A 41,149-nucleotide genomic window follows, 5' to 3' on the forward strand; every position below is an offset into this window, starting at 1 on the left:
GTAGGGCTTGAGCAACAAATGCACCAATATTAGGCAAAGTTGCCGCTGCTAGTATCAATATATTTACTGGTGTTAAGTAAACACTGTGGTCACACTTAAGATGTCCCAATTCGTGCGCAATTACCGCTTGAGTTTCCTCTGGTGTGAGCATATCAATTAGGGAAGTATGCACCACAATAAAAGGCTGCTTACCCCGCATGGCAAAAGTATAGGCATTGGGAGCCGGATGCTGTCTTATATATAGTTGGGGCGGCTCCATATCTAATATTTGGCAGGCTTCCAATAACAGCTTATGTAAATGGGGTAGTTGCTTTTCACCCACTAAAATACTAGATGCAATATTTTCTACATAAAAAACCTGCTCCGCCACAGGCCCCAACAAACTCCGGACGATTGTGTCTATGCCAGGGATCTGCTTAAGCGCTTTGGTTGCTTCTAAGTCTAAGGGATGACGAAACGAGTCTGCTTTTAGACCAATCAGCGGAATTTTGGAGGAGAACATGACAAGGCCAGTTGGAAACGACGGTATTGTAGGTTTGGTCATCAAATCAACCCTACAAAGCTAGTATAACTAGAACAAATGAAAGAAGATTGTTAGTCGTTAATGGTTAATAATTAATAGCAAAACAAAAATTAACAACTAACCACCAAATTCTGCGGGGGCGGGTTTAGAAGATAAATTATCGGTTTTAACCGTTCATATCATCAGCAAAACCCGCTCCTACTTGGTTTCTTTTGCTTGTCTACCTTTTAGGAGTAATTGATGGTTCGGGGTTAACAGCAGTGGGCGAGACTTCTGTTTGTGCGACAGGAATGGACGTGCGCTTGATTTTTGCTCCCAACTGTTGCAATTTTAAATCTAGGCGATCGTAGCCGCGATCCAAATAACGCAGTCCTTGAATAGTCGTTTTGCCATTTGCTGCCAAACCAGCTACTACTAGAGCTGCTGCTGCTCGCAAGTCAGTGCCAATGACAGGCGCACCAGACAAAATTGGTACTCCTCGGACAATGGCAGTATTACCCTTGACACGAATATCTGCTCCCAAGCGATTCAACTCAGAGGCATGGCGTAAGCGGTTCTCAAAAACAGTTTCGTTAATGAGACTGTCACCTTCTGCAATAGATAACAAAGCCATAAACGGCGCTTGCATATCAGTGGGGAAGCCTGGATGAGGCATGGTTTCAATATCTGTTGCTAACAGTCTTTCGGCTGGCAGAACTCGCAAGCAGTTAGGTGATTCTTCAACCACGGAAACGCCTATATCTCCCAATTTGGCAATCACTGGGAGCAAAGCATCTGGTGCTACTTGCGAAAGAGTGATTTCTGAGCGGGTAATGGCTGCTGCTACTAAAAATGTTCCTGCCTCAATGCGATCGGGAATAATACTGTATTCAGTAGAGTGTAGTTTGGGCACACCGACGATGGAAATTTTACTCGTTCCAGCACCGTAAATTTTCGCGCCCATCGCTATACAGAAATTTGCTAAATCGACTACTTCTGGCTCGCGGGCTGCATTTTCGATAATTGTTTCCCCTTCTGCTAGGGTAGCTGCCATCATCAATGTTTCTGTGGCTCCTACACTAGGAATATCTAGATAAATTTTTGCTCCCTTGAGCCTGCGACTGTTTCCAGGTATGTAAGCATTACAAATACCATGCTCAATTTGCACCTCAGCTCCCATTGCTTGCAATCCCCGGACATGAAGATCCACTGGTCTTGCTCCAATGGCACAACCACCTGGTAGCGGCATCTGTGCTACTCCTAGACGTGCCAAAATTGGGCCGATCGCAAAAAAGCTCGCCCGCAATTGAGTAACTAGTTCGTAGGGGGCCTTGGATGATGTAAAGTCGCTAGCATTAATGTCTAAAATGTCCCCATTTCGCTGCAAGCGGACACCTAAAGCTGATAAAACTTGACCCATCCGCTCTACATCTACCAATAAAGGTACGTTACGGATGCGGCAGTCTCCCGAACAGAGCAACGCTCCAGCCATAATTACTAGTGCTGAATTTTTTGCCCCGCTAATTTTTACATGACCTTGCAAATGATGCCCACCCCAGATTTGCAAGACTGAGGAGTCTGCAACAGGTGATAACTTGGCATCTGATAAGCCATTAGAAGAATTAATAAGCCGCTCCTCCAAAAAACTATAAAATTTACAAAATTTAAGTTGGTTTCGATTCTACAGTAAAGATTTAATTTGTCTACATTATTGCATTACATCTGTAAGCGCCATACTGTTTTTTCAGATCATAGAGAGGCTGCTACCAGGTAAAAGCCCTGATATACATAGATTTTTTATATAAGGACAGGTTTTGACACTAGATCTGGCTCTAGCAAAAGTCAATACTCAGTAAAGGAGACTAGGGATTCGTGACTAGGGACTTAGGAACAAAAGCGAAAAATTATGGAAGAGGCAATAAAGCCCCCCAAATTTTGCAATCTTCCCTAGTACCCAATCCCATATACCAGATTCTGAATTCCAACTATATATGTTCTTGTGAGTTCTTTAATGGACAAACATGGAATTATGACTTGACGTCATTAAAAAATTAAGCGACAATAAAAAACGGTCAATAAAAAGACCCGCTAGCGGAACTGGCGGAATTGGCAGACGCGCTAGATTCAGGTTCTAGTGCCGCAAGGCTTCCGGGTTCAAGTCCCGGGTTCCGCATCTGAATTATGACGTATAAATTATGAATTATGAAAAGTCTTTGTAATTCATAATTTAGCATTTGTCATTCATAATTTTTTGAATGTTAACTAGTTTACAGAATCCTTTAGTTAAACAAATTAGAAAACTCCATTCTGCAAAAGAACGGCACAAACAGCAGTTGTTTTTGTTAGAGGGTACGCATTTATTGCAAGAAGCTTGTGCGGTGAATTATCCGTTGGTTGTAGCGTGTTGTACTCCACAATGGCAAACAGCCCATCCCCAGCTGTGGCAAGAAGCTCAGGAAAGATGCGATCGCACAGAAGTTGTGAGCGAGGAGGTAATGGCTGCGATCGCTACCACAGTACATCCAGATGGGATAGTAGCAACGGCAAAACGGAGCGATCGCTTTCCTCAAGTATTGTTTAGTGGTTTGGTACTGGCTTTAGAAACAGTTCAAGATCCGGGTAACTTGGGTACTATGATTCGCACAGCAGCAGCGGCTGGTGCATCTGGATTGTGGCTGAGTGAAGATAGTGTTGATTTAGATAATCCTAAAGTATTGCGTGCCACAGCCGGACAGTGGTTTCGCCTGCCAATGGCAGTTACTCCGGATTTAAAAGCAACTGTACAGCAAGCCAAGCAAGGGGGAATGCAAGCGATCGCAACTTTGCCCAGCGCAACTTTAACTTACTGGGAAGTAGACTGGCGTAAACCAAGTCTAATTTTATTGGGAAATGAAGGTGCTGGGTTGTCAGCAGAATTAGCGGCGATGGCAGATTTACAAGTAAAAATACCCCTCAGCCCTGGGGTAGAGTCATTGAATGTAGCGATCGCCGCTGCACTAATGTTGTATGAGGCACAACGGCAGCAAAGAGAGGGAACAGAGATTAGGGATTAGGGGCTAGGGGCTAGGGGCTAGGGGACAAGGGGGCAGGGGAGCCAGTGCGTTGCTTTGGTTCCCAAAGTTGTAGCACCTGGCGTGAGCAGAGGGGCAGAATAACCACTAACTACTGTAAGGGCGGGTTTTAACAACAATCTCTCTAGGATGACGAAATATCTAAATAAACCCGCACGGCAGTCGCTACAACGGAGGGAACCTCCGCAACGCGCTGCCTCCCCTACCAATGACTAATGACCAATGACAAATGACTACTAACTATCAGCTTTTTCCTTCTCTTGTAAATATTGCTCAATATCAGCAACCGCGTCTTCCCAAGCTGCTAAATCAATTACCGAGGTACGATCAGCAAATTGTTCATCATTAATATTATCATCTGGCAATTTTGGTATTTCTTCCTCTGCTGAATTTTCTTGCAATATGTGTTGCAGTTCGCCAAGGGACTGCTGAAAATCTTTAGCAGCGGCTTGGCGCTGTTCATGCTGACTTTGTTCCATAGCTTTGATTTTAAAATTTAAATTGATTTGCAAAAGATGAGCAACAGTTTCTATAAATTTATATCTTGCCAATTGTACATTTAACAGGTTCAATCTGTATAAAATTTACATATAACTAGTAATTACATCTGAGTCTTGCACTTGCATAAATTTATCTAGCAACAGACTGGGAATTGGGCGCGGGCGCATGGACTTAACGTCTACCCATACCCATAGAGCCTCTGCTGTGACTAATAAATCTTCTTGGTTTTGTTTGCGAATTTCGTAGCGTCGTACTGCACGAGTACCGCGCATTTGCTGTAACCAGGTGGTAACTTCCAAGGTGTCACCTGCTACAGATGGGCGCAGATAGTCAATTTCTACCCGCCGCATCACAAATGCACCTCCCAATTGTCGGTAAACATCGAAAGTAACGCCCAAGTGTTCTGAGTGTTCAATTGCAGCTTGTTCTAGGTAATTTTGGTAAACTGCGTTGTTGACGTGTCCGAGAGTATCCATCTCATAATGTCGAACCCGGAGTAAAGTTTGGAATTTTTGCATAGATTGATTTGGTATTTGTATGCTTTTTCTATATTAGTTGCCCCATTTTTTGAAACTGCGGCACTCGCCTGTGAGTACGGAAGCTCAGGGTGTAGCGTAGCGAAACCCTGAGTAGTTCACGGTTGCTTGATATTCAATTCTTGAAATGCCTCTGAAGAGTCTTCAAGTTTTAAACTCCCGGCTAATTTACCGTTAATTAGCAATTCGTAGTCACCTTGTTGTAAACCTTCCAGATAATACACTCCCGCACTGTTCGTAACGGAAAATTTGCGTTTTCCTGTACCTGGTTGCATCGCTTCTAGTCTGGCACCAGCAACAGCATTACCTTGGATATCTGTAACAACCCCAGAGCGAGTGTAGGAGCGGATGAGCGGTATCATTACAGGAGTGTAACTGCCAGCAACTACATCAATAGCTAAGGAATCAATAGCAGTTTGCCAATCAGGTGGAAAGCCAGCAGGATCGAGATCCAGGCGATATGCTCCCGGTGCAAGACGTACATAAGCGCGATCGCCTTTGATGTCTGGTTGCAAAGACTGAATTGGTTTGTTATTAACTACCAACATAGTTCCCAAATTGTCTGTATAAACTTTTTCTCCTGCATCATGTTTACCGTTATTGTTGCGATCAAAAAAGGGCTGAATTAACAAACCTCCTTGGGTGCGGAAGTAATTAGAACGCATATCCCCTGGCGCAATGCCACCTTGTAAGTTCAAGTTAGAGACTAAATCTATACTGAAAGTTGCTTGATCGGAAGTCAGGGATACACCTTGATAACGCCCCCGCAACATCATGCCTGGTAGTACCGTTGTTCCTAGTGAGGTAACGATCCCATTACCTTGAGAACCAATGCCATAGCCTAGTTGTGCTTCCCATAGATAACTACCATCAATTACCCGTTGTGGAGAACGATAGCGCCAACCTAAGGAGAGCAAATTATCATCGTCATTGAGACTGCGAGTTTCGTAATTTAAAAGCAATGAATTTCCGGTAATACCACTTTGAGAGAAGTTGTAGCTTAATTCCGAAAGAGTACCAATCTCACTACCCTGCTGGTTCAGTTCCATCTTACCGAGACGTTGCAGCACATTCCAGCGCCAGTGATTTTCTGTATCCAAGCTAGCGCGGGCAAAGGTAAAGAAATTTTTACCGCTAAAGTTTAGTTGCACCCCGCCAGCTGTAGCATCGCGACTGTCAGTAGTGGCAAATAAGCTAAAACCAGAAAACACATTCCAATTAACGTTAAAACGATTAGAAAGAAAATCGTTCGTAAATACAGCACTAAACTTGGAAGATGGCTCATAACGAATGTCTGCAATTACATCCAATTCACTACCTGCAAGTGCTGAAACTGCTACCTGTAAAGGAAAATTTGTCGGACGATAAAATACTTCTGCTAATCCTTGCAATGATTCGTCATATACTCCTCCTAATCCTACCGTCAAGTTTTCCGATAAACCAAAACGCCCGGCTATTCCACCTCGAAACTCCGAAAATTCACCCAAAAGACTTTCATTTCCAGCAAATTCCCGTTGCCATCCACCAGAGCCAACCCAAGCGGAAGCACCAGCAGGAATTTGTCCCAAGACTGTAGAAAATGTCGCTTCCCGAATTTCTGGTTGTGCTGTCAGTCGTCCTTCAGGATAAAGTAAGACACGGTAGTTACCACCAAAGAATTGGTTATCACTTTTGATATTTTCAAAACGGTAAGTGCCAGAAGAATCAACTAAAACTTCGGTAATTACCCTATCACCAAAAGCTGGCATTAACCGCACTAAAGTACCTGGTTTCGCCTCACCAGTAATCGTGCGTCCAATTTGAGCTGCTTGCAGGCGTTGGCGGGGATCTGACACACCGCCCCCAAAGGGTTGGGGAGGTGCAAATCCTTGGCGTTCAATGAAGGTAAAACCCCAGTAATCCCCAGATTCCTGACTTTGCCAAAAAGTTGGATGGGAACCGACAAAATAATCTGTTCGCTTGGTTTGTCGCAGAAATTCTGCCTCTGCGATATTCCAGGTTTGCTGATTTTGTAAGTCTTGTTGATTAACACGAGTAAACCATGAACCACCTGCAACTGTACCAACAGCAAGAAAATCTCCTCGATAATTGGTTGATGAACTAGTAGTACTGCTTGCATTAACTTTTTGTTCAACTGCTGCTACATTCAAACTCCCTGGTTTAAGATGTGGCAATCCTTCTAAAACTATCGGAGTATCTGTTAATTCGGCTTGTTGGTTGGATTGATTTAGCCAAGGTATTTCCAAGTCAATGGCGTATTCTTGAATATCAAATTTCCCTGCTACCCCAAACAGCGTTTGTAAATCTGCAATAGAAAATACTAACCCTAATTCTGAATCGGTGCGAAGTTTTTTCGGATCGATACGCGTCACAACCCCAGGCGATCGCACTTCCAACTGACCATCTGCTAAAGTAGTGACATTTAATTTCAATGCCTTAATTACTGCTTCATAGGGCAAAAGCCAATTTTCAAAATCAATTGCTTCAGTTCCATTTTCTTTCCCCCGCACTAACATACTGGGAATCACATTCCGTTTACCCACATTTATACCTACAGTTATGAGGCTAAATTCATCTAAGTTTTTTAGGGTTTCGGAAGTAGCAACAGGAGTATTAGCTCTTGCTGGTGTGATAATTATTTGCCACCTCAGGGCGATCGCTGCTAGCAAGCAACTACTAACTACCAGTGATTTATTTAGCATATTATTACAAACATTAAGTAAAAACACATAAAAAGACGTTGATAATTAACGTCTTTGTAAGCTTATTATTCCCAAAAGCTAGTGTGAAGCTCAGGATGACTTGTAATATTTATAACAAAAGTTATTTCTTTTCCGAGGTAGTGGTTGATGCCGGAATCGTCACATTCACATTAAATGGGAGTTTACTTTTTTTGTCATTCTCACTCCATACCAACTCACCACTAAGTTGATATTGACCGGGAGCAGGGTTTTCTTTGCCAGGATAATTGAATAATAAGTTGCGATCGCTTTCGGCAACAACAGCAGTCGCATCTACTTTGCCAGTTTTAACAACACTTCCTCCGCGACGCAAAATCCAATTTATACTAGGACGGACAGTAGCTTTACCAGTGTTGCGAACTAATAGCTGAATCTGCTTTTGCCGTGTATTGAAACTGCCATTATCCACCGCTAATTTCGGAGTAAGATTACCTTTGCGGACATAGAAAGTCACACCGATGCGTGTTGCCAAAGTAACATTATTGCCAGCACTGTCCTTAGATTCACTCAGAGTTTCATTAAACACAACAGCTCGATATTCACCATCAGCCAGATTGGGAGCTAATCGACCGATCAAACGTACCCGCCGACTTTCTCCTGGTTTAATAGTTAACTCACGCGGTGAGAATTGCAGATATGGAGTGAGATTGTTGGGACTGTTGGCAGGCAAGGTTTGAAATCCTGCATCTCGGCTATAAGTAAAAGGTTCTGCGTAAACACGCACGCGAGAGAGAGTATTGCTAGTATTTGTAATTGCGATTATACCTTGGGCTTGTCCGCGATCGGCTTTAGCTTCAATTACCAACGGAGAAATGCTCATTTGTGCAGAAGCTTTACCGGAAAACAAAATTAGGCTGGAGAAACAAGCCCCAAAAGCAGCTTTAAAGAGCCAAGTGTTAGGAACCATATCTAAAGTTAGGGCACAATTGTAAATTTAATTCCGTATCTATAGTTCCCAGGTGCAAGCAAACTTCCTTTATCAATAAATAAATTTATGACTAGAGGAGTGGTTCCCACAGGTAAAGGTAATGGCGAACTACCACGAGAATTAGTTGAGCCACCGTATCCAGTTTCGACAGTTACAAGAGAAGATACAGGGTTGAAAGCTGGCCCGGCAATCTGAATCGGCTCGGATACACTGAGATTAACAGGCTCTTTACAGTTAACAGAAATTTGCGTAGGAGAACCGCCAGAGGTGCTAAAACTCACTAACTGAGTTGGCACAGTTCCACCATCACCTACTAACTCACCGGAGGAAGTTTGAGAAAAGGTGCAAGTATCGCTACTTTGAGCGTAAGTCTTGGACGCTAGAGCTACAGTAATCGCTAGTATAAAGATTGAAACTAAGGCTAAACGAGGAATCATTTAGAAATTTTTTGAACGTGACTGTATTTGTAATAGAACCATGAGTTACCAGAAACTCAGGTATTAAAAATAACACAGTAGGGTAAGTGATGCCTACCCTACTGATATGATTTTGGATTCTAGATTTTGGATGCTGAAACTCAATTTACGAAACTGTTACGGCGTGACGGTTAATGTTACTTTGTAGTCATAAGTACCAGGAGTTAGAGGGCTACCTTTGTCTACAAACATATCCACGTCTAGCATTGTTGGACTACCAACTGGGAGCATCAAGGGAGAATTACCAGTGGTATTGGTTGAGCCAACTGGTGAGTTCACGAATGCGTCTGAAAACATGGGAGTGAAAGTAGGGCCTCCAGTTTGCATAGGTTTCGATACTGTTAGTTGAGAAGGAGCATTACAAGTAACAGACACTTTACCAAATACTCCACCAGGAAAGCCACCAGCTAGTGCTGTTGGATTAGATGGCTGATTCATTCCCAAACTACCAGGTGTAACTTGATCAAAATTACAAGCACCACCAACAGTTCCAGTAAAAGGAATATCAACAGTTTGAGCCATTGTTTTGGGAGCAAGAGCAACGCTACCTACAAGTATCAAAGCAGCGGTTAATAAAGAACGACGAATCATATGCAAAATTTCCTAAAATTTTGTCAACGCTTACTGACACTTTAACTATTAAAAGATACTAAAGCTTCAGCAAATTTACAGTACTGAACTTCTAAGGCAAAAACTACGTGAGTTCACCAGCAGAGGCAATGTATATAAAATTTTTGTAAAATCTTAAAAACCTGTTTTAAAAGTTGGGAGTCAAATTATACTGAATCGGGTTTTTAGCTCTTGCTAAGGCGATCGCACATCAGCTTTAAAGACACATCTCCCCAACTTTGCGAAGAAGTCGGGGAGCTTTTTTCACTACGTGTCTCAAAGACGATCGCGTCATTTCGAGTGTAATACGCGGTTCAATAGTATCTGTCTGTTAAAAATCCTTACCGTTAGGGTGATGGAATTCTTTACTCTGATCTAAAACCTTAAACTCATCTGGGTTTAACGATACTAGAATGTTGTCAGAGTCTATTTGAATGAGCCAGCGTCCACTTAACTGCCCACCGGAGAGTTTCTCTAAACCCCAGATTTCTCCTACTTTTCCAGCTACATACTCTGGAAGCAGGATTATAACTTTATCTCCAACTTGAATACTGTTTGAGTAGTACAACAAAGTTCTAAAACCAAAGATTATTAAAAAGGAACTTTTGTCAATAAAGGTTAATGAAACCATTAAACCTAAATTTTAATTAAAGTGCGGTTGGTAATTCAGTGTTTCAATAAATGAAATGATTTCATCATCCTCTACCAACTATCTTGGTAAATAAGAGCTTTTCTAGAAATAAGATCGTAATTTCTGTCATGCCAGGGTTCTACCACATAGTTTAAACGAAGTTTTTCTAGATCTTACCCTCTTAAGACACCAAAAATCCTGTCATTATTGGTCTAAATGCTTGACGCTTGATTGTCTCTATAACTGCGATATATTAGAGTTTAACCTTCTGGGAGTAGCTTGTCCTGCTCCATAAGGTAGAGTTTAAGCGGCTTATTCTTTCAAAAACTAGGATTTTGACGGAATTTATACGGTTGGTCATAGTCATTGCAAAGGACTAATGACCCTTGCGGGTACGCTGCGGGAAGTCGCCCTCCAGGCGTCTACGCCAGTCGCTTCAAGTCGGGGAACCCGACGCCAGTTGACGCCACTTGACGCCAGTCGCTACAACGCGGGGAACCCGACGCCAGGTGACGCCACTTGCTTTATGCCGGGGAACCCGTCCACCGCAGTGGCTCCTTTATGCCGGGGAACCCGTCCACCCTCCGGGTTCAGCAGTCCCCCATCGCCGGAAACCGCCAAGACGGGGGCTGCTTCACCGCACTGGCTCCCCACAGCGGTGGCTCACCAATGACCAATGACTAACCAATTAATTTCTGCCAGGTGATAGGCCCGATAATTCCATCAGCAGTCAATCCATTTTGTTGTTGATATTTTTTAACAGCTGTCTCAGTTTGTGGCCCGTAGATACCATCTACACCAACACCTAGACGGTATTGCAAGTATCTAACGGCAACACCACCTGCGTGATTCACTCTAATTATTCGTTTCGCCAATATCTGGTTAATTGCATTCCATGTATTTTGATCTGCATTTCCAGTCTGCTGAATATCTACGATTCTCTGGAATTTTTCTATTGCCGATCGCGTTTTTGGGCCGTTTGCTCCATCTTCTGCTAAGGGTTTACCATCTTGATCAGTGATTTTAAGTCGATTTAAAGCTTTTTGCAGCCTCTGGATTGTGACGTCTGGATTTTGTTCTTCGTCTTCTACCGGATCGACAGGAATATTGTCAGGTAATTTTCCAGTTAAGCCTTTGACGATCGCATTTGCCATTGCTTCTGGATTATACAGAGCCATATCTTTTTGCGAATCAATAAAACACCCTTCGACTAAAATTGCAGTCATATCTGTATTTCTAACTACGTATAAGTGACTACCATTCTTAACACCACGATTAAAAAAGCCTAATTTGACTATTTCATTTAATACAGATTTCGCTATTTTTCTTCCTGCATCACTAGCTGCAAATACTTCCGTGCCATTGGCTTGACGGTTAAAGGCATTAAAATGAATAGATACAAAAACATCTATATTGCTAGCATTAGCCTTTGCACATCTTTTTCTAAGAGAATCTCCGACTGTACTAGCGCTTGTTGGTTTGCATTCAACAACTTGATGCCCTAATGCTTTTAATTTGGCTATTACTCTATTACCGACATCAACAGTCAAATTATCCTCAAATTTTATCCCTCTGGCTCCAGTATCTGGAGGACAATTATGCCCGATGTCTATTCCATATTTCATTGGATTCTCCCTCGCTTATTAGCCAGAAAAGAGGCGTTCTATTTTACTGTTTGGGTCAAGTCATTGTAAATAACTAGTTAATATATTGTCAAAAAAAGCACACATAATCAAGATAACTACTTTTATTGGCGATCGCCCCTCAAGTGAAAGCCATTAGCAATTAACAATTAGCGATTGGCAATAGCGTCAATTAAAATCAAGATGAAGAAATATTTCTTAGCTCTGGGGCATGAAACGTATCGTCTTGATTGCAGGATTTGAATCTTTCAACGCCGACTTGTATCGAAAGGCGGCTGATTTGGCGATCGCTAGTTGTCCGGAGTTGGATATTCGGGTATTTAGCGATCGCGATATTACCAGCAAGCGGGCTGAAGTAGAAGCAGCACTCGCTGGTGCTGACGTATTTTTTGGCAGCTTAATATTTGATTACGATCAGGTATTGTGGTTACGCGATCGTCTTGCTAACATTCCCATTCGTCTTGTCTTCGAGTCAGCACTAGAATTGATGAGTTTCACCAAACTGGGAGCCTTTAGCATTGGTGATAAACCGAAAGGAATGCCCAAACCAGTGAAATTTATCCTTGACAAATTCAGTCAAGGACGAGAAGAAGACAGACTTGCTGGTTATATAAGTTTTTTAAAGATAGGGCCAAAACTCTTAAAATTTGTGCCAGTGCAAAAAGTCCAAGACTTACGCAACTGGCTAGTTATATATGGTTACTGGAACGCTGGCGGGCCGGAAAATGTAGCTGCACTCTTCTGGACACTGGCAGAAAAATATTTGGGTTTAAAAGTCGGCGATATTCCCCCACCCATTGAAACCCCCAACATGGGATTACTTCATCCCGATTATCAAGGGTTTTTTGAATCGCCACGCGAGTATCTGGAGTGGTATGAAAAATCTTGTAGAGACGCGATTAATCGCGTCTCTACAAACCCAGTTGTTGGCATTCTCCTCTACCGCAAGCACGTCATCACCAAACAACCCTACATTAATCAGCTAATTCGCCGTTTTGAGGAAGCAGGGTTAATCCCCTTACCTATTTTCATCAACGGTGTAGAAGGACACGTTGCTGTCCGTGACTGGATGACAAGCGACTACGAAATTCAGCAACGCCAAATCGGGAATGTAGAAATTGCCTCTCTTTCCAATGAGGCAGTAAAAGTGGATGCGATCGTCTCAACTATTGGTTTTCCCTTAGTTGGGGGGCCTGCTGGTTCTATGGAAGCGGGACGACAAGTGGAAGTAGCAAAACGCATCCTCTCTGCTAAGAATGTTCCGTACATAGTAGCTGCTCCTCTTTTAATTCAAGACATCTACTCTTGGACACGCCAAGGTGTCGGTGGTTTACAAAGTGTTGTTTTATACGCTTTGCCTGAGCTTGACGGCGCAATTGACACTGTTCCCCTTGGTGGTTTGGTGGGAGAAAACATTTATTTAGTTCCCGAACGAGTACAACGCTTAATTGGCAGAGTGAAAACCTGGATTAATCTGCGGCGCAAACCTGTAAATGAAAGAAAAATAGCGATTATTCTCTATGGATTTCCCCCTGGTTACGGTGCGGTAGGAACAGCTGCATTGTTGAATGTACCGCGCAGTCTCTTGAAATTCCTCCAAGCACTCAAAGAGCAAGGTTACGCGATCAGCAATTTGCCCGAAGATGGGGAAGAGTTGATTCGTGCAGTCAAAGAAGCGGATGAAGCTTTAAATGACGCAGAGACAGAAACCTTCCCCGCGTCAGTAAATGTCCGTACCCTCGAAAAATGGCTAGGATATCTCCGCACCTCGCGCATTGAAAAGCAATGGAAATCTCTCACGGGTACTGGGATTAAAACCTATGGCGATGAATTTCACATTGGTGGCGTGCAGTTGGGGAATGTCTGGATAGGTGTGCAGCCGCCATTGGGAATCCAAGGCGATCCGATGCGCTTGATGTTTGAGCGAGATTTAACGCCCCATCCCCAATACGCTGCTTTCTACAAATGGCTGCAACATGAGTTTCAAGCTGATGCCGTAGTTCACTTTGGTATGCACGGCACGGTGGAATGGTTGCCGGGTTCGCCTTTGGGAAATACGGGTTATTCTTGGTCTGATATTTTGTTGGGAGACTTGCCCAATTTATATATATATGCGGCAAATAATCCTTCTGAATCGATTTTGGCGAAACGTCGCGGTTATGGGGTGTTAATTTCCCACAATGTACCACCCTACGGTCGAGCAGGTTTGTATAAAGAATTAGTGGCGCTGCGAGATTTAATCTCAGAGTATCGAGAAGATCCAAAGAAGAATTATGCTTTAAAAGAAGCTATTTGCAAAAAGATTGTTGATACTGGTTTAGATGCGGATTGTCCGTTTGAGGATGCTAAACGTTTGGGAATTCCTTTTACTCCAGAGAATATTCGGATGTTTAGCGCTCATGCTTTTAATGATTATCTAGTGAATTTGTATGAGTATTTGCAAGTTCTAGAAACTCGCCTGTTTTCTTCTGGGTTGCATACGTTGGGTGAAGCGCCGAATCAGGAGGAAATGGCGGCGTATTTGGAAGCTTATTTTGAAAACGAACCGCAAAGACGCAAAGAAGAAGAGGAGTTGGAAATTCAGCAGTTGTTAATGCAAACCACTGATGAATTAAAGAATCTTTTGCGGGGTTTAAATGGAGAGTATGTTCCGCCTGCACCTGGTGGTGATTTGTTACGGGATGGGGCTGGTGTGTTGCCTACAGGTAGGAATATTCATGCTTTAGATCCTTACAGAATGCCTTCTCCGGCAGCATATGCACGCGGACAGGAAATCGGTCGAAAAATTATCTCTCAACACCTGGAAGAACACGGGGATTATCCGGAAACTGTAGCGGTGATGCTATGGGGATTAGATGCAATTAAAACTAAGGGTGAGTCTCTGGGTATTCTCATGGAGTTGGTTGGTGCTGAACCTGTGAAGGAAGGGACAGGAAGAATTGTTCGGTATGAATTAAAACCTTTGGCAGAAGTAGGACATCCTCGGATTGATGTGTTGGCGAATTTGTCGGGGATTTTCCGCGATAGTTTTGTGAATGTGATTGAGTTATTGGATGATTTGTTTCAACGGGCAGCTGAGGCGGATGAACCAGAACAGCAGAATTTTATTAGAAAACACGCTTTAGCTTTGAAGGCGCAAGGGGTGGAAAATGTATCGGCAAGATTGTTTTCTAATCCGGCGGGTGATTTTGGTTCGCTGGTAAACGATCGCGTTAACGATGGTAACTGGGAATCTGGTGAGGAGTTGGGCAATACTTGGCAAAGTCGCAATGCTTTTAGTTACGGCAGGCAAGATAAGGGACAAGCTAGACCAGAAGTGCTAAAGACATTGTTGCAAAAGTGCGATCGCATTGTCCAAGAAATTGACTCAGTAGAATACGGTTTAACCGATATTCAGGAGTATTACGCCAATACAGGCGGTTTGAAGAAAGCGGCAGAAAAAATTCGCGGCAAAAAAGTTACAGCTAACTTTGTGGAAAGTTTCTCGAAAGATACCACACCCCGCAAGTTAGACGATTTGCTGCGGATGGAATATCGTACTAAGTTGCTCAACCCCAAGTGGGCAGAAGCAATGGCAACTCAAGGCTCTGGCGGTGCTTTTGAGATTTCTCAACGGATGACGGCGTTGATTGGTTGGGGTGGCACTGCGGATTTTACTGATAATTGGGTATACGACCAGGCAGCAGATACGTATGCGTTAGATCCAGAAATGGCAGAAAGGTTGCGAAAGGCAAACCCAGAAGCCTTCCGCAATATTGTGGGAAGAATGTTAGAAGCCCATGGACGCGGTTTTTGGCAAGCGAGTGAGGAGAGGTTACAAAAGTTACGCGATTTATATGAGTTGACAGATGAGGAATTGGAAGGAGTGGCAATCTAAAAAAATCTCGCAAACCAGATGAATTTAGCTAACGTGGTAGATATGCTTTCTCCAAAAGTTAAATAACATTTAGGAATTTATGCCGTTGTGCGCTTTGCACTACCAGGGAGTTCGTTAAAATGCAAATTTTTCTCCTTCTGAATCGACTGAGCGGATGCAAATTTACCACATTGCTTAGTAAGACAGTAGCTTTAGGAGTGGGCGCTAGTGTTTTACTCTCAAGTACTAATGCTAACGCTGCTGAACAGGTAGTTTTAAAGTATGGTAATTTTCGAGGGCCAGTCTCTGTTAAAGAATTAACTCAGTTTGTAGAAACTGGCAAGACTACCCCCATACTAAAAGCTTATTTGCAAACTGCTAAACAAGACCCCGCATTAGCTCGTAAGGCGCTAACGGCAGGAATCAAGGCCGATCGCGGCTTTTTAAATAGTGTGATGTCCAGCTGGGCAGGGCCAATTTTAGTCAGTCAAGTAGGTGAGGTAGTTCGTCCTCCTGACAAACCATTAGACAAGCAGGCACTACACTCCGCTTTGAGTGCATCCATTAGTCAAAGTGGTGAAGTGACGCTACTAGGAGCAATTCGTAACTATCCTCATGCTTCTGTGGAGATACATGGCGATCGCCTGATCCCTGTTTATGAGCGATTAAGTAACCTGGCGAAAATCTTCTAAGGGCTATTTAACGGCTCCTAGTGTTGAGTAAGCGGTAATTTTTAACCTGTACTAAAAAAATCACCGCTTAATGAACTGAGTACCTAAACTAAAGTTTTGAGAGCGGCAAGTCAAAATTCTGGATATGGTGATCGCATTTCACTCTAGGGATGAAAAAACGAGCGATCGCCTTATTTAATGTCGTGTTATATGGGTATGGCGACATTGGGTTAGAAGCTTGTACTGTAAGACATTTAGCGCGGATTAACGCCCAAGCGATCACTTTATTTCACGATAATATCTAAACAGATGTTATGGAGAAATCAGCATGAAATAAACGCAAAACTCACCTTTATCTCAAAAATTAATAGGAGAGATGACAATGGTCAACAGCCTTAAAGAACTAATTGATGAGCCAGAATTGGGTCATAGTAACGATCCAGAAGAAAGGTTTATCAGTAGTGGTGTGAGTTGGGAAAGCTATGAATCGCTACTGGCAAAACTAGAAAATAACTCTCATTACCGTGTTAATTATTTAGATGGAATATTAGAGATAGTGTCGCCATCAATCAGACATGAAAAAATCAAAACGAATTTAGGGATGCTGTTAGAGCGTTTCTTCTACAGCAAGCGTATTCGGTTTGTACCTATGGGAAGTTCTACTTTTAAAAACAAAGCAAGAAAAGCTGGTGCAGAACCAGACGAGTGTTACTGCATAGGTGAAGAAAAAAAAGTACCAGATTTAGCTATAGAAGTAGTTTTGACCAGTGGGAGTGTAAGCAAACTGGAAATCTACCGAAGATTAGGAGTTGCAGAAGTCTGGTTTTGGGAGAGAAACCAGTTTAAGTTATACCATTTACGGGATAATTCCCAAAAAGAGCAAGCCACTGTTTACCCTGATACTTATGGGTATGAAGCTCTCTCTAAAAGTGAGATACTGCCAGAATTAGACATTTCTTTGCTAGAGCAATGTCTGACAATCTCGGATTCAATTCAAGCTATTGACGAATTTGAGCAGGGGTTGAAAGCAGCCGATGAGCGAAAGCAATAGCCGCGACTTCGCAATGGAGTTAAGCCACATTGTTTATATGGCTTCTACAACTTCTGAACGTTGGGATTGAGTAACCCGCTCAATGATATTTGCTGCTTGTTTTACGCCACCTGAGAGTTGAATTGACTGCTGAATTCTCTGGGCATTCTTTTTGTAAGAATTTTCCGTCAACACTCGCTTGATTAGCGATCGCAGTCTGGAAATATTTAGTTTTCGCAGAGAAAGCACTTCTCCTACTCCTGTCGAGCGAATGCGCGCACCAGTTCCTGGTTGCTCAAACGTGATCGGAATCGCCACTACAGGTACGCCGTAGCTGAAGGAATCCAATGTTGTATTCATGCCTGCATGAGTTATCGTCAGACGAGCGTGCGCTAGTATCTCCGGTTGGGGAGCATACTTGACTACTAAGGGGGAACCTGGCAGCGATCGCACTGCCTCTGCACTCATCCCACCTCCATGAGCGATTACCAGTTGCACATCCAATCCATCGCAAGCGGCAGCAATGCAACGAAATACTGCTTCCTTGGTATTTTGCACGCTTCCCAAGGAGGCATAAATCATAGGCTGTCCGGTTAACTTTTCGTAGGGGAAGGAAACGAATTTTGGTGAAGCATTTCGCAACGGCCCTACATAATGGAGATGCGATGGCAGATCGGGAATGGGAAACTCAAACAACCGAGGCTGTTGGCTAATATGGGCAAGTCGTGCATTGGAAGCGTAGATGTGACGGTAATCTGGCAACTTCCATTCTTGGCGGTAGCGATTAATCGCTTGTAAAATCGGTTGGCAACTGCGATCTAAAAAGTAATAGGCTACTTGATTGCGGATTTTTGCTAGATGCGTATTCTGGTAACTCCAGGGAGTAAAGAAAGGAGGAACATCGGCTCGGCGATGAATTACCTGAGCGCAAGAAATACAGATAAACGGAAGATTGAGATATTCTGCGATCGTTTCGCCAACGGGTTCGAGTTGATCCACCAGCAAAACTTCAATCCCTGTTTTTGCGATCGCTTTGGGTGCATCTTGGCAAACTATCTCAACCATTTGTTGGCAAAAGTCAAGGGAGTAATCCAGCGCCTTGATTGCGCTTAATTTTCCCAATTGAGCGAAGGTTTCAGCCATTGAGCCAGGTTGATAAATTGCTTCGCCAATCGGATAAAAATTTACCCCTTCCGATTGTACTTTTGATTCTAAATCTGGAATTTGCAAGAAGGTGACGCGATGACTGCGTAATTGGAGTTCTCGTGCTAACGCCGCTTGGGGATTCAGGTGCCCAGGATAGGGCGGGCAAATAATGCCAAAGTGAGTCATAAGTTAAGTCAAAAGCTAATAAGTTATTGAATTTTCTGTTTGTAAACGCTTGGAAGTTGCCACCAAGGTACCTGAGGAAACTCATGATGTTCTTGGTGGTAGCCAAAGTGGTAGCAAGTGATGAATGACCAAAAAACTGGCAATGGAATTGTTTGGGCGCAATGGGGACGAACGTATCCTTCTTTGGGTTCTCGATGGGGTAAAAAAGTACCAAAATAAAACAGTTGAATAGAACTTAAAATGGGAGGAATAATCCAAAATAAGATGAGATTTTGGTTAGAAATTTGCAAAGTATATTTAGCCAGATTAAAGATGATAGTCATTCCGATAAATTGATGCCAACTCCAGTATTCCTTCATGAAGTGGAAATACCAAAAAATTCCATTAATTCTCTGTCCATCATGAAAATCAGGGTCATTTTCGCTAGCAGGATGATGGTGATGTAACCAATGTTTTTTCAAAAGCTGACGATACGAAAAAAAGGCATAAAGTATTACAGATAATGAACCAATAAAATTATTAATTTTGATATTTTTTCGGTAGACCGCTCCATGCATAGCATCATGGGCAGTAATAAATAGTCCCGTGTACAGGAACGTTTGCCAAATTATAGCGATTGGTATTAACCAATTTGAAAATTTGGTGACATCAAAATAAAGTAGAACAGACAAACTAGCTGCCCAAATAGTAATAATAAGTAAAGCAACTATAAGCCCAGCAATAGAATCTTTTTTAGGGACAATTTGCTTAAACTCTACAGCGTTAAAGAGTGGGCGATCGCAGATATTCAAACTGATACTCCTCATGTAATCAAACTCAAGTGTTAATTGCAGCATTTTTAGCTCGGTTTAACTAACCGAACTCTAAACAAAAAACTAAATTACTTGACTTCTATGAAGCTAGAAATCTACCAATTAATTACTTTGTTAATGCCTTCATCCTATCGGTTTAATAAGTTCTTGCTTTCTATCTGTAGTTTTACTTGTAAGTCATCCTAAATGTTTATTTATACACGAGTATTTAAATTTCAAGCATAAAATCTTCTATTACTGGAGGCTTGAAAACAGATGTAATTAAGCAAGAGCAATATAGGGGTAATGTTACTAGTTACTGGTAAAAGTTCTCCCATACAAACTTGATTTTTTCTACAAGTAACACTGTTGCTGAATGGAGTTCCTCTGCTTTTTGAAATAGGGTAATGTTAAATATATTTGTATTGACGAACACAAAATTATTAAGCAATATCCCTTCTCATGAATGAATATTGTTTTGATATCTAGCAAAAATATATTTTCTGATCATCAATTCCCAATTGACCTATTTTTTTAGCAGTTGAGGTATTCATAACTTTTTTATACTTGTGGCAATTCTCAATGCTTCAGAGTGACAAAATACCACTATTTGAAGAGGAATATATTTGCATTTTATATAAAAGTACACGGTAATAATATTAAGTACTCAGCTATTGCTGTGGTGTGAGGAGCAACAGAATAGATATTACCAAAGACTGCTCAAAAATTTGAGTAGTTCTTACCACTGTTACTTCAATAAGCAATGGCAAACACAGCTAGTACTCGCTAGTAATTAACTAAATTTTTTTTGGAAACAACACTTGCGATCGCAAGCGTGTAAACTTATCTGTAATGTACCTATTGTGTTACATCACCAAATTGCTCAAGTACCCTCTCCTCTTGTTGACTGAGCAGTAAATGTACAACAAGGCTTTCGGGTTTAAAGCCAGCACTCGGATTTGAACCGAGGGCCTTCCGATTACAAGTCGGATGCACTACCGCTGTGCTATGCTGGCAGGACTTTGGTGAAGATGAATCTTCAAGAACAACAAAGTTCTTAAGCATCACACCGATTAACAATAATAGCACAAAAAAGCTGATTGTAAATAAAATATGCAAAAAATATCTTCGGTTCTAAAATTCTTGATGATTTCTAAATCGCTGGTTTTTTAGCAATATATAACTAAAAAGGCAAAAAACGTGGTTTTGATCGTTGGTAAAATTCATAATCTCATTTATTAAGTCAAAGCCACCTGACACTGTAGGCTAGACACAAAAATATTTGGTACAGTTTTAAAGCATTACTTTTTGCACAGCTGCGTACAGAACGCTAAAGATAACATTTTTCTTTACAGATTAGAAGCATGGCAGCGTTGAGCGGACGAGATTTATTAAGTCTAGCAGACCTCAGTTCCCAAGAGGTTCAAGAACTCCTGCAAATGGCAACTCAACTAAAATCTCAACAGTTGAGGTTACGGTGTAATAAAGTTTTGGGGCTGTTATTTTCCAAAGCTTCCACTCGAACACGAGTGAGTTTTACTGTCGCGATGTACCAACTGGGTGGACAAGTAATAGACTTGAATCCGAATGTGACACAAGTAAGTCGCGGTGAACCTGTACAAGATACAGCGCGGGTTCTGGATAGATATTTGGATATTTTGGCAATTCGCACTTTTGCGCAACAAGAATTAGAAATTTTTGCTGATTATGCCAAGATACCTGTAATTAATGCTCTCACGGATTTGGAGCATCCCTGTCAGGTTTTAGCAGATTTATTGACAGTTCAAGAAACATTTGGCACCTGTGCTGGGTTAACCTTGACTTATGTAGGCGATGGCAATAACGTCGCTAATTCCTTAATGCTGGGTTGTGCTTTGGTAGGGATGAACGTTAGAGTAGCCACGCCGAAGGGTTTTGAGCCAAGCACGACAATTGTTGAAAAAGCACAGGCGATCACTAATAATAAAACGCAAGTAATTCTCACTCACGACGCCGAAGCAGCAACAAAAGGTGCAAATGTACTTTATACTGATGTTTGGGCAAGTATGGGGCAAGAAGCAGAAGCAGATGACCGAATGCCTATCTTCCAACCCTATCAAATCAACGAGCATTTGTTGAGCCTGGCTGACTCAGAAGCGATCGTTTTACACTGCTTACCAGCTCATCGCGGCGAAGAAATTACCGATGACGTCATTGAAGGTTCCCACTCACGAGTTTGGGATCAGGCGGAGAATCGGATGCACGTTCAAAAGGCATTACTTGCTAGTATTTTAGGAGCAGAGTAAAAAACTGAAGGATGAAATATGAAGTGTAAAGTATGAAGGAATAAAATATTTAATCCTTTAGCCTTCATCCTTTATCCTTCTTTAGTCAAAAGTATTTTCTTTTAACTTTTAAATTTTTACTTTCCATTGGGATGTTTTTTGTAGTACTAATGTTCTAGGGACATTTGTATTTTCATCCCTACAAATATATGGAAAGACTAACGGAAGCGCAAAGAGAACTTTACGAATGGTTGGCAGAATACATTCGAGAACACCAACATTCGCCTTCAATTCGGCAGATGATGCAGGCGATGAATTTGAAGTCGCCTGCACCAATTCAAAGTCGTTTGGAACATTTAAGAACTAAGGGATATATCGAATGGAGTGAAGGGAAGGCACGAACGATTAGAATTTTGCGTTCCTTAAAACAAGGTGTACCGATTTTGGGTACAATTGCTGCTGGTGGTTTAATAGAACCTTTCACCGATGCAGTCGAGCATCTAGATTTTTCTAATTTGTCCTTACCTCCTCAATCTTATGCTTTGCGGGTAGCAGGCGATAGCATGATTGAAGATTCCATCGTCGATGGAGATTTGGTATTCTTGCGCCCAGTACCAGAACCAGATCAACTCAAAAATGGTACCATTGTTGCCGCTAGAGTAGATGGATACGGTACAACATTAAAGCGATTTTATCGTCAAGGCGATCGCGTCACTCTCAAACCTGCTAACCCCAAGTACAACCCCATCGAAGTGCCTGCGATGCAGGTGCAAGTGCAAGGTTCCCTGATTGCAGTCTGGCGCAGTTACGACTAAGGAATGGGGAATGGGGAGTAGGAACAAATCAATTAAAAATTAAAAATTAAAAATTTTTAATTTCTTGCTACTTCCCACTCCCCACTCACCAATCCCTGTTTAGTATCGATGTATCTAGCACAGTATCGAGTCAAGCAACCGCCTACTTCCCGCAAGGTTGCTGTGGGAGTTTCTCCCCCACAGCAATATCGTCTCAAATTACCATTTGCAGGCGAGAGCAAAGGCAGCTATCAAACCCAGCAACCATTACCGGGCTGCCCGCGGATGCCAGCATCTCTGCAATTACGGCAATATCAGCGCCAAGCTATCAATAGTTGGTTTGCTAACAATGGTAGAGGCACGCTGAAAATGGCAACAGGTAGCGGTAAAACAATTACGGCACTCTCGGTTGCTTGTGAGTTATACAAGCAAATTAACTTGCAAGTGTTGCTAATAGTATGCCCTTACCGTCATCTTGTGACTCAATGGGCAAGAGAATGTGAAAAATTTAATTTACAACCCATTTTAGCTTTTGAAAATTTACGCACTTGGCAAAGTCAACTGTCTACTCAACTTTATAATGTGCATTCTGGTTCGCAAGCATTTTTGACAGTAATTACTACCAACTCTACTTTAATTGGGGATGGATTTCAATCTCAACTTAAATATTTTCCCGAAAAAACTTTAATTATTGGCGATGAAGCTCATAACTTAGGTGCATCTAAATTAGAAGAAAGTTTACCAAGATTTGTGGGCTTGCGACTGGGATTGTCTGCTACACCAGAAAGGTATTTTGATGAAGCTGGAACTCAATCATTATTTGATTATTTCGGCTCAGTTCTCCAACCAGAATTAACTTTAAAAGATGCTATTAATCAAGGTGCTTTAGTTCATTATCTTTACTATCCAATTTTAGTAGAGTTAACAGAGATGGAAAGCCGTGCCTATGCAAAATTAACGCAGAAAATTGGTAGGGCATTGCTATATCGAGAGAAGGAAAATATAGAAGTAGGTGACTTAGAAGATAACGAAGATTTAAAGCCTTTATTGATGCAAAGAGCGAGGTTAATTGGTGCGGCAGAAAATAAATTAAATGCTCTACGAGAATTAATGGCAAATCGCCGCGGAACAAGTCACACACTCTTTTATTGTGGTGATGGTGCCCAAGAAATGGGGCACCGTTCTAGCTTGCACCAACTTAAAGCTGTTGCCAAAATTTTAGGGGTGGAACTGGGTTATAGAGTAAGTACCTATACGGCACAAACGTCTTTACAAGAACGGGAAGTATTGCGTCGTCAATTTGAAAGTGGTGAATTACAAGGGTTAGTGGCAATTCGCTGTTTAGATGAAGGGGTAGATATTCCAGCAATTAAAACAGCTGTAATTTTGGCAAGTTCTGCTAATCCCCGCCAATTTATTCAGCGACGCGGACGAGTTTTGCGTCCGCATCCAGGTAAGGAACGCGCTACGATATTTGACATGATAGTTTTACCACCGAATTTAGATAGAAAAACTTTAGAAGTAGAACGTAATTTATTAAGAAAAGAATTGCGACGCTTTGTAGAGTTTGCTGATTTGGCAGATAATGCAGGCGAAGCAAGAATCAAGTTACTTGATTTACAAAAGCGATATGGTTTATTGGATATTTGAAGGCAGAAGTTAAGCAATTTTTGTAGGATGGGCACTGCCTAACTTTCCCCAAACTCTTATTTTTACTTATGGACAGTGCCCATCTTATAGTCTTTAAAGAATAAATTTTACTTTGATTGACATTCAAACTAATGCCAAGAAACAAAGGAAACAGTGGCTCTACGGATGCGATCGCTGCGGTTTCCATGTTTAAAATCAAAAAATATTACATTAATTTAATCAGCAATGAATAAAGAAGCAAACATTGATGATGTTCAAGAGCCAATCACCAGTGCCCCGGCAGAAGTACGGCAAATTATTGAACAGGTATGCAAATTAGAAAAAATTAGATTAGATAAAAAACTTAACAGCCATATTAATGATGATATTTTGAGGATTGTGAAGGATGCCGTAAGATGAAGCTAACTTCAATTAAGCTTTGCAACTTTCGCTCCTTCTATGGAAAAACGCCAGAGATCATCCTGGCTCATGGAGATGATTGCAATACAACAATTATTCACGGCAATAATGGTGCAGGTAAAACTAGCTTGCTCAATGCATTTACTTGGGTGTTATACGAGAAATTTAGTGCCGCTTTTGCTTCTGTTGAACAGTTAGTAAATAAGCGTGCAGTAGCAGAAGCAAAAATTGGACAACCTGTGGAATGTTGGGTAGAGATTGCATGGGAGCATGACGGTATACGCTACCGAGTAAAACGAGAATTTCGGGTTTATAAAAATTCAACTGACTTTGAAGTTGGCGAAACAAAATTATATTTACAATTTGCTGGAGATGATGGTAGATGGAATTTACCAGATCAGAAGCCAGAAGATATAATTAATCAAATTTTACCTGCTAGTTTACATCAATATTTCTTTTTTGATGGCGAACGCATTGAAGAAATTGTTCGTTCTGATAAAAAAGCGGAAATTGCTGAAGCAACAAAAATTTTCTTAGGTGTAGAGGTAATTAACCGTTCTATTAATCATTTAAAAGAAGCAAAAAAAAGTTTAGAGAATGAGTTGAAAGTTATTGGAGATTCTGGGATTAAACAGCTTTTACAACAGCAGACAAAAATTGAACGAGAGATTGAATTCATCGACAAGCAACAACAGGAAATTAGCCAAGAGTTAGAATATCAACAAACGTTAAAAAAAGAAACAAGCCATAGATTGAGAGAACTTGACGCTGCGAAGGAATTAGAAGAAAGACGGCAAGATTTAGAAAAGCAAAAAAATTCTTACCAAGATACTCTTAAACAAATTAGAGAAACATTAAAGAAAGTTATTTCTACACGTGGTTACACTATTCTACTTCCAGAAAAAACTGTAAATTTCCGTAGAATTTTAGATGAGTTGAAGCAAAAGGGCGAGTTGTCTCCTGGTATTTCTAAAGAATTTGTCAATGAATTACTAAAATCTAGAACCTGTATATGTGGAGCAGATTTACACGAGGGAAGCCATTCTCACGAAAATGTTAGAAAATTATTGGATAAAGCAGGTTCTTCTACGGTGGAAGAAACAGCTATTCGCATGAGTGCTCAAGTTGATGAAATTGATAAGCAAGCCGCAGCATTCTGGGAAGAGGTTGACAGAGAACAGGCGAAAATTAATGAGTTAAGAAAAAGTATCTCACAAATAGAGATAGAGATAGATAATATTGAAGATAGATTGCGAAAAGATACTAATGAAGAAATCAGTAGTTTGCAAAAGCGTTTGGATGAGATTGAGGAGAAAATCACAGAGTTAACTTTAGATAGAGGCAGAAACGAGCAGCAAAGCTTGCATTTAAAAACAGATTTGGAAGATTTAAGCAAGCAGATTGCCAAGCAGAAATTAAATGAAGAAAGGCAAGCACTAGCCCAACGCCGAATTGCTGCTACCCAAGATGCTATTGATAGGCTAGCAGAAGTTAAAGTTCGTCAAGAAACGCAATTTCGCTTGCAACTAGAAAAGCGAGTGCAAGAGATATTTGGTGAAATTTCATTTACGCCTTATCTTCCGAAAATTAGTGAAAAGTATGAACTGACTTTGGTGGAAAATACAACAGGGATAGAATCATCTGTTGCTGCTTCCACAGGCGAAAATCAAATCCTCAGTTTATCTTTTATTGCTAGCATTATCGATCGCGTGCGGGAATGGAGCGATCGCAAAAATATTCTCATGATTCCCGATAGCAGCACCTTCCCCATTGTGATGGATTCGCCTTTTGGTAGCTTAGATGAACAATATCGGCGGCAAATCGCCAAAATAATTCCTAGATTGGCGAATCAACTAGTGGTGATGGTGACTAAAACCCAGTGGCGGGGTGAAGTAGAAGTAGAAATAGCAAACAGAATAGGCAAGCAATATGTACTAATTTATTATTCTTCTAAACCAGACTGCGAACAAGATTATATTGAACTCGCAGGAGAAAAATATCCCTTGGTAAGACAAAGCCCGAACGAGTTTGAGTATACAGAAATTATTGAAGTTAATCGAGAGGATTAATGGTATAGAGTTGAAATTGAATTCAGCCAAATAATTGTTTTTAAGTAAATAAAAGGTAACAACCTGGAGGCGGCAGCCCAACACCCTCATTACCAGGTTCAACCTGGTAACGAGAATTAGAGCCTCTGGCTCTTGTTGAGAATGGTGCAAAATGTCAGATAAGCTATTTACATAAGGGAACCGAAAGCTTATGACTACAACAGGTTTGCACTTGTGGACGATAGATGATTACCACAGAATGATTGAGGCGGAAATTCTTACCACTGAAGACAAAGTGGAATTACTCGAAGGGCAAATTTTGGAAATGAGTCCCCAACAACCCCCCCACGCTGCTACTACGCAACGTACATGGAAATATCTTAGCCGACTGCTAGCAAATAGAGCTGATATTCGGGTTCAATTACCTGTGACACTGCCTCCTAACTCAGAACCTGAGCCAGATATTGCTGTTGTTCGTTTTGACTCCCGCGAATATCTTGACGGTCATCCTACAACCGATGATATTTTCTTGTTAGTAGAAGTAGCAGATCGGACTTTAAATCGAGATTGCAAGCAAAAAGCACGTACCTATGCAAAAGCTAAAATAGCAGATTATTGGGTTTTAGATGTGAATATGCGGCAAGTCTATGTTTTTCGCGAACCGACAGATAACAGCTATGCTCAAGAAATCACTCTAGATGAGAATGCGACGCTTTCATTGGTTGCTTTTCCAGAAGTTGAGGTGCGGGTAAAGGAATTATTTCCTTAGCATTCGCATTTTTTAATTTCTGTCAGCCTGAAAATTACCTTGCGTTTTCCCGCAGGTTAGGATGTGAAAACAACAGAGTGCGATCGCTTTGGCAAATAGGCTTTATGAGTATAAACACTGAAGCTAAAATTGAAGATTTGTACCACTTACCTGAAAACTGCAAAGCGGAAATTGTGAATGGGAAATTAGTATTAATGTCTCCAACGGGATTTTTGCCAGGGCGTGCAAGCGGCGAAATTTATGTGAGTTTGCGCGAGTATGAACGCCGTACTAAAAGCGGTTATGCTTTGCCTGATAATGTAGGCTTTATTGTTAATCTTCCGAACCGTCGTTCTTTCAGTCCCGATGCTGCATTCTACACCGGGAAACCAACAGGTGGAAAGTTTCTTGATGGTGCGCCTATTTTTGCTGCTGAAGTCAGGAGTGAAAATGACTATGGTGAAGCAGCAGAAAAAGATATGGCAGCAAAGCGTCGTGATTATTTTGCAGCAGGTACGTTGGTAGTGTGGGATGTAGATGTACTTAAAGAAGAAGTAATTCGAGTTTATCGTGCCAGCAATCCCGAACAACCGCAACTATATTCTCGTGGAGAACTAGCGGAAGCTGAACCTGCTATGCCTGGATGGTTAATGCCAGTGGATAATTTGTTTGTTTAGGTGTAGCGATCGCTTTTGGATTTCAGTTAAAATTGCAACATAGTCACTCACAAAATAATGCCAGCAAATAGAATTAGGATTGCTAAAGACAAAGTAGAATTAGTAAAAGCATTAGTAGCATCAAAGGATACAACTGGCCCTTTTCAAACTTATGTAGAAGTCATAGCATTTGCTGCTGCTTTGGGTGCAAAGCATAAAAAAAGAATTCCTCTGGAGGCAATAGCTAAAGATTTATCTCCGCTACGACAGGATTATTTTGCGATTGGCTTTTCTGCATTAATTAATTTGTTGGCTATTACTGAAACCAAAGAAATTCAAATACTGGGTGATAACGATATAGCCGACGAGCAACGCATACATATTTTTGAAGAATATGCTAATGGTGGACTTGAAATTTTGCAAAATGAATTGCGAGGAGCAGTAGACTATTCAGAGCGACTTTTATTGATTCTGAATTCTGAAAGATTTAAGCAAGAAAAAAAAGAAGAATTTGATTTAAGTAAATTTCTTTCTGAAGTTAATTGATAGTTTCTCTCGCTCGCAACGACGCAAAATTTGCTCCAGAAATACCAAAAGTTGCAAGAAATACCCGTGCTCCTGCTTCTCTTTCATGAGGAGTGATTTCTTTTACTAAGAGACCACGTACCTTAAGACCTTTTTGTGCTTGATCAGGATCCCAAAAAACAACTTTGCTGCGATTCTCCTTTTGGGCAGTAGTGTAAAACTTGTTCATAACTTTGTCAAGAATATAGTATTGATTACTATTGCAATTGCTGCCAAAAAGACTAAAACGATGAGACAAGCGCTGATAATTGCTTTTGGTGATAAATTTTTTTATATATGCAATCATGCGATCGCGCGGCAAATTGAGAAGGAATTGCCGCATAGATTTAGTGGAATTATTTACAAATGCATCGTATAACTTGGCGTTGGCTGTATAAATACCCCCTGCCAATAGGGAGGAGCCATCTACACCACGAGTTAAATCTAACTGCACACCAGACTTAGTGACGCCTTGGAAAGAGAAAATTAGTTCGTTAACTCGAATTTCTTCCTTTGTATCAACTGGAAACTGTTGCTTGAGGATAACTGGTTCATCAAAAGCTATACGTATTTGGCTATGCATACCGCGTACCCCTAAAACTGGTTCTTGCCGCATCGCAACTTGGAAAGTCATGTTAGTTACAGATTTGATTGGAATGCTAGCAACATACCATGTATGCGAATGATTGCCAGCTCGCACATGACGTACATTAGCAACAAAAATCTGTTCATCCCCTCTATCCTCAAAACCGTACTGCAATTTTTCGCGATTTGTGAGGGAGAGCACTGGGCGATACTGAGATTGATCGACGCATTGTTTGTGCTCTTGCGGAGCTGTTGTGTAAGAACCAATAATTTTGAGGGCAGGTGACGAAATCGTCTTACTGTCAGGGGTTGAAAAAATATAAGCTGGTACTACAAATGGATCGTCTGATTTTTTACACCGTTCATCCTCATTATGGGCAAAGGTGAGACGTTCCCAATCAAGACTTTCTGGAGTTAACTTTAAAGTCTCAGCCCTACTATTGGAAATCATCAAGACTTCCTGAAACACCACAATCCCCACTAGCGTTAGGACTTTTGTTAATACCTGCCTCATTAAACCTCCCCCAAAGTTAAAAGCCCAAACCTTCAATATCACTACTCATACAGCAGAATGATATCGGATTGAAAGCAACTGGAGTTTTGAAATGTAGAGATTTTAAGCTATTTCAAGGGTGGGCATTGCCCGTCAAAGCCTATTTAGTAAACCTTTTAAATATTGGAGAGCAATGCCCACCTTACAGAAAGCCGCTGTAGGGACAATTTCCATTCGCGATCGCTACTACCGAGTCCCTTTAACATAGAAATATATAAATATCAGTTATAGATAAATAGGTGGACAGATTTAAATGTAAGATATCAATTTCTAGACAGCAGACGAAATAGTCTTTATACCTTCTGCCTTCTGCCTTTTTCCATCTGCCTTCTACTTAACAGCCTAAAAGTGTATATTTTTCGTCTTTTTAAAGATTCATGGCAAATTTTGGCGATCGCTATCGTCACTGGATTCCTTAGTGGTGGTAGTAGTGCTAGTCTAATTGCTCTGATTAGCTATGCCGCAAGCAACAAGTCCACTTCATCATTAACAACTATAGCTTGGAGTTTTGCAGGGCTAGCAATAGTTGTACTGGTTACCAGCATTATTTCTCAAGTAATGCTGATTCGCCTATCTCAAAATGCAGTATTCAAATTAAGGATGCGCTTGAGTCGCCAGATTCTCTCCTCCGAGTTGAGCCATCTGGAAGAACTAGGAAACCCCCGACTACTAGCAACTCTGACAGAAGACGTTCAAGCAGTTGCCAATGGTGTCTACCAGATGCCTTTTTTGTTTATAAATCTGGCGATCGTCTTGGGTTGTATAGTTTACATAACCTGGTTATCTTGGTTAGTATTGCTGATGGTTGTCAGCCTTGCAGTGGTGGCAATTGCTAGTTGCAAATGGTTGTTGAATAGAGGTGAGAAATTACTTGCCCTTGCTCGTGAGGATCAAGATGGGCTGTTTAAGCATTTCCGTAGTATTACTGAAGGTATCAAAGAACTTAAATTACACTATAGGCGTCGTCAAGTCTTTCTAGAACAAAAACTGCAATCAACAGCCGCTAACTACCGTCTTCACAATATTGGCGGCTTAACCCTTTTTGCTACAACTTCTAGCTGGGGGCAACTGATATTCTTTTTTGCACTCGGTTTTGTACTTTTCGTACTACCAAATCTGCTTGCTATTAACTCGCAAACTCTCTCTGGCTACATCTTAACTTTTACTTACTTGATGTTGCCAATGGACAATATTATTAGCAAGCTTCCTCATCTGAGTAGAGCTAATATTGCATTGCAAAAAATTGAGTCTCTAGGTTTATCTCTTGGTAGTCGAGCCGAATTATTAACAGTTCCACCTGAAATTAAAACTTCCTGGAGTAGCTTGCAACTGAAAGGTGTTACTCACACCTACTACGGAAATAGAGAAGATAGTAACTTTATTTTAGGCCCCATCAATTTAACTTTATATCCACAAGAATTAGTATTTATTGTGGGAGGAAATGGTAGTGGTAAATCAACTGTAGCCAAACTTATTACTGGACTATATATTCCTGAAACCGGAGAAATTAGATTAGATGACGAGACAATTGACGAACAAAATCGAGAATGGTATCGACAACATTTCTCTGCTATTTTTTCTGATTTTTATCTATTTGATGAAATTTTAGGTTTAGAAAATTCTGCTTTAGACTATCAAATTCAAGAATACTTGAAGCTACTACAAATAGACCATAAAGTTACAGTTAAAAATGGTCAAATTTCTACCACTGCTCTTTCTCAAGGGCAGCGTAAACGATTAGCTTTACTAATAGCATACTTGGAAGACCGACCGATTTATTTGTTTGATGAGTGGGCAGCCGATCAAGATCCAGTATTTAAAGAATTTTTTTACATCCAACTATTACCAAATTTAAGAGATAAAGGTAAAACAGTTCTAGCAATTAGCCACGACGATCGCTATTTTCATCTCGCAGACCGAATCATCAAACTAGAGTACGGTAAAGTGGAGTTTGATAAGCAGCATCCTTATTCAAGATGAACAACACAGACTTAACAGATGTAGTCGTCATCGGTAGCGGTATTGGTGGTTTGAGTTGTGCAGCCATCCTGGCACGCTATGGTTTTGATGTCACAGTCTGTGAGAGCCACTCGCTCCCTGGTGGTGCTGCCCATGGCTTTGAGCGTAACGGATTCAAATTTGATTCCGGGCCATCTCTATATTCTGGACTATCCTACAAACCTTCTGCCAATCCCCTGCGCCAAGTGTTAGATGCGATCACTGAAGATATAGCTTGGGCGACATACGATACATGGGGATGCTGTTTACCAGAAGGTGATTTTGATACGAAGGTAGGTGCAGATCAATTTTGTGAAGTGCTCGCTCATCTGCGCGGGCAAGATGCTGTTGCCCAATGGCGCAAACTTCAACGCGCGATCGAACCTCTAGCTCGTGCAGCAGTTGCCATTCCACCTGCGGCATTGCGTTTCGATTTGGGTGCAGTCATGACGATGGGTAAATTTGCTTTGCCGATGTTACGTCATGCTGGCAATATTACCAAGCTGACAGGAGCTTTTAGCCAGGTAATAGAAGGTGTTGTTTCTGACTCTTTTATTCGTAACTGGCTGGATTTACTTTGTTTTCTGCTTTCTGGATTGCCAGCCAATGGAACCAGTGCCGCAGAAATGGCATTTATGTTTGCAGACTGGTATCGCCCAGGAGTAGTGCTTGACTATCCGGTTGGTGGTAGTGGTGCGCTGGTAGATGCGCTAGTTAGAGGGTTAGAAAAACACGGTGGGCAGTTAATACTGAACGCTCATGTGGAACAAGTACTTGTAGAAGGAAATCGCGCCACAGGGGTACGTCTGCGTAGTGGCAAGGAAATCCGGGCGCGACGGGCTGTTGTATCGAATGCATCGGTATGGGATACGCTCAAGCTACTACCAGAGCAAGCAGTGCCCAAATGGTTTCTAGAACAGCGAGCTAGTACACCTGAGTGTGATAGTTTCATGCATCTTCACCTTGGTATCGATGCCCAAGGCTTGGATTCCCATCTTGCTTGTCATTACATCGTAGTTAACGACTGGGAAAAAGGTGTGACAGCGCCTCAAAATGTAGTTTTGGTGTCGGTTCCCTCCATTTTAGATCCATCATTAGCACCACAGGGCAAGCACGTCATTCACGTTTATACTCCTGGTAACGAGCCGTATGCGCTGTGGCAGGGAATGGATAGAAAAAGTCAGGAGTATGCCCAAAAGAAGCGATCGCGTGCAGAAGTGATGTGGCAAGCATTAGAGCGAATTATCCCAGATATTCGTCAGCGATGTGAAGTAACACTTGTTGGTACGCCCCTAACACACGAACGCTTTTTGCGCCGCCATCGCGGTTCTTACGGTGCGGCAATTCCAGCTGGAAAAGGTTTCTTTCCTGGTTCTGCTACGCCTTTGCCAGGATTGCTGTGCTGTGGTGATTCGACATTTCCCGGCATCGGTTTACCAGCAGTTGCAGCGAGTGGGATGATTGCCGCAAACACCCTAGCACCCCTAAACAAGCATTTAGAAATGCTCAAGGATGTGGGATGTATGTAAAAGGTACTGGAGTAGTGGTTAAGAGCGGAAAATTTTTAGCTGCGTGTGAACAGAAATACATCTAACCAAAGAGGCAATTATTTTAAGAAAAGTAATTGTCTCGTAGGAAATAAGACTGACACGAGAGAAAACTGATTTAATAAAACTTAGTGAAATTTATACGCGCACTAGGTAGTTACGCCCACTAGGTAGCCAGCTCCCAACTAGCTCCTAGCAGGACTTCCCCCTAATTGAGCAAGCAACTAGGAGGTAGTATTATCGTGTCAGACGATTATGAAAACTATCATCTTAAAGATGATAGAAAAAATTTTCAACCTTTGGATGGTTTGCGGATACTTGTAGTAGACGATGATGAAGATACCCGTACCTTCATCACCTTCGTTCTTGAAGAGGATGGTGCTCTGGTAACAACCGCAGCATCAGCTCTAGAAGCTTTACGGTTAATAAAACAATTTCAACCACATCTTCTGATTACCGATCTTGCCATGCCAGAAGTTGACGGCTACTCATTACTTCGTCAACTTAGAACTCTTAATCCTCCTCTGGGAACGATTCCTGCTATTGCAGTCACAGCTGTGGATTTACAAAGAGAGGGCGATTTTTATCTTCAATATGGGTTTCAAGGTTACCTACTAAAGCCTGTAGATCCTACAGATTTAGTAATAGAAATAGTCAAACTTATTCAGCAGCAGTCATCTTTTACTGATAAGTAGCCTTCATGAACTGTGTTACCCAGGATACATAAAAATACCTCTTCACCTATTCCCCCAACCCCCAACCCTATTTTCAAGAGAGCTAATTACGGGGAAATCCACAATCAAGCATGAAAATCTCTTTCCCTGTACCCTGTCACCTATCCCCTGTCCCATATTTTCAAATCAGTTAACTGATAATCGGGAATGCAATTTTGTTGAATATAGGTGTAATATTCCTTTACTTGCCGATCGCAATCCTGTGAACTCCAGCCGCAATGCTTAGTCAGTACTTCCGTCATGACAGGTAACAAGTCCAAGCCATAATTCCTCAACATTGCCACAGACGTGCGACGGCGAGCAATATCTACTAGTGTTCGCGCTAGTTCTGAGTTTACTGCATAGACAATCTGGGCTTTAATATCTGGTAGATCGGGTGTAATAACTTCAGCTAAATCAGATGAACAATCTGTCAAGGCTAGAACCTCTATCGCTCTTGCTCCGTAAATGGAAAATAAGTGATGAATTGAACTGGGTGAGATAACATCCCTATAGTCATCAAGGGCTTTTTTGAGGCGAGAATCGTTAGGTAATATGGCTCCCGGTAAGGGTTGATTCTGAGTTGAGCAAGCAGGAGCCTTTTCACCTAATTTTTGATAAACTGCATTAACTATTTCTTCCGCTACTTGGCGATAAGTTGTAAGTTTGCCACCAATTAAAGAAATAAGATTCACAATTCCTGCTGGTGTGCGATCGCAAATGATATGCTTACGGGTAATTTTTCCTGGTTGTTTGCCCTCTTCCCAAGGTAAAGGACGAACACCAGAGTAAGTAAACTTCACATCCTGACGAGACAACCCAGCAATAGGAATAACACGATTGGTTTCATTAAGCAGATAGTCAATCTCATCGTTATCAGCTTTGATGCGATCAAGATTGCCTTGAAAGTGCTGATCTGTAGTTCCAATTAAATATCTACCCAACCAAGGAATAATAAAGAAAGGACGCCCATCCGTTTTCGCTTCTACATACAATGCAGTTATGGGTGCGCCAGGAAAGGGATCGACAATAATATGACTACCTTTAGTCGGGCCGATTTTTTTACTGCCACTCCTGCTTGATGTTAACCCATTTGCGGTAATCGATTCTAAAATTTGGTCTACCCAAGGGCCAGATGTATTGACAACTACACCCCGATCGCTCAATTTCACTTTGACTTCTTCACCTGTAAAGCGATCGCAACAACTAAGACTATCAATCCTATTTCCCCCCTGATGCAGCTGCTTGACTTGCACGTAATTCAGTACCGTTGCTCCTGCTGCTTGCGCGGAAAGAATATTTTCCAAGCACAACCTTTCAGCGTAAGCTACCTGACAATCATAGTATTGAGCGCCGCCACACAAACCTTCAGGATCTAAATCGGGAAATAACTGCTGAAACTTTCGCTTTGGTAGCATCCTGTGAGATAACAAAGACTTATCAAAGCTCAAAATATCGTAAAGGAACATCCCAGCTTGAATTTTCCAGTAAGGGCGAGAGCGATCGCGATAAATCGGAATCGTCAGCAGTAGCGGTTTTACCAAATGGGGTGCTATATGCAAGAGAATTTCCCGCTCTTGTAAAGATTCACGCACCAAGGAAAATTCAAAAGTCTCTAGATAGCGCAATCCCCCATGAATTAATCGAGTTGACCAGCTTGTCGAACCGCTGCTAAAATCATTCTTCTCAATCAAGAGTGTTTTTAGTCCCCGCAGCGCTGCATCTCGCACTACACCAGCTCCATTAATTCCGCCACCAATTATTACTAAGTCATAAGCGTTATTACTTATAGCCTGCAAATTATTCATAACAAGCCTTTAAAAACTAATCACCTGCATAGGCAGCGCACCATCGGCTATGAATAAGACAAATAAGTCAATCCTCTTCCCGTCTGCCATCTGCCCTCTGCCTTTTTCTTAAAAGATATCCAATATTCCCCGATCGCCATCTAAAGTTGCTTGCACACCTACTGGTAAAGCTGCATTTGGTGCTTCATGACCAAAGGGTAAATCGGAGACAATAGGAATACTTAAATCACCCAAGCGATCGCGTAATACTTCCTCTACACTAAAGCTAGGTACATTTTGTGGCACTTCACACCTGCTAAAACTACCCAAAGCAATACCACGGACTTTAGACAAAACACCGCTCATCCGCCATTGTGTCAACATCCTGTCAATGCGATAGGGAGCTTCGGTGACATCCTCAAAGGCAAGAATTATACCGTCCATATTTGGTTGGATGGGTGTAGCAAAAAGATGGGTTGCGACAGTTAGATTTGCTGGTAACAGGATGCCAGTAGCAACACCGCCTCCCCAACCATTACCTTTTAAAGGAGCAAGAGCACGCCCTTCTACCCAATCGAATAAGCGTTGCAGCGACCAGTCTGGTTCATCGGCTATTGTAGTCAATAAAGGAGCGTGAACACCAGAAATTCCTGCTTGATAAAGACTCCACAACAAAGCGGTGATGTCAGAAAAGCCAATTAGCCACTTGGGAGTAGGAGAAGACACGAAAAAACTTTCATTCCCCTTGTCCTCTTCCAAAATCCGGGTGCTGCCAAAACCACCTCTAGCACAAAGAATGCCCCGACATTCTGGATCTTGCCATGCAGATACTAAATGGTCGCGGCGATTTTCATCTTTACCTGCCAGATATCCCCATTTGACATCTATCTCTGGAATGATTTCTACCTTGTAACCACGCGATCGCCAAATCTCTACTCCGCGTTGAAATGCCCCCAATTCTCGCAAAGCACCACTAGGAGCAATCACTCTGAGTAAGTCTCCTGGTTGGAGGGGTGGTGGAATAATAATTTGGGATGGCATTAAAAAATAATCTCCTTGAACCATTTTTCAAAGCGATCGCCTAGTGCTTTGAGAGAAAATTCCTCCTCAGCTTGCTGGCGACAAGTGTGACGGTTGATTTCGTGAATACGCTGTGTTGCATTTACCAACCCAGCAACACTATCAGGTTCTACCAAAAATCCAGTTTTGCCATCTTGGACTATTTCTGCTGGGCCGCCGCGACTGTAGGATATGACTGGAACTCCACAAGCAAGCGCTTCTATAGCCACATTCCCAAATGCTTCTACCCAGCGCGGTGTCATTAATAAAGCTTGACACTCGCGGACTACCTGTTGCAACTGTGCAGTTGGTAAAAATCCCAGATATTCAAAACATGATTTGGGGAAATCCCGACAAATCTGCTGCCAGTATGATTCATCCTGAATTTTACCCATAATCTTCAGTGGAATTTTAGTAATTTCTGCTACAGCTACTGCATCTTCCAAAGCTTTTTCTGGGGAAATACGACCTAACCAAGCTAATTGTTGTTTTGGTTCGGCACAAAATTGATACAGAGATAAATCAATACCGCTACTTAAATAGTATATGGGTGACGTGAGTTCGGGAAAAGTCGCCGCTTGCGAGGGAGTATAAAAGCCAAGCGTACCGGGAAATTGCTTTGATGTTTGGATGATAATTTGGTCGAGAGCATCAGACAGAGAACCCATGCTGACAAAATGGGCGATCGGGCATCTGAAAAAAGGTGTCAGGTAAAAAGGCAACCAATCGTAAGCAAAATTTACAATCAAGTCGTAGTTATCCTGAACTTGACGGGCATAGTCCCACATATTCGCCAACACAGAATTTTCTGGCATAGTGATGGGATCTGTGCGTTTCAGACTTTGGGCAATGATTTGTAAATTACCGGGAATTTGTATTAGTGGTAGCGAATCCCATGTAGAGCCTGCTGGGGCAACGATTTGCAGTTGATGACCCCGGCGGATCATTTCTTGGGCTATATTATACACGCTTAATTCCACACCGCCACCAAGTCCACTACCAAGAGGCCCAACGGAAGTGGAGACAAATAGTAACTTTAGAGATTGGACAGAAGCACTCATCAGCCGTGTGAGGAGGTAAAACCACAAAGACACTAAAGCACAAAGTCAACGCAAAAGGAATATCGGAGTTAGATGGATGTGGAGCGAGTGGTATTTGAAAATGGTCTAATAACTAGTTAGCCGTCTTAACCCTTGCTAGCTTAGAAAAGTTTCCTAGCGGAAAGCTATGTTATCCTTTGTGGTACTCTAAAATAAGTTCATCTGTTATTCTCTCAAGATGGCTAGTCTACCGCATCCAATTCAATATCAGGGTAGTAAAAGAAATCTTACACCATATATTCTTAAATTTTTTCCTAACAGAGTGGAAAGGATTGTAGAGCCTTTTGCAGGAACCGCAGCCATCAGTATTGCCGCTTCTGCCAAACACATTTCTCAGAATTTTTGGCTTAATGACTTAAACAAGCCACTTGTTGAGCTATTGAAGCTAATTATAGAAAAACCACATGAGATAGCAGATGCATATGCAGATATATGGAGTCGGCAGCATCACGATTCCATAAACCACTATTATGAAGTTAGAGAAGGGTTCAATAAAACTAACGATCCAAAGCTCTTTCTATATCTATTAGCTCGATGTGTAAAAGGGGCAGTTCGGTATAACTCAGAGGGATTTTTTAATCAAAGCCCTGACAAGAGGCGTAAAGGAACGAAACCTGACAAGATGCGGAAAAATATAGAAGGTGTTTCTGCCCTCTTGAAGAGTAAGTGTATATTCACGTGTTTAGATTACAGAGAAGTTTTATCTGAGGTGAAAAATACTGATTTTGTTTATATTGATCCTCCCTATCAAGGTGTGTGTGGAGATAGGGATTCAAGATATTTTTCTGGAATTTATTTTGATGACTTTGTTCTAGCCCTTGAACAACTAAATCGAAAGGGGATAGCGTTTGCAATTAGTTATGACGGTAAACGAGGCAAAAAAACTTTTGGCAATACTTTACCAGAAAAGTTAGGACTCAAGAGGATTGAAATAGAAGTAGGGCGATCGTCACAAGCAACACTACTGGGTAGAGAGGAAATAACGATAGAATCTTTGTACTTGTCGCCGAATTTACCAAGTGAGCAGATTTTAGAGTTGGCAGGCTATATTAGCAAAACATCAAAACTACTGACTCTCTTGGAACAGCATGGACAGTTCTCAACAGCTACCCGATGAATTTATACAGCTTTGTCAATCTGTAACTGCTAAAAGACCAAAAGCAGTTATTGATCATATCTTGCAATATGGTTTTATTACCACCGAAGACTTGAAGGAAAGATACGGTTATAATCATCCTCCAAGAGCAGCCAGAGATGTTCGAGAGAACGGAATTCCTCTAGAGACTTTCCGCGTCACCGGAAGTGACGGAAGGAGAATTGCCGCTTACAGATTTGGCGATGTCAGCAAAGCAAGGTTTTCTAGGTTATCTGGTAGAACTGGTTTATCAAAACAGATTAAAGATGAGTTAATTAGAAGATATGGTTGTAAGTGCTTTATCTATCTAGAAGAAGTTGATGAGCGCGAGTTGCAAATTGATCATCGTATTCCTTTTGAAGTTGATGGTGAACCAGATTTAGAACCAGAAAACTTTATGTTGCTTTGCGGTTCTGCTAATCGAGCTAAATCTTGGTCATGTGAGCATTGTGAAAATTGGAACAACCTTAAAGATAAATCTATTTGTTTGTCATGTTATTGGGCATATCCAGAAAATTACACCCATATTGCAATGCGACAAGTCAGGAGAATAGATCTTTTATGGGAAGGGGACGATGTTGAAATCTATGAAAGACTAAAACAGCAAGCTGTTAGCCTGGATAAAGAAATTCCTGAATTTGTCAAGGAAATTATTGAACGGGAAATAGAGCGTTGGTGAAGTGTTACTGACAATGATCACTGCCAGTCCGTTTCTTGTAAAGTATTGAGGTCTTCTTGAAACTCAGCTACATCATAGTGAATGCAGATGCCTCGATCAGCCAGCAGTTTTTGAAACTGCATTCGATGCATTCCCACCAACTCACTAGCTTTCCCCAAACTAATTTTGTCTTGGCGAAATAGCATCAGCACAATTTCCAGAAATAATTCTTGTTCTGATAAGCCGCTTACTCTTACAAGGTCGTCTGAGATTACCAAACTCATGGTTAGCTCTCTAACTCTTAAATCTACTGCTTAGATCGTACCAGCCAAAACAAGGGTAGTTTAGGCTATTGTGGCATCATCCAATGTCGTACATATGCGATCGCCTGCAATAACTTCAACACCCCTTCACCTACTAAATCGAACTTCTCAATTTTTCCAAGTGCAAAATCGGAGCATAACTGTGGCTATCTTGTGCAATCAACTTGCCAACTTGCAAAACAACCTCAGCATTGTCCAAAACCAGCAGAAAATCATTAGAACATAAACATTGAAGTAAACATCCGATCTGAATTTTTGATTGCTGTTGATTTGGCAGTAAAGGTACAAGTTCACTCACAAGACTAGCTAGCGGTTCAGTACGAGGGAGCGATCGCTCCCTTGCACTATCAAACTCATTTTCGATTGGTTCTATCAACTTTACAGCCCAAGAAGATTGTTCTACTTCCGTCAAAGCCACAAATGCTACGAATCTGCATTTTCCTTGGCGGAGCAATTGTTTGAGCGTGCCGAATTCTTGAGTACGTCTAGACAAAGCCGAAGTCTCAACTAGCTCGCAAACATCTTGTCGTTTCTGTGCATCCCGAATGTTGAGCAATTCTTGAGCCTGTTGATATCGCTCCAAAGCTTGTCGAAAGTTCTTTTTAGTAATTTTCTCTCCTAAAGCTTGAGAGAGCAAATTCCATAACACTGAGCCTACATCCTTCTTAATATAGTCAAGACAGTAGCCGCGATCGTTGGCAAACTGCTCGTATGTCTGATTTTGGAAAGATGCTTTCAATAAATCAGCTTGTAAGTCACTAAGATGTCTGCCAGTAGATTTATAGACAACTTTATCGGCAATATCGAATAATTCCTGAGTATTCATCTCATACAACTCATGAAATAATTTTTTACACAATTAAAAGTTCTCGACCAAGAAAATCTCAGCCGAAAGTTGATTTTTGAATATGCTCAACTGCAAGTTTTTTATCTCAAAGTAAAAAGATTTTGAAAGTATGATGTCACACTCAACTCTACAGTTAACAAACGCTTTTCACCACACTTTTCAAACCTCCACCAGTTAAAAACCTGATATTAATAGTTTGTGCAAATATACTAAAACGTAGATTCGCGAATAAAATTCGGGCAATCCTTTCAAAATCTTGCCTCAGTATATTCTCTAAATATGAGCATACTGAGTATTGATTGTTTTATTCCCGTCTTCGTCTTCTCTTCAACATATCCTTATTCTTCTTTTAAACAACCATCTTCATCATCTCAATCACTTGAGTATACAGATTGATTTCGCT

The 41,149-nt window shown here is 41.5% G+C and carries 37 protein-coding genes and 2 tRNA genes (1 of these 39 running past the window's edge); 20 read left to right on the forward strand and 19 right to left on the reverse strand.

The features are described from left to right. Both UYC_RS0106470 and murA read right to left on the reverse strand, forming a co-directional pair. Window positions 1-502: the 5' portion of a M48 family metallopeptidase gene (locus UYC_RS0106470; protein WP_016873975.1), read on the reverse strand. Its footprint begins 377 nt before the window's first position; the window shows 502 of its 879 coding nt (coding positions 1-502); its start codon is at window positions 500-502; its stop codon lies beyond the left edge, outside the window. 241 nt (window positions 503-743) lie between these two features. Then, window positions 744-2,144 (reverse strand): UDP-N-acetylglucosamine 1-carboxyvinyltransferase, encoded by a 1,401-nt coding sequence (gene murA, locus UYC_RS0106475; RefSeq protein ID WP_016873974.1) that lies wholly within the window; start codon window positions 2,142-2,144, stop codon window positions 744-746. Between the two features lie 449 nt (window positions 2,145-2,593). On the opposite strand from murA, the gene UYC_RS0106480 reads away from it, so the two are divergent. Then, window positions 2,594-2,675, forward strand: a tRNA-Leu gene (locus UYC_RS0106480). Window positions 2,676-2,757: 82 nt separating this feature from the next. Continuing rightward, window positions 2,758-3,555: a TrmH family RNA methyltransferase gene (locus tag UYC_RS0106485; RefSeq protein ID WP_016873973.1), complete on the forward strand. Its 798-nt coding sequence runs from the start codon at window positions 2,758-2,760 to the stop codon at window positions 3,553-3,555. A 254-nt stretch (window positions 3,556-3,809) separates the two neighbouring features. On the opposite strand, the gene UYC_RS35370 is transcribed toward UYC_RS0106485, so the two are convergent. The 7 genes from UYC_RS35370 to UYC_RS35375 form a co-directional block, all read right to left on the reverse strand. Beyond that, a complete protein-coding gene (locus UYC_RS35370; protein WP_026087406.1) occupies window positions 3,810-4,052 on the reverse strand; it encodes a hypothetical protein in 243 nt (80 codons plus the stop codon). A gap of 105 nt (window positions 4,053-4,157) precedes the next feature. Beyond that, the gene (locus UYC_RS0106495) at window positions 4,158-4,592 is read right to left on the reverse strand and encodes an acyl-CoA thioesterase (RefSeq protein WP_016879310.1); all 435 of its coding nucleotides are present in this window, start codon (window positions 4,590-4,592) and stop codon (window positions 4,158-4,160) included. Window positions 4,593-4,708: 116 nt separating this feature from the next. After that, window positions 4,709-7,312, reverse strand: a complete 2,604-nt coding sequence (locus tag UYC_RS0106500) for a carboxypeptidase-like regulatory domain-containing protein (protein ID WP_016873970.1) — start codon at window positions 7,310-7,312, stop codon at window positions 4,709-4,711. Window positions 7,313-7,433: 121 nt separating this feature from the next. Next, window positions 7,434-8,258 carry a fimbrial biogenesis chaperone gene (locus UYC_RS0106505; protein WP_016873969.1) on the reverse strand — a complete coding sequence of 275 codons (825 nt, stop codon included), beginning with the start codon at window positions 8,256-8,258 and terminating at the stop codon, window positions 7,434-7,436. Window positions 8,259-8,266: 8 nt separating this feature from the next. Then, window positions 8,267-8,716: a hypothetical protein gene (locus UYC_RS0106510; protein WP_016873968.1), complete on the reverse strand. Its 450-nt coding sequence runs from the start codon at window positions 8,714-8,716 to the stop codon at window positions 8,267-8,269. Window positions 8,717-8,872: 156 nt separating this feature from the next. After that, on the reverse strand, window positions 8,873-9,346 hold the full coding sequence (locus tag UYC_RS0106515; RefSeq protein ID WP_016873967.1) for a hypothetical protein: 474 nt from the start codon (window positions 9,344-9,346) through the stop codon (window positions 8,873-8,875). Window positions 9,347-9,695: 349 nt separating this feature from the next. Next, window positions 9,696-9,995 carry a hypothetical protein gene (locus tag UYC_RS35375; RefSeq protein WP_016873966.1) on the reverse strand — a complete coding sequence of 100 codons (300 nt, stop codon included), beginning with the start codon at window positions 9,993-9,995 and terminating at the stop codon, window positions 9,696-9,698. A 470-nt stretch (window positions 9,996-10,465) separates the two neighbouring features. On the opposite strand from UYC_RS35375, the gene UYC_RS38530 reads away from it, so the two are divergent. After that, entirely contained in the window at window positions 10,466-10,675 is a 210-nt protein-coding gene (locus UYC_RS38530; RefSeq protein WP_162140484.1) for a hypothetical protein, read from the forward strand. Here UYC_RS38530 and UYC_RS0106530 read toward each other — a convergent pair whose 3' ends face one another. Then, window positions 10,676-11,620: an N-acetylmuramoyl-L-alanine amidase gene (locus tag UYC_RS0106530; protein ID WP_016873964.1), complete on the reverse strand. Its 945-nt coding sequence runs from the start codon at window positions 11,618-11,620 to the stop codon at window positions 10,676-10,678. 229 nt (window positions 11,621-11,849) lie between these two features. On the opposite strand from UYC_RS0106530, the gene bchH reads away from it, so the two are divergent. The 4 genes from bchH to UYC_RS0106545 all read left to right on the forward strand — a co-directional run bounded on the left by bchH (window position 11,850) and on the right by UYC_RS0106545 (window position 17,216). After that, entirely contained in the window at window positions 11,850-15,515 is a 3,666-nt protein-coding gene (bchH, locus tag UYC_RS0106535; protein ID WP_016873963.1) for a magnesium chelatase subunit H, read from the forward strand. Window positions 15,516-15,634: 119 nt separating this feature from the next. Further along, entirely contained in the window at window positions 15,635-16,186 is a 552-nt protein-coding gene (locus UYC_RS0106540) for an alpha/beta hydrolase (protein ID WP_016873962.1), read from the forward strand. A 149-nt stretch (window positions 16,187-16,335) separates the two neighbouring features. After that, entirely contained in the window at window positions 16,336-16,470 is a 135-nt protein-coding gene (locus UYC_RS39845) for a hypothetical protein (protein ID WP_268743988.1), read from the forward strand. A gap of 77 nt (window positions 16,471-16,547) precedes the next feature. Beyond that, on the forward strand, window positions 16,548-17,216 hold the full coding sequence (locus tag UYC_RS0106545; RefSeq protein ID WP_016873961.1) for a Uma2 family endonuclease: 669 nt from the start codon (window positions 16,548-16,550) through the stop codon (window positions 17,214-17,216). Window positions 17,217-17,249: 33 nt separating this feature from the next. Here UYC_RS0106545 and UYC_RS0106550 read toward each other — a convergent pair whose 3' ends face one another. The 3 genes from UYC_RS0106550 to UYC_RS0106560 all read right to left on the reverse strand — a co-directional run bounded on the left by UYC_RS0106550 (window position 17,250) and on the right by UYC_RS0106560 (window position 20,334). Then, window positions 17,250-18,527 (reverse strand): glycosyltransferase, encoded by a 1,278-nt coding sequence (locus UYC_RS0106550; protein ID WP_016873960.1) that lies wholly within the window; start codon window positions 18,525-18,527, stop codon window positions 17,250-17,252. 23 nt (window positions 18,528-18,550) lie between these two features. Then, a complete protein-coding gene (gene crtW, locus UYC_RS0106555; protein ID WP_016873959.1) occupies window positions 18,551-19,363 on the reverse strand; it encodes a beta-carotene ketolase CrtW in 813 nt (270 codons plus the stop codon). Between the two features lie 899 nt (window positions 19,364-20,262). Continuing rightward, window positions 20,263-20,334: transfer RNA gene (locus UYC_RS0106560), tRNA-Thr, on the reverse strand. A 348-nt stretch (window positions 20,335-20,682) separates the two neighbouring features. On the opposite strand from UYC_RS0106560, the gene argF reads away from it, so the two are divergent. From argF to UYC_RS0106600, 8 genes are all read left to right on the forward strand, one after another. After that, window positions 20,683-21,603 (forward strand): ornithine carbamoyltransferase, encoded by a 921-nt coding sequence (gene argF, locus UYC_RS0106565; protein WP_016873958.1) that lies wholly within the window; start codon window positions 20,683-20,685, stop codon window positions 21,601-21,603. Window positions 21,604-21,791: 188 nt separating this feature from the next. Next, the gene (gene lexA, locus UYC_RS0106570; protein ID WP_016873957.1) at window positions 21,792-22,397 is read left to right on the forward strand and encodes a transcriptional repressor LexA; all 606 of its coding nucleotides are present in this window, start codon (window positions 21,792-21,794) and stop codon (window positions 22,395-22,397) included. A 108-nt stretch (window positions 22,398-22,505) separates the two neighbouring features. Beyond that, window positions 22,506-24,026, forward strand: a complete 1,521-nt coding sequence (locus tag UYC_RS0106575; protein WP_016873956.1) for a DNA phosphorothioation system restriction enzyme — start codon at window positions 22,506-22,508, stop codon at window positions 24,024-24,026. 225 nt (window positions 24,027-24,251) lie between these two features. After that, window positions 24,252-24,425: a hypothetical protein gene (locus UYC_RS38810; protein ID WP_016873955.1), complete on the forward strand. Its 174-nt coding sequence runs from the start codon at window positions 24,252-24,254 to the stop codon at window positions 24,423-24,425. Next, window positions 24,422-26,494 (forward strand): AAA family ATPase, encoded by a 2,073-nt coding sequence (locus UYC_RS0106585; protein WP_016873954.1) that lies wholly within the window; start codon window positions 24,422-24,424, stop codon window positions 26,492-26,494. Before UYC_RS38810 ends, UYC_RS0106585 begins: the two co-directional genes overlap by 4 nt. A 190-nt stretch (window positions 26,495-26,684) precedes the next feature. Further along, window positions 26,685-27,242, forward strand: a complete 558-nt coding sequence (locus UYC_RS0106590) for a Uma2 family endonuclease (protein WP_016873953.1) — start codon at window positions 26,685-26,687, stop codon at window positions 27,240-27,242. A gap of 104 nt (window positions 27,243-27,346) precedes the next feature. Next, window positions 27,347-27,898, forward strand: coding sequence for a Uma2 family endonuclease (locus tag UYC_RS0106595; protein ID WP_016873952.1), 552 nt, complete (start codon window positions 27,347-27,349; stop codon window positions 27,896-27,898). A gap of 57 nt (window positions 27,899-27,955) precedes the next feature. Continuing rightward, window positions 27,956-28,423 carry a DNA phosphorothioation-associated protein 4 gene (locus UYC_RS0106600; protein WP_016873951.1) on the forward strand — a complete coding sequence of 156 codons (468 nt, stop codon included), beginning with the start codon at window positions 27,956-27,958 and terminating at the stop codon, window positions 28,421-28,423. Here the strand turns inward: UYC_RS0106600 and UYC_RS0106605 are convergent. Further along, complete coding sequence (locus tag UYC_RS0106605) at window positions 28,416-29,540, reverse strand: hypothetical protein (protein ID WP_016873950.1); 1,125 nt, start codon at window positions 29,538-29,540, stop codon at window positions 28,416-28,418. The genes UYC_RS0106600 and UYC_RS0106605 overlap by 8 nt on opposite strands. Before the next feature lie 387 nt (window positions 29,541-29,927). Here UYC_RS0106605 and UYC_RS0106610 point away from each other — a divergent pair, with 387 nt between their 5' ends. The 3 genes from UYC_RS0106610 to UYC_RS0106620 all read left to right on the forward strand — a co-directional run bounded on the left by UYC_RS0106610 (window position 29,928) and on the right by UYC_RS0106620 (window position 33,819). Then, a complete protein-coding gene (locus UYC_RS0106610) occupies window positions 29,928-31,559 on the forward strand; it encodes a cyclic peptide export ABC transporter (RefSeq protein WP_016873949.1) in 1,632 nt (543 codons plus the stop codon). Further along, entirely contained in the window at window positions 31,556-33,106 is a 1,551-nt protein-coding gene (locus UYC_RS0106615; RefSeq protein ID WP_016873948.1) for a phytoene desaturase family protein, read from the forward strand. Before UYC_RS0106610 ends, UYC_RS0106615 begins: the two co-directional genes overlap by 4 nt. A gap of 260 nt (window positions 33,107-33,366) precedes the next feature. Next, a complete protein-coding gene (locus UYC_RS0106620) occupies window positions 33,367-33,819 on the forward strand; it encodes a response regulator (protein ID WP_016879311.1) in 453 nt (150 codons plus the stop codon). A gap of 140 nt (window positions 33,820-33,959) precedes the next feature. Here the strand turns inward: UYC_RS0106620 and glpD are convergent, their stop codons facing one another. From glpD to UYC_RS0106635, 3 genes are all read right to left on the reverse strand, one after another. Next, a complete protein-coding gene (gene glpD / locus UYC_RS0106625; RefSeq protein ID WP_016873946.1) occupies window positions 33,960-35,645 on the reverse strand; it encodes a glycerol-3-phosphate dehydrogenase in 1,686 nt (561 codons plus the stop codon). Window positions 35,646-35,753: 108 nt separating this feature from the next. Next, window positions 35,754-36,665 carry a S66 peptidase family protein gene (locus UYC_RS0106630; RefSeq protein WP_026087404.1) on the reverse strand — a complete coding sequence of 304 codons (912 nt, stop codon included), beginning with the start codon at window positions 36,663-36,665 and terminating at the stop codon, window positions 35,754-35,756. Beyond that, window positions 36,665-37,744 (reverse strand): glycosyltransferase family 4 protein, encoded by a 1,080-nt coding sequence (locus UYC_RS0106635; protein ID WP_016873944.1) that lies wholly within the window; start codon window positions 37,742-37,744, stop codon window positions 36,665-36,667. The genes UYC_RS0106630 and UYC_RS0106635 overlap by 1 nt, the downstream gene beginning before the upstream one ends. Window positions 37,745-37,961: 217 nt before the next feature. Between UYC_RS0106635 and UYC_RS0106640 the strand changes: the two genes are divergently transcribed. Together UYC_RS0106640 and UYC_RS0106645 are read left to right on the forward strand one after the other, a co-directional pair. Then, window positions 37,962-38,900 carry a Dam family site-specific DNA-(adenine-N6)-methyltransferase gene (locus UYC_RS0106640; protein WP_016873943.1) on the forward strand — a complete coding sequence of 313 codons (939 nt, stop codon included), beginning with the start codon at window positions 37,962-37,964 and terminating at the stop codon, window positions 38,898-38,900. Continuing rightward, window positions 38,872-39,597 (forward strand): HNH endonuclease signature motif containing protein, encoded by a 726-nt coding sequence (locus UYC_RS0106645; RefSeq protein WP_016873942.1) that lies wholly within the window; start codon window positions 38,872-38,874, stop codon window positions 39,595-39,597. Before UYC_RS0106640 ends, UYC_RS0106645 begins: the two co-directional genes overlap by 29 nt. A 17-nt stretch (window positions 39,598-39,614) precedes the next feature. Here the strand turns inward: UYC_RS0106645 and UYC_RS0106650 are convergent, their stop codons facing one another. Both UYC_RS0106650 and UYC_RS0106655 read right to left on the reverse strand, forming a co-directional pair. Beyond that, on the reverse strand, window positions 39,615-39,860 hold the full coding sequence (locus UYC_RS0106650; protein ID WP_016873941.1) for a UPF0175 family protein: 246 nt from the start codon (window positions 39,858-39,860) through the stop codon (window positions 39,615-39,617). 133 nt (window positions 39,861-39,993) lie between these two features. Then, window positions 39,994-40,725: a helix-turn-helix domain-containing protein gene (locus tag UYC_RS0106655; protein ID WP_016873940.1), complete on the reverse strand. Its 732-nt coding sequence runs from the start codon at window positions 40,723-40,725 to the stop codon at window positions 39,994-39,996. Window positions 40,726-41,149 lie beyond the last annotated feature (424 nt).

This window comes from Chlorogloeopsis fritschii PCC 6912 (assembly GCF_000317285.1).
GTDB lineage: Bacteria > Cyanobacteriota > Cyanobacteriia > Cyanobacteriales > Nostocaceae > Chlorogloeopsis > Chlorogloeopsis fritschii.

Bases quoted from the DNA above. Each gene is read 5' to 3' on its own strand.
- UYC_RS0106485 (WP_016873973.1), top strand. From the start codon at position 2,758: ATGTTAACTAGTTTACAGAATCCTTTAGTTAAACAAATTAGAAAACTC.
- UYC_RS35370 (WP_026087406.1), bottom strand. From the start codon at position 4,052: ATGGAACAAAGTCAGCATGAACAGCGCCAAGCCGCTGCTAAAGATTTT.
- UYC_RS0106495 (WP_016879310.1), bottom strand. From the start codon at position 4,592: ATGCAAAAATTCCAAACTTTACTCCGGGTTCGACATTATGAGATGGAT.
- UYC_RS0106500 (WP_016873970.1), bottom strand. From the start codon at position 7,312: ATGCTAAATAAATCACTGGTAGTTAGTAGTTGCTTGCTAGCAGCGATC.
- UYC_RS0106505 (WP_016873969.1), bottom strand. From the start codon at position 8,258: ATGGTTCCTAACACTTGGCTCTTTAAAGCTGCTTTTGGGGCTTGTTTC.
- UYC_RS0106510 (WP_016873968.1), bottom strand. From the start codon at position 8,716: ATGATTCCTCGTTTAGCCTTAGTTTCAATCTTTATACTAGCGATTACT.
- UYC_RS0106515 (WP_016873967.1), bottom strand. From the start codon at position 9,346: ATGATTCGTCGTTCTTTATTAACCGCTGCTTTGATACTTGTAGGTAGC.
- UYC_RS35375 (WP_016873966.1), bottom strand. From the start codon at position 9,995: ATGGTTTCATTAACCTTTATTGACAAAAGTTCCTTTTTAATAATCTTT.
- UYC_RS0106530 (WP_016873964.1), bottom strand. From the start codon at position 11,620: ATGAAATATGGAATAGACATCGGGCATAATTGTCCTCCAGATACTGGA.
- bchH (WP_016873963.1), top strand. From the start codon at position 11,850: ATGAAACGTATCGTCTTGATTGCAGGATTTGAATCTTTCAACGCCGAC.
- UYC_RS0106540 (WP_016873962.1), top strand. From the start codon at position 15,635: ATGCAAATTTTTCTCCTTCTGAATCGACTGAGCGGATGCAAATTTACC.
- UYC_RS39845 (WP_268743988.1), top strand. From the start codon at position 16,336: ATGAAAAAACGAGCGATCGCCTTATTTAATGTCGTGTTATATGGGTAT.
- UYC_RS0106545 (WP_016873961.1), top strand. From the start codon at position 16,548: ATGGTCAACAGCCTTAAAGAACTAATTGATGAGCCAGAATTGGGTCAT.
- UYC_RS0106550 (WP_016873960.1), bottom strand. From the start codon at position 18,527: ATGACTCACTTTGGCATTATTTGCCCGCCCTATCCTGGGCACCTGAAT.
- crtW (WP_016873959.1), bottom strand. From the start codon at position 19,363: ATGCTGCAATTAACACTTGAGTTTGATTACATGAGGAGTATCAGTTTG.
- argF (WP_016873958.1), top strand. From the start codon at position 20,683: ATGGCAGCGTTGAGCGGACGAGATTTATTAAGTCTAGCAGACCTCAGT.
- lexA (WP_016873957.1), top strand. From the start codon at position 21,792: ATGGAAAGACTAACGGAAGCGCAAAGAGAACTTTACGAATGGTTGGCA.
- UYC_RS0106575 (WP_016873956.1), top strand. From the start codon at position 22,506: ATGTATCTAGCACAGTATCGAGTCAAGCAACCGCCTACTTCCCGCAAG.
- UYC_RS38810 (WP_016873955.1), top strand. From the start codon at position 24,252: ATGAATAAAGAAGCAAACATTGATGATGTTCAAGAGCCAATCACCAGT.
- UYC_RS0106585 (WP_016873954.1), top strand. From the start codon at position 24,422: ATGAAGCTAACTTCAATTAAGCTTTGCAACTTTCGCTCCTTCTATGGA.
- UYC_RS0106590 (WP_016873953.1), top strand. From the start codon at position 26,685: ATGACTACAACAGGTTTGCACTTGTGGACGATAGATGATTACCACAGA.
- UYC_RS0106595 (WP_016873952.1), top strand. From the start codon at position 27,347: ATGAGTATAAACACTGAAGCTAAAATTGAAGATTTGTACCACTTACCT.
- UYC_RS0106600 (WP_016873951.1), top strand. From the start codon at position 27,956: ATGCCAGCAAATAGAATTAGGATTGCTAAAGACAAAGTAGAATTAGTA.
- UYC_RS0106605 (WP_016873950.1), bottom strand. From the start codon at position 29,540: ATGAGGCAGGTATTAACAAAAGTCCTAACGCTAGTGGGGATTGTGGTG.
- UYC_RS0106615 (WP_016873948.1), top strand. From the start codon at position 31,556: ATGAACAACACAGACTTAACAGATGTAGTCGTCATCGGTAGCGGTATT.
- glpD (WP_016873946.1), bottom strand. From the start codon at position 35,645: ATGAATAATTTGCAGGCTATAAGTAATAACGCTTATGACTTAGTAATA.
- UYC_RS0106630 (WP_026087404.1), bottom strand. From the start codon at position 36,665: ATGCCATCCCAAATTATTATTCCACCACCCCTCCAACCAGGAGACTTA.
- UYC_RS0106635 (WP_016873944.1), bottom strand. From the start codon at position 37,744: ATGAGTGCTTCTGTCCAATCTCTAAAGTTACTATTTGTCTCCACTTCC.
- UYC_RS0106640 (WP_016873943.1), top strand. From the start codon at position 37,962: ATGGCTAGTCTACCGCATCCAATTCAATATCAGGGTAGTAAAAGAAAT.
- UYC_RS0106645 (WP_016873942.1), top strand. From the start codon at position 38,872: ATGGACAGTTCTCAACAGCTACCCGATGAATTTATACAGCTTTGTCAA.
- UYC_RS0106650 (WP_016873941.1), bottom strand. From the start codon at position 39,860: ATGAGTTTGGTAATCTCAGACGACCTTGTAAGAGTAAGCGGCTTATCA.
- UYC_RS0106655 (WP_016873940.1), bottom strand. From the start codon at position 40,725: ATGAATACTCAGGAATTATTCGATATTGCCGATAAAGTTGTCTATAAA.